At 69.8% G+C, this 54487-nt stretch carries 57 protein-coding genes, 1 rRNA gene, 2 pseudogenes and 1 riboswitch (1 of these 61 cut by a window edge); of the genes and pseudogenes, 38 read left to right on the top strand and 22 right to left on the bottom strand.

The window, feature by feature from the left end:
• The 11 genes and pseudogenes from rrf to ACZ5CR_RS40615 all read left to right on the top strand — a co-directional run.
• Nucleotides 1-94: ribosomal RNA gene (rrf, locus tag ACZ5CR_RS40565) — 5S ribosomal RNA — on the top strand; the annotation flags it as partial.
• A gap of 161 nt (nt 95-255) precedes the next feature.
• Nucleotides 256-864 (top strand): CDP-alcohol phosphatidyltransferase family protein, encoded by a 609-nt coding sequence (locus ACZ5CR_RS40570; RefSeq protein ID WP_383281099.1) that lies wholly within the window; start codon nt 256-258, stop codon nt 862-864.
• A 114-nt stretch (nt 865-978) separates the two neighbouring features.
• Nucleotides 979-3474: a sugar phosphate nucleotidyltransferase gene (locus tag ACZ5CR_RS40575; protein WP_468867385.1), complete on the top strand. Its 2496-nt coding sequence runs from the start codon at nt 979-981 to the stop codon at nt 3472-3474.
• Between the two features lie 89 nt (nt 3475-3563).
• Entirely contained in the window at nt 3564-4463 is a 900-nt protein-coding gene (locus ACZ5CR_RS40580) for a DUF881 domain-containing protein (protein ID WP_468867387.1), read from the top strand.
• Nucleotides 4460-4792, top strand: coding sequence for a small basic family protein (locus tag ACZ5CR_RS40585; protein ID WP_344529508.1), 333 nt, complete (start codon nt 4460-4462; stop codon nt 4790-4792). Before ACZ5CR_RS40580 ends, ACZ5CR_RS40585 begins: the two co-directional genes overlap by 4 nt.
• Nucleotides 4793-4797: 5 nt before the next feature.
• Nucleotides 4798-5670, top strand: a complete 873-nt coding sequence (locus ACZ5CR_RS40590; RefSeq protein ID WP_468867506.1) for a DUF881 domain-containing protein — start codon at nt 4798-4800, stop codon at nt 5668-5670.
• An 82-nt stretch (nt 5671-5752) separates the two neighbouring features.
• The gene (locus tag ACZ5CR_RS40595) at nt 5753-6721 is read left to right on the top strand and encodes an FHA domain-containing protein (protein WP_389905922.1); all 969 of its coding nucleotides are present in this window, start codon (nt 5753-5755) and stop codon (nt 6719-6721) included.
• A gap of 16 nt (nt 6722-6737) precedes the next feature.
• A complete protein-coding gene (gene ftsR, locus ACZ5CR_RS40600) occupies nt 6738-7481 on the top strand; it encodes a transcriptional regulator FtsR (RefSeq protein WP_468867390.1) in 744 nt (247 codons plus the stop codon).
• Between the two features lie 53 nt (nt 7482-7534).
• Complete coding sequence (locus tag ACZ5CR_RS40605; RefSeq protein ID WP_006123076.1) at nt 7535-8008, top strand: bifunctional nuclease family protein; 474 nt, start codon at nt 7535-7537, stop codon at nt 8006-8008.
• 172 nt (nt 8009-8180) lie between these two features.
• Complete coding sequence (locus ACZ5CR_RS40610) at nt 8181-8816, top strand: MerR family transcriptional regulator (RefSeq protein ID WP_468867392.1); 636 nt, start codon at nt 8181-8183, stop codon at nt 8814-8816.
• Nucleotides 8817-8900: 84 nt separating this feature from the next.
• Nucleotides 8901-10503: pseudogene (locus ACZ5CR_RS40615) on the top strand (DNA polymerase IV).
• Here ACZ5CR_RS40615 and ACZ5CR_RS40620 read toward each other — a convergent pair.
• Nucleotides 10419-10799, bottom strand: a complete 381-nt coding sequence (locus ACZ5CR_RS40620) for a PRC-barrel domain-containing protein (RefSeq protein ID WP_468867394.1) — start codon at nt 10797-10799, stop codon at nt 10419-10421. The pseudogene ACZ5CR_RS40615 and the gene ACZ5CR_RS40620 sit on opposite strands and share 85 nt — an antisense overlap.
• A 144-nt stretch (nt 10800-10943) precedes the next feature.
• Nucleotides 10944-11041, top strand: a riboswitch (glycine riboswitch).
• Nucleotides 11042-11238: 197 nt separating this feature from the next.
• Here ACZ5CR_RS40620 and gcvP point away from each other — a divergent pair.
• A complete protein-coding gene (gcvP, locus tag ACZ5CR_RS40625) occupies nt 11239-14124 on the top strand; it encodes an aminomethyl-transferring glycine dehydrogenase (protein WP_468867396.1) in 2886 nt (961 codons plus the stop codon).
• A 99-nt stretch (nt 14125-14223) separates the two neighbouring features.
• Here the strand turns inward: gcvP and ACZ5CR_RS40630 are convergent, their stop codons facing one another.
• Entirely contained in the window at nt 14224-14430 is a 207-nt protein-coding gene (locus ACZ5CR_RS40630) for a DUF5999 family protein (RefSeq protein ID WP_323178639.1), read from the bottom strand.
• 305 nt (nt 14431-14735) lie between these two features.
• Nucleotides 14736-15320 carry a hypothetical protein gene (locus ACZ5CR_RS40635; RefSeq protein WP_468867398.1) on the bottom strand — a complete coding sequence of 195 codons (585 nt, stop codon included), beginning with the start codon at nt 15318-15320 and terminating at the stop codon, nt 14736-14738.
• 486 nt (nt 15321-15806) lie between these two features.
• On the opposite strand from ACZ5CR_RS40635, the gene ACZ5CR_RS40640 reads away from it, so the two are divergent.
• On the top strand, nt 15807-17324 hold the full coding sequence (locus tag ACZ5CR_RS40640) for a glutamate-cysteine ligase family protein (protein WP_468867400.1): 1518 nt from the start codon (nt 15807-15809) through the stop codon (nt 17322-17324).
• 30 nt (nt 17325-17354) lie between these two features.
• Here the strand turns inward: ACZ5CR_RS40640 and ACZ5CR_RS40645 are convergent, their stop codons facing one another.
• Nucleotides 17355-19127, bottom strand: a complete 1773-nt coding sequence (locus tag ACZ5CR_RS40645) for a substrate-binding and VWA domain-containing protein (protein ID WP_468867402.1) — start codon at nt 19125-19127, stop codon at nt 17355-17357.
• Nucleotides 19128-19294: 167 nt separating this feature from the next.
• Between ACZ5CR_RS40645 and ACZ5CR_RS40650 the strand changes: the two genes are divergently transcribed.
• Nucleotides 19295-20095, top strand: coding sequence for a CPBP family intramembrane glutamic endopeptidase (locus tag ACZ5CR_RS40650; protein WP_468867404.1), 801 nt, complete (start codon nt 19295-19297; stop codon nt 20093-20095).
• A 76-nt stretch (nt 20096-20171) separates the two neighbouring features.
• Here ACZ5CR_RS40650 and ACZ5CR_RS40655 read toward each other — a convergent pair whose 3' ends face one another.
• A complete protein-coding gene (locus ACZ5CR_RS40655) occupies nt 20172-20993 on the bottom strand; it encodes a PhzF family phenazine biosynthesis protein (RefSeq protein ID WP_468867406.1) in 822 nt (273 codons plus the stop codon).
• Nucleotides 20994-21226: 233 nt separating this feature from the next.
• Between ACZ5CR_RS40655 and ACZ5CR_RS40660 the strand changes: the two genes are divergently transcribed.
• Nucleotides 21227-21838: a PadR family transcriptional regulator gene (locus ACZ5CR_RS40660; RefSeq protein WP_468867408.1), complete on the top strand. Its 612-nt coding sequence runs from the start codon at nt 21227-21229 to the stop codon at nt 21836-21838.
• 106 nt (nt 21839-21944) lie between these two features.
• Here the strand turns inward: ACZ5CR_RS40660 and ACZ5CR_RS40665 are convergent, their stop codons facing one another.
• Nucleotides 21945-22373 (bottom strand): type II toxin-antitoxin system Rv0910 family toxin, encoded by a 429-nt coding sequence (locus tag ACZ5CR_RS40665; protein WP_468867410.1) that lies wholly within the window; start codon nt 22371-22373, stop codon nt 21945-21947.
• A 304-nt stretch (nt 22374-22677) separates the two neighbouring features.
• Between ACZ5CR_RS40665 and ACZ5CR_RS40670 the strand changes: the two genes are divergently transcribed.
• Nucleotides 22678-23493: a putative protein N(5)-glutamine methyltransferase gene (locus tag ACZ5CR_RS40670; RefSeq protein WP_468867416.1), complete on the top strand. Its 816-nt coding sequence runs from the start codon at nt 22678-22680 to the stop codon at nt 23491-23493.
• 45 nt (nt 23494-23538) lie between these two features.
• Here ACZ5CR_RS40670 and ACZ5CR_RS40675 read toward each other — a convergent pair whose 3' ends face one another.
• Nucleotides 23539-23727 (bottom strand): hypothetical protein, encoded by a 189-nt coding sequence (locus ACZ5CR_RS40675; protein ID WP_468867418.1) that lies wholly within the window; start codon nt 23725-23727, stop codon nt 23539-23541.
• A gap of 226 nt (nt 23728-23953) precedes the next feature.
• On the opposite strand from ACZ5CR_RS40675, the gene ACZ5CR_RS40680 reads away from it, so the two are divergent.
• The 3 genes from ACZ5CR_RS40680 to ACZ5CR_RS40690 all read left to right on the top strand — a co-directional run bounded on the left by ACZ5CR_RS40680 (nt 23954) and on the right by ACZ5CR_RS40690 (nt 26741).
• Nucleotides 23954-24535, top strand: coding sequence for a peptidase (locus ACZ5CR_RS40680; RefSeq protein ID WP_468867420.1), 582 nt, complete (start codon nt 23954-23956; stop codon nt 24533-24535).
• Nucleotides 24536-24641: 106 nt separating this feature from the next.
• Complete coding sequence (locus tag ACZ5CR_RS40685; RefSeq protein ID WP_468867423.1) at nt 24642-25604, top strand: EamA family transporter; 963 nt, start codon at nt 24642-24644, stop codon at nt 25602-25604.
• Nucleotides 25605-25781: 177 nt separating this feature from the next.
• A complete protein-coding gene (locus ACZ5CR_RS40690; protein ID WP_468867511.1) occupies nt 25782-26741 on the top strand; it encodes a DMT family transporter in 960 nt (319 codons plus the stop codon).
• Nucleotides 26742-26855: 114 nt separating this feature from the next.
• Here the strand turns inward: ACZ5CR_RS40690 and ACZ5CR_RS40695 are convergent, their stop codons facing one another.
• Both ACZ5CR_RS40695 and ACZ5CR_RS40700 read right to left on the bottom strand, forming a co-directional pair.
• Nucleotides 26856-27491: an FMN-binding negative transcriptional regulator gene (locus ACZ5CR_RS40695; protein WP_468867425.1), complete on the bottom strand. Its 636-nt coding sequence runs from the start codon at nt 27489-27491 to the stop codon at nt 26856-26858.
• Entirely contained in the window at nt 27491-28198 is a 708-nt protein-coding gene (locus tag ACZ5CR_RS40700) for a pyridoxamine 5'-phosphate oxidase family protein (RefSeq protein WP_468867428.1), read from the bottom strand. Before ACZ5CR_RS40700 ends, ACZ5CR_RS40695 begins: the two co-directional genes overlap by 1 nt.
• A 35-nt stretch (nt 28199-28233) precedes the next feature.
• Between ACZ5CR_RS40700 and ACZ5CR_RS40705 the strand changes: the two genes are divergently transcribed.
• Complete coding sequence (locus ACZ5CR_RS40705) at nt 28234-29565, top strand: aminotransferase class I/II-fold pyridoxal phosphate-dependent enzyme (protein WP_468867430.1); 1332 nt, start codon at nt 28234-28236, stop codon at nt 29563-29565.
• Here ACZ5CR_RS40705 and ACZ5CR_RS40710 read toward each other — a convergent pair.
• Complete coding sequence (locus ACZ5CR_RS40710; protein WP_468867432.1) at nt 29556-30563, bottom strand: DMT family transporter; 1008 nt, start codon at nt 30561-30563, stop codon at nt 29556-29558. The genes ACZ5CR_RS40705 and ACZ5CR_RS40710 overlap by 10 nt on opposite strands.
• Before the next feature lie 74 nt (nt 30564-30637).
• On the opposite strand from ACZ5CR_RS40710, the gene ACZ5CR_RS40715 reads away from it, so the two are divergent.
• A complete protein-coding gene (locus tag ACZ5CR_RS40715; protein WP_468867434.1) occupies nt 30638-31540 on the top strand; it encodes a LysR family transcriptional regulator in 903 nt (300 codons plus the stop codon).
• Between the two features lie 32 nt (nt 31541-31572).
• Here ACZ5CR_RS40715 and ACZ5CR_RS40720 read toward each other — a convergent pair whose 3' ends face one another.
• Complete coding sequence (locus ACZ5CR_RS40720) at nt 31573-32052, bottom strand: pyridoxamine 5'-phosphate oxidase family protein (RefSeq protein ID WP_468867437.1); 480 nt, start codon at nt 32050-32052, stop codon at nt 31573-31575.
• A 255-nt stretch (nt 32053-32307) separates the two neighbouring features.
• Between ACZ5CR_RS40720 and ACZ5CR_RS40725 the strand changes: the two genes are divergently transcribed.
• Nucleotides 32308-32955: a cysteine hydrolase family protein gene (locus ACZ5CR_RS40725; RefSeq protein WP_468867439.1), complete on the top strand. Its 648-nt coding sequence runs from the start codon at nt 32308-32310 to the stop codon at nt 32953-32955.
• Here the strand turns inward: ACZ5CR_RS40725 and ACZ5CR_RS40730 are convergent.
• The gene (locus ACZ5CR_RS40730; RefSeq protein WP_468867441.1) at nt 32942-33460 is read right to left on the bottom strand and encodes a Rieske (2Fe-2S) protein; all 519 of its coding nucleotides are present in this window, start codon (nt 33458-33460) and stop codon (nt 32942-32944) included. The two genes, ACZ5CR_RS40725 and ACZ5CR_RS40730, sit on opposite strands and share 14 nt — an antisense overlap.
• Before the next feature lie 90 nt (nt 33461-33550).
• Here ACZ5CR_RS40730 and ACZ5CR_RS40735 point away from each other — a divergent pair, with 90 nt between their 5' ends.
• The 6 genes from ACZ5CR_RS40735 to ung all read left to right on the top strand — a co-directional run bounded on the left by ACZ5CR_RS40735 (nt 33551) and on the right by ung (nt 39059).
• A complete protein-coding gene (locus tag ACZ5CR_RS40735; RefSeq protein ID WP_468867443.1) occupies nt 33551-34342 on the top strand; it encodes a HipA family kinase in 792 nt (263 codons plus the stop codon).
• An 11-nt stretch (nt 34343-34353) separates the two neighbouring features.
• Nucleotides 34354-34746: a DUF3037 domain-containing protein gene (locus ACZ5CR_RS40740; protein WP_468867445.1), complete on the top strand. Its 393-nt coding sequence runs from the start codon at nt 34354-34356 to the stop codon at nt 34744-34746.
• A 135-nt stretch (nt 34747-34881) separates the two neighbouring features.
• Nucleotides 34882-35643 carry a 3-oxoacyl-ACP reductase FabG gene (gene fabG, locus ACZ5CR_RS40745; RefSeq protein ID WP_468867447.1) on the top strand — a complete coding sequence of 254 codons (762 nt, stop codon included), beginning with the start codon at nt 34882-34884 and terminating at the stop codon, nt 35641-35643.
• Nucleotides 35644-35708: 65 nt separating this feature from the next.
• On the top strand, nt 35709-36464 hold the full coding sequence (locus ACZ5CR_RS40750) for an SDR family oxidoreductase (RefSeq protein ID WP_468867450.1): 756 nt from the start codon (nt 35709-35711) through the stop codon (nt 36462-36464).
• Nucleotides 36465-36628: 164 nt separating this feature from the next.
• Nucleotides 36629-38239, top strand: coding sequence for an ABC transporter substrate-binding protein (locus tag ACZ5CR_RS40755; RefSeq protein ID WP_468867514.1), 1611 nt, complete (start codon nt 36629-36631; stop codon nt 38237-38239).
• Nucleotides 38240-38375: 136 nt separating this feature from the next.
• A complete protein-coding gene (gene ung, locus ACZ5CR_RS40760; RefSeq protein ID WP_468867451.1) occupies nt 38376-39059 on the top strand; it encodes a uracil-DNA glycosylase in 684 nt (227 codons plus the stop codon).
• A 36-nt stretch (nt 39060-39095) separates the two neighbouring features.
• Here the strand turns inward: ung and ACZ5CR_RS40765 are convergent, their stop codons facing one another.
• Nucleotides 39096-39515: a DUF3224 domain-containing protein gene (locus tag ACZ5CR_RS40765; RefSeq protein WP_468867453.1), complete on the bottom strand. Its 420-nt coding sequence runs from the start codon at nt 39513-39515 to the stop codon at nt 39096-39098.
• A gap of 122 nt (nt 39516-39637) precedes the next feature.
• Between ACZ5CR_RS40765 and ACZ5CR_RS40770 the strand changes: the two genes are divergently transcribed.
• Nucleotides 39638-40600, top strand: a complete 963-nt coding sequence (locus ACZ5CR_RS40770; RefSeq protein ID WP_468867456.1) for a helix-turn-helix transcriptional regulator — start codon at nt 39638-39640, stop codon at nt 40598-40600.
• Between the two features lie 106 nt (nt 40601-40706).
• Entirely contained in the window at nt 40707-41195 is a 489-nt protein-coding gene (locus ACZ5CR_RS40775) for a hypothetical protein (RefSeq protein ID WP_468867459.1), read from the top strand.
• A gap of 34 nt (nt 41196-41229) precedes the next feature.
• On the opposite strand, the gene ACZ5CR_RS40780 is transcribed toward ACZ5CR_RS40775, so the two are convergent.
• The 3 genes from ACZ5CR_RS40780 to ACZ5CR_RS40790 all read right to left on the bottom strand — a co-directional run bounded on the left by ACZ5CR_RS40780 (nt 41230) and on the right by ACZ5CR_RS40790 (nt 43120).
• Entirely contained in the window at nt 41230-41691 is a 462-nt protein-coding gene (locus ACZ5CR_RS40780) for a hypothetical protein (RefSeq protein ID WP_468867461.1), read from the bottom strand.
• A gap of 201 nt (nt 41692-41892) precedes the next feature.
• Nucleotides 41893-42456 carry a DinB family protein gene (locus ACZ5CR_RS40785; protein WP_468867463.1) on the bottom strand — a complete coding sequence of 188 codons (564 nt, stop codon included), beginning with the start codon at nt 42454-42456 and terminating at the stop codon, nt 41893-41895.
• Nucleotides 42457-42511: 55 nt separating this feature from the next.
• Nucleotides 42512-43120, bottom strand: coding sequence for a TetR/AcrR family transcriptional regulator (locus ACZ5CR_RS40790; RefSeq protein ID WP_468867465.1), 609 nt, complete (start codon nt 43118-43120; stop codon nt 42512-42514).
• A 124-nt stretch (nt 43121-43244) separates the two neighbouring features.
• Between ACZ5CR_RS40790 and ACZ5CR_RS40795 the strand changes: the two genes are divergently transcribed.
• The gene (locus tag ACZ5CR_RS40795; RefSeq protein WP_468867468.1) at nt 43245-44555 is read left to right on the top strand and encodes an FAD-dependent monooxygenase; all 1311 of its coding nucleotides are present in this window, start codon (nt 43245-43247) and stop codon (nt 44553-44555) included.
• Nucleotides 44556-44573: 18 nt separating this feature from the next.
• Nucleotides 44574-45479: a Gfo/Idh/MocA family protein gene (locus ACZ5CR_RS40800; protein ID WP_468867516.1), complete on the top strand. Its 906-nt coding sequence runs from the start codon at nt 44574-44576 to the stop codon at nt 45477-45479.
• Here the strand turns inward: ACZ5CR_RS40800 and lnt are convergent.
• The gene (gene lnt, locus ACZ5CR_RS40805; protein WP_468867471.1) at nt 45403-47106 is read right to left on the bottom strand and encodes an apolipoprotein N-acyltransferase; all 1704 of its coding nucleotides are present in this window, start codon (nt 47104-47106) and stop codon (nt 45403-45405) included. The two genes, ACZ5CR_RS40800 and lnt, sit on opposite strands and share 77 nt — an antisense overlap.
• Nucleotides 47107-47238: 132 nt before the next feature.
• Complete coding sequence (locus tag ACZ5CR_RS40810; protein ID WP_468867473.1) at nt 47239-47757, bottom strand: nuclear transport factor 2 family protein; 519 nt, start codon at nt 47755-47757, stop codon at nt 47239-47241.
• Between the two features lie 866 nt (nt 47758-48623).
• Here ACZ5CR_RS40810 and ACZ5CR_RS40815 point away from each other — a divergent pair.
• Nucleotides 48624-49454, top strand: coding sequence for a mechanosensitive ion channel family protein (locus ACZ5CR_RS40815; protein ID WP_468867475.1), 831 nt, complete (start codon nt 48624-48626; stop codon nt 49452-49454).
• Nucleotides 49455-49467: 13 nt separating this feature from the next.
• On the opposite strand, the gene ACZ5CR_RS40820 is transcribed toward ACZ5CR_RS40815, so the two are convergent.
• Both ACZ5CR_RS40820 and ACZ5CR_RS40825 read right to left on the bottom strand, forming a co-directional pair.
• Nucleotides 49468-49782 carry a DUF6401 family natural product biosynthesis protein gene (locus ACZ5CR_RS40820; RefSeq protein WP_468867477.1) on the bottom strand — a complete coding sequence of 105 codons (315 nt, stop codon included), beginning with the start codon at nt 49780-49782 and terminating at the stop codon, nt 49468-49470.
• Between the two features lie 137 nt (nt 49783-49919).
• A pseudogene (locus tag ACZ5CR_RS40825) lies at nt 49920-50048 on the bottom strand (undecaprenyl-diphosphatase); the annotation flags it as partial.
• Between the two features lie 153 nt (nt 50049-50201).
• Between ACZ5CR_RS40825 and ACZ5CR_RS40830 the strand changes: the two are divergent.
• The 3 genes from ACZ5CR_RS40830 to ACZ5CR_RS40840 all read left to right on the top strand — a co-directional run bounded on the left by ACZ5CR_RS40830 (nt 50202) and on the right by ACZ5CR_RS40840 (nt 51300).
• On the top strand, nt 50202-50387 hold the full coding sequence (locus ACZ5CR_RS40830; protein ID WP_468867479.1) for a transposase: 186 nt from the start codon (nt 50202-50204) through the stop codon (nt 50385-50387).
• A gap of 95 nt (nt 50388-50482) precedes the next feature.
• A complete protein-coding gene (locus tag ACZ5CR_RS40835; protein WP_468867481.1) occupies nt 50483-50947 on the top strand; it encodes a prevent-host-death protein in 465 nt (154 codons plus the stop codon).
• 2 nt (nt 50948-50949) lie between these two features.
• On the top strand, nt 50950-51300 hold the full coding sequence (locus ACZ5CR_RS40840; RefSeq protein ID WP_468867483.1) for a hypothetical protein: 351 nt from the start codon (nt 50950-50952) through the stop codon (nt 51298-51300).
• Between the two features lie 194 nt (nt 51301-51494).
• On the opposite strand, the gene ACZ5CR_RS40845 is transcribed toward ACZ5CR_RS40840, so the two are convergent.
• Together ACZ5CR_RS40845 and ACZ5CR_RS40850 are read right to left on the bottom strand one after the other, a co-directional pair.
• Nucleotides 51495-51746, bottom strand: a complete 252-nt coding sequence (locus ACZ5CR_RS40845; protein WP_468867485.1) for a hypothetical protein — start codon at nt 51744-51746, stop codon at nt 51495-51497.
• A 159-nt stretch (nt 51747-51905) separates the two neighbouring features.
• Entirely contained in the window at nt 51906-52538 is a 633-nt protein-coding gene (locus tag ACZ5CR_RS40850; RefSeq protein ID WP_468867486.1) for a hypothetical protein, read from the bottom strand.
• 250 nt (nt 52539-52788) lie between these two features.
• Between ACZ5CR_RS40850 and ACZ5CR_RS40855 the strand changes: the two genes are divergently transcribed.
• Nucleotides 52789-54105 (top strand): hypothetical protein, encoded by a 1317-nt coding sequence (locus tag ACZ5CR_RS40855; protein WP_468867488.1) that lies wholly within the window; start codon nt 52789-52791, stop codon nt 54103-54105.
• A 53-nt stretch (nt 54106-54158) separates the two neighbouring features.
• Nucleotides 54159-54487, top strand: partial view of an effector-associated constant component EACC1 gene (locus ACZ5CR_RS40860; RefSeq protein WP_468867490.1) — the 5' portion only. The gene runs 109 nt beyond the window's last position; 329 of the gene's 438 nt are visible here — the first part of the coding sequence; the start codon lies at nt 54159-54161; its stop codon lies beyond the right edge, outside the window.

A 54487-nucleotide genomic window follows, 5' to 3' on the forward strand; every position in this document is an offset into this window, starting at 1 on the left:
AACGCCCGGTTACATTCCGAACCCGGAAGCTAAGCCTCACAGCGCCGATGGTACTGCAGGGGGGACCCTGTGGGAGAGTAGGACGCCGCCGAACTCAATTTATAGCCGTGGTCCCTGGACTTATTGTCCAGGGACCACGGCTTTTTGTGTTTCTGGACCCCTTCCGGCCCTTGGCCACCCCTCTGCACCGCAGACTGACAACTGAGGGTAAGGTCAGGAGGCATCATTGGCTCGTTTCCCACAGGAGGCCCCCGGGTGGAGGTCCAGGAGACTCGCGTCCAGACGGACCGGGTCCTCACCATCCCGAACATCCTCAGCATGGCGCGTCTCCTCGGCGTACCCCTCTTCCTGTGGTTGATCCTGCGGCCGGAGTTCGGTGGGCCCAAGAGCGACGGATGGGCGCTGCTCGTACTGATGCTGAGCGGCATCAGCGACTATCTCGACGGCAAACTGGCCCGCCGTTGGAACCAGATCAGCAACCTCGGACGGCTGCTCGATCCGGCCGCTGACCGGCTCTATATTCTGTCGACCCTGGTCGGGCTCACGTGGCGGGAGATTCTCCCGCTCTGGCTGACCTCGCTGCTGCTCCTGCGCGAGCTGGTTCTGCTGGTGATGGTCTGGATCCTCAGGCGTCACGGCTATCCGCCGCCGCAGGTCAACTTCCTCGGCAAGGCCGCCACCTTCAACCTGATGTACGCCTTTCCGCTGTTGCTCCTCAGTGACGGAAGTGGCTGGATCAGCACACTCGCTGCTATTTTCGGATGGGCGTTCGCCGGATGGGGTACAACTCTGTACTGGTGGGCAGGGATCCTCTACGTGGTTCAGGTCCGCCGGCTTGTCCGTGCTGACGCCACGGCCGATTGAGCTTGCCGATTAGGCAGCTGTGGAGGCTTGCAGTCCCGTGAGCGACATATAACGGGTCTATCTTGGCGGGCTAAGTCGGCTCGATCGTCGTCTATTGAGGAGGACGCTTCCGACATGAAGGCCGTCGTAATGGCCGGAGGCGAAGGCACGCGCCTTCGCCCTATGACCTCGAGCATGCCCAAGCCGCTCCTGCCTGTGGCCAATAGGCCCATCATGGAGCATGTGCTGAGGCTGCTCAAGAGGCATGGGCTCACCGAGACCGTAGTAACAGTCCAGTTCTTGGCCTCCCTGGTCAAGAACTACTTCGGCGATGGTGAAGAGCTCGGGATGGAGCTCACCTATGCCAATGAGGAGAAGCCACTCGGCACTGCCGGGAGTGTGAAGAACGCTGAGGAGGCATTGAAGGACGATGCGTTCCTCGTTATTTCCGGTGATGCGCTGACTGATTTCGATCTCACCGAGCTGATCAATTTCCACAAGGAGAAGGGTGCGCTCGTCACCGTCTGTCTGACGCGCGTTCCCAATCCGCTGGAATTCGGCATCACCATCGTGGACGAAGAAGGAAAGGTCGAACGCTTCCTGGAGAAGCCGACCTGGGGGCAGGTCTTCTCCGACACGGTGAACACGGGCATCTACGTCATGGAGCCCGAGGTCTTCGACTATGTCGACGCCGATGTGTCGGTCGACTGGTCCGGCGATGTCTTTCCCCAGCTCATGAAGGAAGGCAAGCCCGTCTACGGGTACATCGCCGAGGGCTACTGGGAGGACGTCGGTACGCACGAGAGCTACGTCAAGGCCCAGGCCGACGTGCTTGAGCGCAAGGTCGACGTCGAGCTCGACGGCTTTGAGATCTCGCCGGGTGTGTGGGTCGCCGAAGGCGCCGAGGTGCACCCCGACGCCACGCTGCGCGGGCCGCTCTACATCGGTGACTACGCGAAGGTCGAGGCCGACGCCGAGATTCGTGAGCACACGGTCGTGGGCTCCAACGTGGTGGTCAAGACCGGGGCGTTCCTGCACAAGGCCGTCGTGCACGACAACGTCTACATCGGCCAGCACAGCAACCTGCGGGGCTGTGTCATCGGGCGGAACACCGACATCATGCGGGCCTCCCGCATCGAGGACGGTGCCGTCATCGGTGACGAGTGCCTCGTCGGTGAGGAATCGATTATTCAGGGCAATGTCCGGGTCTACCCGTTCAAGACGATCGAGGCCGGCGCATTCGTCAACACGTCCGTCATCTGGGAGTCCCGGGGCCAGGCCCATCTCTTCGGTGCGCGTGGGGTCTCCGGAATCCTGAATGTGGAGATCACGCCGGAGCTCGCGGTGCGGCTCGCGGGGGCGTACGCCACGACCCTCAAGAAGGGCTCGACCGTCACCACGGCCCGTGACCATTCGCGAGGCGCGCGGGCGCTGAAGCGAGCGGTCATCTCGGCCTTGCAGGCCAGCGCCATCGACGTACGCGACCTGGAGAACGTACCGCTGCCGGTGGCGCGGCAGCAGACGGCCAGGGGCAGTGCCGGCGGGATCATGATCCGGACGACGGCGGGGGCACCTGACTCCGTCGACATCATGTTCTTCGACGCGCGCGGGGCCGACCTGTCGCAGGGGAGTCAGCGGAAGCTGGACCGGGTGTACGCGCGCCAGGAGTACCGGCGGGCCTTTCCCGGGGAGATCGGGGATCTGCACTTCCCCTCCAGCGTCTTCGACTCCTACACGGGTTCGCTGCTGCGCAACGTCGACACCACAGGTGTGGCCGAGTCGGACCTGAAGGTGGTCGTCGACGCGTCCAACGGAAGTGCGGGCCTCGTGCTGCCGAGCCTGCTCGGCCGCCTCGGCGTCGACGCGCTGACCATCAACCCCGGCCTGGACGAGTCGCGTCCGACCGAGACCCGTGAAGCGCGCAGGTCGGGTCTTGTACGGCTCGGCGAGATCGTGGCGTCTTCGCGTGCCGACTTCGGTGTGCGGTTCGACCCCGTGGGCGAGCGGCTTTCGCTCGTCGACGAGAAGGGGCGGATCATCGAGGACGACCGCGCGCTTCTCGTCATGCTCGATCTGGTCGCCGCGGAACGCCGCAGCGGGCGGGTCGCGCTGCCGGTGACGACGACGCGCATCGGCGAGCAGGTGGCCGCGTACCACGGCACGCAGGTCGACTGGACGACCACGTCGCCCGACGATCTGACGCGTGTGGGGCGCGACGAGTCGACCATCTTCGGCGGAGACGGCCGCGGTGGATTCATCGTTCCCGAGTTCAGCAGCGTCTTCGACGGTACGGCCGCCTTCGTGCGGCTCATCGGTCTCGTCGCGCGGACGCAGCTCACGCTGAGCCAGATCGACGCACGTATCCCGCGCGCCCACGTACTGCGGCGTGACCTCGCGACACCCTGGGCGGTCAAGGGGCTCGTGATGCGCACGGTCGTGGAGGCGGCGGGGGAGCGGTCGGTGGACACGACCGACGGTGTCCGTGTCGTGGAGACCGACGGGCGGTGGGTGTTGGTGCTGCCCGACCCCGCGGAGGCCGTCACTCATCTGTGGGCCGAGGGTCCCGACGACGCGTCCGCTCAGGCGTTGCTCGACGAGTGGTCCGCCGTGGTGGACAGCGCCGGTCGCTGACCGGTCGCAAGGGCCGGACGGCGCCTCTCAGAGGTGCCGTCCGGCACGCCGGTGGGGCCATTCGGAGGTAGGGCCCACGACGTGCGACGATGTGCGGCATGCCGCAGCAGCCCCCCACCCGGAGCACCCCCTCGCGCCCCCGGCGCCCGGACGCTTCCATGTCGCTGCTGAACACCGTGATGGACCACAGCCTCGACGAGGGCTACGCCGAGGCTGCGGCGCGTAAGAAGGCGAAAGGTGCTGGTGGAGTGCCGCGTCCGCTGCGCGCGAAGCTCGGCCTTGCCCTCGGACTCGTGCTCGCGGCTCTGGTGGTGACCGTGGGTGCCGCGCAGGCGCGGATAGCTGCTCCGGTGGTCGCCAAGGAGCGCGCGGAGCTCATCGACCGGATCGAGTCGGCGACCTCGGACGCCGACGAGCTCGAAGAGGGCGTCGAGACGCTCCGCGACGACGTGGGCGAACGGCAGCGCGAGGCACTGAAGAAACACGGTGGCAGCCAGGGCGAGTTGGTGTCCCTGCTCTCCGGTGCCACCAAGGTCCATGGGCGGGGTGTGAAGCTCGTGGTGGACGATGCCAAGGAAGCCGACTCGGGTGGGGGCGGGCCGCGCGAGAGTGCGGGATTCTCCGACACCGGACGGGTGCGTGACCGCGACATGCAGCGGGTCGTCAACGGCCTGTGGCAGTCGGGCGCGGAGGCGATCGCCATCAATGACCAGCGGCTGACGGCGTTGTCGGCGATCAGGGCCGCGGGAGACGCGATACTGGTCGACAACAAGCCGCTGGTGCCGCCGTATACGGTGCTTGCCGTGGGTGACGGTCAGCGCTTGAGCACGCGATTCCAGAACAGTCGCGACGGTCAGTATCTGCATGCTCTGCAGGAGAACTTCGATGTCCGGACCAGCATTTCCGTCCATGAGGACGTCCGGCTGCCGGCAGCGCCGAGTGTGACCGTACGTACAGCAGAGCCGAAGGCAGGAAAGGGCACATCGTGATCGCCGTACTGGGCCTCGTCGTGGGAGTCGTGGCTGGATTGTTGGTCCGGCCCGAGGTTCCGGCGATGGTCGAGCCGTACCTTCCGATCGCCGTGGTGGCGGCGCTGGACGCGGTGTTCGGAGGCCTGCGCGCGATGCTCGACGGGATCTTCGACGACAAGGTCTTCGTGGTCTCGTTCCTCTCGAACGTGGTCGTGGCCGCCCTGATCGTTTTCCTGGGCGACAAGTTGGGCGTGGGCGCCCAGCTCTCCACCGGTGTCGTGGTGGTCCTCGGTATCCGGATCTTCTCCAACGCCGCCGCCATCCGCCGACACATCTTCAGGGCGTGACGCGTATGGGTACGGACGAGACGCCCGGCGGAGACAACCGGGGCAGGGAGCTTCCCGCCGAGGTGCACAGTCCGCAGGCGGAGCCCGTGGAGGGCGCGGCGCCCGTGCGGAGCGAGCCGCAGGACCAGCAGCAGGACGACGAGCGGGCGCCTTCGCTCCGCGGCCGTCAGCGGCTGAAGGAGGGGCTGTGGCCCCCTCGCGTCACGCGTCCCCAACTCATCGTCGCCCTGCTTCTGTTCGTGCTGGGGCTCGGCCTCGCCATCCAGGTGCGCTCCAACAACGACAGCAGTGCGCTCCGTGGCGCACGTCAAGAAGATCTCGTACGCATTCTCGATGAACTGGATGACCGTACACAGCGTCTGGAAGGTGAGAAGCAGCGTCTGGAGGATCAGCGCACCGGTCTTGAGAACAGCTCGGACCAGGCCGAGGAGGCCCGCAAGCAGACTGTCGAGAAAGAACGTCAACTCGGCATTCTCGCGGGCACCGTGGCAGCGCAGGGTCCTGGCATCACGCTGACCATCGATGACAAGAAGGGTTCGGTTGAGGCGGACATGCTGCTCGACGCCATTCAGGAGCTGCGCGCCGCGGGTGCCGAGGCCATCCAGATCAATGACGTACGCGTAGTGGCCAACACCTATCTGTCGGATACGGACAGTGGCGGTGTCAGGGTGGACGGCCGCAAGGTCGGCAAGCCCTACCGGTTCAAGGTGATCGGCAAGCCTCAGGACCTGGAGCCGGCGCTGAACATCCCAGGTGGCGTGGTGCAGACTCTGGAGAAGGAGCAGGCCACCGTCACCGTGACGCGAGCGGAGAAGATCGTGGTGGACGCCTTGCGAGCGGCGAAGCGGCCTGACTACGCTCGGTCGTCGTCCCAGTGAGGCGGGGGTGCATGGGGGCCGCCGGTCGAGGGCATGAGGTTGCGGGGGGTCGGCGCACTGTAAGCGTGGTGCGTGGTGGAAACTGTTTGGTGGATGCGGACGTTGTGAGGATGTCTGTGCTGCCGATGTACGCCGGTGTGTGCAATCAGGGTTCGTCCTGCCCCACGGGCGGGTCTGTTTCGGTCAAGGGGAATCGCCCGTGAAGTTGTTTGCGAAGTTGTTCGGCAAGAGTGCACGTGAGGACAGCGGCAACCCCGCCACTGCCCGGCACCGTGCCACGCGCCATGGAGATGCCGAGGAGCAGGGCGGAGAGCGCCCGATGTTCCGCGACCAGGTCGGTGGGCCAGGCGGTGACAATTCGGGCGCGCAGGGCGCGTCGTCTGTTGACCCCGCCGGTGCGGGCCGCATAGGTTTCGGAGAACCGTCAACCTCAAGTACGGGTGGAGGGTTTACCCCCGATCCGTACGCATCGAATGCCCCCGCGGGGCAGCCGCGGCAGGAGGATCCGTCCATGGCCCTGGTGTGTACGAGGTGCGGGAACCGCAACGCGGAGGCGAGCCGGTTCTGCTCCAACTGCGGCGCGCCGCTGCGAGCCGGGGCCGCGCCGGAGCGTCCCTCCGAGACGACCTCCACCATCTCCATCTCGGGCCTGGAGGCCTACGACGCGGAGGTGACGGGGCAGACCGCCTCGCCCGCCCTCTCGCCGGAGGCCCAGGCCGCCGTTGACGCACTGCCGCTCGGCTCCGCGCTCCTCGTGGTGCGCAGGGGACCGAACTCGGGCAGCCGCTTCCTCCTGGACGGCGAGCTGACCACGGCGGGGCGTCACCCGCAGAGCGACATCTTCCTTGACGACGTGACCGTCTCGCGCCGCCACGTGGAGTTCCGTCGCCTCGGGGACGGTTCCTTCACCGTCGCCGACGTGGGCAGCCTCAACGGCACATACGTCAATCGGGAGCGCATCGACTCGGTCGCGCTGTCGAACGGCGACGAGGTGCAGATCGGCAAGTACCGACTGGTCTTCTACGCGAGCCAGCGGGGCATCGGTATCTGACCCGTAGGGAAGGTCCATGCTTCAAACACCGAGGGGCGGTGCCGGGAACGGCACCGCCGCCGAGGACCGTCGGCTGATGAGCATCGGCGCCGTGCTGAACGCGCTGCGTGACGAGTTTCCCGAGGTCACGATCTCCAAGATCCGTTTCCTGGAGTCGGAAGGGCTCATCGAGCCGGAGCGCACGCCGTCCGGTTACCGGAAATTCAGTCCCGAGGACGTCGAGCGGCTCGGTCACGTCCTGAGGATGCAGCGGGACCACTATCTGCCGCTCAAGGTCATCCGGGAGCACCTGGAGGCCCTGGAGCGCGGAGAACGGGCTCCACTGCCCTCTCTGGGGCAGCCACGCGAACCGGGTGACGCCTGGGGCGTGAGTGACGCCGAGGGGCCCACAGTGGCCCGTGTGGGCCGTGCCGAGCTGCTTGCCGCCGCGGAGATCGAGGCGGAGCAGCTCGCCGAGTGGGAGACGTACGGGCTCATCACACCTTTGCCGGACGGCGGTTATGACGCGGAGGCCGTCACGGTCGCCGCGCTCGTCGTCGAACTCGGGCGGTTCGGTATCGAACCGCGACATCTGCGCGCCATGAAATCGGCGGCCGAGCGCGAGGCCGGTCTCGTCGACCAGGTCGTGGCGCCGCTGCGCCGGCACCGTAACCCGCAGACCAGAGCCCATGCGGAAGCCCGTACGAAGGAGCTCGCGGGGCTGACCGGAAAGCTGCATTCTGCACTGGTCCAGACGGCGCTCGGGGTGCGGTTGCCCTGACTCAAGGGGTGCCCGACTACCCAAACCGGCCGGGCACGTCCTAGGGTTGCTGTGTGAACGAGCTCGACGTCGTAGGTGTCCGGGTGGAAATGCCCTCCAACCAACCGATCGTGCTCCTGCGTGAAGTGGGAGGCGATCGCTACCTCCCCATCTGGATCGGACCAGGGGAGGCGACCGCGATCGCCTTCGCACAGCAGGGGATGGCGCCCGCACGGCCGCTGACCCACGACCTGTTCAAGGACGTGCTGGAGGCGGTGGGACAGGAGCTCACCGAAGTGCGCATCACAGACCTCCGAGAAGGGGTCTTCTATGCGGAGCTGGTCTTCGCCAGCGGAGTCGAGGTGAGCGCCCGGCCGTCCGACGCCATAGCGCTGGCGCTGCGCACCGGAACGCCGATCTACGGCAGTGACGGTGTCCTCGACGACGCGGGCATCGCCATTCCGGACGAGCAGGAGGACGAAGTGGAGAAGTTCCGCGAGTTCCTCGACCAGATCTCGCCCGAGGATTTCGGTACCAACAGCCAGTAGTCCGTCGCTTCCGAATGGTCCCGGCGGACCATTCGGCTAGCCTTTCCCGGCCGTGCGGTACGGCAAACCACTCTTAGGGTGATTATCACTCGGCGTGCCGAGTGTGGCGATCGTTGACGAGCCCCTGGTGACTGCCTACCGTCGAGAAGGCAGGTCAAGGACGGAGGTCGGCGTGAGAAGCAGCGGCGACGATACGGCGATGGGCAGTCCGTATCCGCTTCACGGCAGCGCGGCCAGTCACTCTCCCAAAAGGCCGATGGCCGTACAGGGGAGCGTTCAGGGGAGCGGGGACGCCACGTCCGGACAGTCCGAACAGGAACAGATCGGTTACCGGGGCCCGACCGCGTGTGCGGCTGCCGGTATCACGTACCGACAGCTTGATTACTGGGCCCGTACGGGCCTCGTCGAGCCCAGTGTGCGGTCCGCGGGCGGGTCGGCGACCCAGCGGCTCTACAGCTTCCGGGACGTCGTCGTCCTGAAGATCGTGAAGCGGTTCCTCGACACAGGCGTGTCCCTGCAGAACATCCGGACCACGGTCCAGCATCTGCGCGACCGCGGTTTCGAGGACCTGGAGCGGATGACGCTCATGAGCGACGGCGCGACGGTGTACGAGTGCACGTCGCCCGACGAGGTCCACGATCTGCTCCAGGGCGGCCAGGGAGTCTTCGGGATCGCCGTGGGTGTCGTGGGGCGGGATGTGGACGCGGCACTTTCGCAGCTGCACGGCGAGCGGATCGACACCGGAGAGACGCTGCTGCGCCAGAACCCCGCCGACGAGCTCGCGAGGCGGCGCAACAAGGCCGTGTGAGACGGCCGTGACCGCCGGGGCTGGTTCGAGGGGCGGGGTGGCGTTCTCGGGGCGTTGTCAGTGGCGTAGGGCAGCATCAGGGGTGTGAGAACCGCGCCCACGATCCTGCATCTCGACATGGATGCCTTCTACGCGTCTGCCGAGCAGGCCGCGAAGCCGAGTCTGCGCGGGAAAGCCGTGGTGGTGGGCGGCCTCGGACCACGGGGTGTGGTGGCCACCGCCTCGTACGAAGCGCGCAAGTTCGGCGTGCACTCGGCGATGCCCATGGGGCAGGCGCGGCGCCTGGCGCCCAATGCCGCCTATCTGGTGCCGCGCTTCGGGCTCTACCGCGGGATCAGCGACCAGGTGATGTCGCTCCTTCGGGAGCTGTCACCGCTGGTGGAGCCGCTCAGTCTGGATGAGGCGTTCGTCGATCTGGAGGCGGGCGGCGTGGCCGACGACCAGGAGTCGGCCCTTGCCGTGGGCGAGCGGCTGCGCACGGACATCAAGGCGGTGACCGGGCTCGCGGGTTCGGTCGGGCTCGCCGCGTCCAAGATGCTGGCGAAGATCGCCTCGGAGGAGGCCAAGCCGGACGGTCTGCGGCTGATAGTGCCGGGCACCGAGCGGGAGCTGCTCGGGCCGATGTCGGTGCGGACCCTGCCCGGTGTCGGTCCTGCCACCGGGGACCACCTGCGGCGCGGTGGCATCACGACGGTGGGGGAGATCGCCGAGGCGGGTGAGGACGAGCTCGTACGGCTCCTCGGGAAGTCGCACGGGAGCGCGCTGTACGCGATGGCCCTTGCCCGGGACGAGCGGCCCGTGGTGGCGGAGCGGGAATCCAAGTCGGTCAGCGTCGAGGACACGTACGACGTGGACATCCATGACCGGGTACGGGTCAGGGGTGAGGTGGCGCGGCTGGCCGACCGGTGTGTGGAGCGGCTGCGGGCGGCAGGGCACTCGGGGCGGACCATCGTGTTGAAGGTGCGGCGGTTCGACTTCTCGACGCTGACGCGCTCCGAGACGCTGCGCGGGCCGACGGACGACCCCGGGGTGGTGCGGGAGGCCGCGGCGCGGCTCCTCGAGGCCGTGGACACCACCGGAGGCGTGCGGCTCCTCGGGGTGGGGGTCACGGGGCTTGCCGACTACACGCAGGAGGACCTCTTCGCACAGGCGCAGGCGGCCGAGGTGGCTGAGGCTGCCGAGGCGGCCGAGGCACTGGAGGCGGAGAGGGAGGCAGCGGGGGAGCCGGCCGGGGTGAGCGCGGCACAGGCCGTGGGCGACGCGGTGGAGGTGCCGGTCGTACCGCCGGTCGGACCCGTCGTGCCAGTGGTGCCGACCGAGCGGCGGTGGGCTGCCGGGCACGATGTGCGGCATGCCGAGTTCGGGCACGGATGGGTGCAGGGGAGCGGTCTGGGGCGGGTGACGGTCCGCTTCGAGACGCCGGAGTCGTCGGCGCCGGGACGGGTGCGGACGTTCAGGACGGATGATCCGGAGCTCGAGCCCGCGGAGCCCTTGCCGTTGGTGGCCGCTCCTGAGGAGCCGGGGCCGGAGCCGGAGTCGCAGTGACGCCGGTACGTGTGAGCCGCAGCGATACGCGTGAGTCGCCGGGGTGACCGATGAGGGTCAGGGCGCTTCCTGGCCCGCGATGGTGCCGAAGTCCTGGTCCGGTGGTGGCGGCGCCTGCGGGGGTGCGATGTCCAGGCCGTAGTGGTGGTAGAGCTGCAGTTCCTGTTCGGGGGAGAGATGGCGGCCCACGCCGAAATCGGGGGCGTCCTTGATCAGGGAGCGCTCGAAGGGGATGCGCAGGGTGCCGTCGCTCGTGAGCTCGCTGGGTTCCAGGGGCACGAACGCGTCCCTGCTGAACAGCCCCGTGCGTATGGCCGCCCACTCCGGGGCGCCGGTGGCGTCGTCGAGATAGACCTCGTCGATCGTGCCGATCTTGGCCCCGTTCCGGTCGAACGCCTTCCGGCCGATCAGGTTGCGCGGATCGATGTCGGTCTGCACGGGCCCTCCAACTGGTCGAGGCTTGTCGCAGTGGGGCACAACTCATCCTTGTTCGTTCGTATTCACTACGAAAGAGCACTTCGGGGCAGGCGGCCACTCGAGGGATCGGCCGCAGTCCTCGCTGGTAGGCTGGCGCGTGGCTGCTGATCCCGTGCGGGAGAGCTCTCCGGTGGAGACACCGGGGGCGCCGAAGGAGCAACTCCTCCCCGGAATCTCTCAGGCCCCTGTACCGCACGGACGAGGTCACTCTGGAAAGTAGGGCGGGCGTCGGGCGGGCACGTTCGAAACCCTTCCTCACCGACGGTGAAAGCCGGGACAGCTCCCTCACGGGGGCGCGGACCGGTGAAGCTCTCAGGTTGAGATGACAGAGGGGGAGGCCGTCCGGGTACCCGCGCCGTGGTGCCCCTCGCAGGTCGCGTCAGACCAGGAGGCCTCCGCAATGACCGCCACCCCTCGCATCCCGCTTTCCCAGCTCGAACAGGGCATTCCCTTCGAGCAGCGGCACATCGGCCCCGATGCGGAAGCACGGGCCAAGATGCTCGCGCAGGTCGGATACGGCTCGCTCGACGAGCTGACCACCGCCGCCGTACCGGATGTGATCAAGAACGCCGAGGCGCTGAACCTGCCCGGAGCGCGCACCGAGGCCGAGGTCCTGGCCGAGCTGCGCTCCCTCGCGGACCGTAACCAGGTTCTTGATTCCATGATCGGGCTTGGCTACTACGGGACCTTCACGCCGCCCGTGATCCTGCGGAACGTCATGGAGAACCCGGCCTGGTACACCGCGTACACGCCCTACCAGCCGGAGATCTCCCAGGGGCGCCTCGAGGCCCTGCTGAACTTCCAGACCGTCGTCGCCGAGCTGACCGGGCTGCCCACATCCGGTGCCTCGCTGCTCGACGAGGGGACCGCCGCCGCCGAGGCCATGGCCCTGTCGAGGCGCGTGGGCAAGGTCAAGGACGGCGTCTTCCTCGTCGACGCCGACACGCTGCCGCAGACCATCGCCGTCATCCGGACCCGTGCGGAGCCGACCGGCGTCGAGGTCGTCGTCGCCGATCTGAGCGAGGGCATCCCGGCCGAGGTCGCCGAGCGCGGTGTCGTCGGCGTACTGATCCAGTACCCGGGCGCCTCCGGTGCCGTACGGGACATAAAGCCCCTCGTCGAGCAGGCGCACGAGCTCGGTGCCATCGTCTCCGTCGCCGCCGACCTGCTTGCCCTGACGCTGCTCACCTCGCCCGGCGAGCTCGGCGCCGACATCGCCGTCGGCACGACGCAGCGCTTCGGTGTGCCGATGGGCTTCGGCGGCCCGCACGCCGGTTACATGGCGGTGCGCGAGAAGTTCGCGCGCAGCCTGCCGGGGCGGCTCGTGGGTGTCTCCGTCGACGCCGACGGCAACAAGGCCTACCGGCTCGCGCTGCAGACCCGTGAGCAGCACATCCGCCGCGAGAAGGCCACCAGCAACATCTGTACCGCTCAGGTGCTGCTCGCCGTGATGGCCGGAATGTACGCGGTCTACCACGGGCCCGAGGGCCTCAAGGCCATCGCGCGCCGTACGCACCGCTACGCGACCGTGCTCGCCGCGGGGCTCACCGCGGGCGGCGTCGAGGTCGTGCACGGCGCGTACTTCGACACCCTGACCGTGCGGGTGCCCGGCAGGGCCGAGGAGCTCGTCTCCGCGGCCCGCGAGGGCGGCGTCAACATCCACCAGATCGACGCCGACCACGTCTCCCTGGCCTGTGACGAGACCACCACGCGCAAGCAGCTCACCGCGATCTGGACCGCGTTCAAGGTCGAGGCCGACGTCGAGGCGCTCGACGCGGAGACCGAGGACACGCTTCCGGCCAGTCTGCTGCGCGAGGACGAGTACCTCACGCACCCCGTCTTCCACCAGTACCGCTCCGAGACCGCCATGCTGCGCTACCTGCGCAAGCTGGCCGATCGCGACTACGCGCTCGACCGCGGCATGATCCCGCTGGGCTCCTGCACCATGAAGCTCAACGCGACCACGGAGATGGAGCCGGTCACCTGGCCCGAGTTCGGGCAGCTGCACCCCTTCGCACCCGCCCAGCAGGCGCAGGGTTATCTGACGCTCATCCGTGAGCTGGAGGAGCGGCTCGCCGAGGTCACCGGGTACGACAAGGTCTCGCTGCAGCCCAACGCCGGTTCGCAGGGCGAGCTCGCCGGGCTGCTCGCCGTACGGGGCTACCACCGTGCCAACGGCGACGACCAGCGCACCGTCTGCCTCATCCCGTCCTCCGCGCACGGCACCAACGCCGCGAGCGCCGTGATGGCCGGCATGAAGGTCGTCGTCGTGAAGACCAGCGACGACGGCGAGATCGACATCGAGGATCTGCGCGCCAAGATCGAGAAGCACCGTGACGAGCTGTCCGTGCTCATGATCACCTACCCGTCGACGCACGGTGTGTTCGAGGAGCACGTCGCCGACATCTGCGCCTCCGTGCACGAGGCGGGCGGTCAGGTGTACGTCGACGGGGCGAACCTGAACGCCCTGGTGGGCCTCGCCCAGCCCGGCAAGTTCGGCGGCGACGTCTCACACCTGAATCTGCACAAGACCTTCTGCATCCCGCACGGCGGCGGTGGCCCCGGCGTCGGCCCGGTCGGAGTGCGCGAGCACCTCGCGCCGTACCTGCCCAACCACCCGCTCCAGCCCGCCGCCGGTCCCGAGACGGGCGTCGGACCGATCTCCGCCGCGCCGTGGGGCTCCGCCGGAATCCTGCCGATCTCCTGGGCGTACGTACGCCTCATGGGCGGCGAGGGCCTCAAGCGCGCCACGCAGGTCGCCGTGCTCTCCGCGAACTACATCGCCAAGCGCCTCGAGCCGCACTACCCGGTGCTCTACACCGGTCCCGGCGGCCTGGTCGCGCACGAGTGCATCATCGATCTGCGCCCGCTGAGCAAGGCGACCGGTGTCAGCGTCGACGACATCGCCAAGCGGCTCATCGACTACGGCTTCCACGCGCCGACCATGTCGTTCCCGGTCGCGGGGACGCTGATGATCGAGCCGACCGAGAGCGAGGACCTGGTCGAGATCGACCGGTTCTGCGAGGCGATGATCGCCATTCGCGCGGAGATCGAGAAGGTCGGCGGCGAGTGGACCGCCGAGGACAACCCGCTGCGGAACGCGCCGCACACCGCTGCTGCGCTCGGCGGTGAGTGGGAGCACGTGTACAGCCGCGAGGAGGCCGTCTTCCCGGCCGGTGTCGTGGCCGCGGACAAGTACTGGCCGCCGGTGCGCCGCATCGACCAGGCGTACGGCGACCGGAATCTGGTCTGCTCCTGCCCGCCGCTGGATGCGTACGAGGACTGATATCGCGTCCAGAACATGCGTGGGGGCCGGTCCGGAGGTTGTTGCTCCGGGTCGGCCCCTTTGTTGTCCGTGCCGTGGTGCTGCCGTGCTGATGCCGCGTCAGGCGGCGGTCATGATCTCGTCCGTGCCCAGTGGGCGGTGCGGGGCGATGATCTGTCCGTCCGGCAGCAACTCACCGGTGTCCTCGAAGAGGAGGACGCCGTTGCACAGCAGGCTCCAGCCCTGCTCCGGGTGGCTCGCCGTGAGGAGCGCGGCTTCCCGGTCTGCGGAGTCAGCTGTCGGGCAGGGTGGTTGATGCTGGCACATGGAAGGGTTCTTTCGCTGCGGTGTGATGGCTGTGACGTCTGCCTTGCGGCTCGATTCGGTGTTCATGGCCGCCCCCCGTTTAGTCGGTCCGATCCCAGTGTTGCCCTACGGACGTCAATCCGCAGGGATTTAGCGGCAGCGCTTCCTACTGCTTAATGACGTATCACCCGCCCGGACGGTTCAGCCCAACTGCACTGTCTTCTCGGGTGGTTCGGGGTGGTCATACCGGGCTAGTCCGTATGGGCCCAGGACGCGCCGAGCCCCGCGGCCGGGAACGGCGGCGGGGCACGGGACGTACGGCGAGATCAGGCGGGCGAGGTGAGCAGCGGTGCCGGGGTCATGCGGTGGGTGAGGACCTTGAGCAGCTCGGCGGCGCGGTGTGGGCGGTGCGCCGCGATGCCGGGAGGCGCGGGTGCGAGCGGAACGAGGATGTCGGAGGGCGCGAGGCCGCCGCTCGCGCCGTCCGCCGTGCAGTCGCCGTGCAGCCAGAGTGTGAGCATGTAGAGCTCGGGTATGGACAACAGTCGTGGTTGATAGGGCTTCTGCATCGCCTCGGCGTGGCGCAGGGCACGTTCGGTGGCCGCGATGTACGGGCCCTCGAAGAAGTGGGAGAAGGTCCATCCGTCAGGCGTCAGCATGGTGTCCGCCGCGGCGACGGCGCGCTCGCCGCAGCGGATCAGGAAACGCCACCCCGCGAGCCGGGTGGGCGAAGGGCTCGACGGGGTGATCCGGTCCAGGACGTGTACGGGCAAAGGGAGTTCGGGGCTCGCCGGTCCCTGGGCGGCGCGCAGGGACGGGGTGCGGGCTTCGTGTACGGCGGTGGGTGAACCGAGTGCCGCGAGGACGCTGCGCAGGGCGGGCGCGGGAGCCGGGGGGACTTGCAGCGGCATGATGGGTCGCCTCTCTCATTCGACAGGCACGGTGGAACGAGGACAGGTGCGGACGTCGCTGTCTGCTCCGGGGGCAGAGGGGGGCGGGGGCAGGGGACCGCGAGCGCCAACTCTCTGCCTCGTTCGCGAAGTTTATACGACACGTGTTCAGGCCGTGTTTCGGCTAACCGCACCCGATATTGCCCGCAAGGCGTTATCCGGTCGCTATTTTGCGGGCTTTAACCCGATTCCGGATGAGCCCGGGCGTTTGACCTCGGCTCCCTTCGGGGGAGCGGACGGCCGAATCTCATCGGCGTTTTTCACCATGCCTCGGCGAGCGGATTCTCCCCGTGAACATCATTATTGGTGAATGGGGCGTGCGGACACGGCGAAGAGCCTACTGGTCCGGAGGCCTGTGCGGGGCGTTATCGATCACATTGCAGGGCATCATCCACCGAGACGCAGCGGCCGGATCATTGGCTGCCCATCAGAGGAGGGGACGCTTCGATGGGGGAGAAGGTCGTAGCAGGAACGTTTGACCTGGCCGAGCGGCGCCGGTACCGGAGCAAGCTCAGGGAGTGTCTGACGGGACTGCGGAGGCTGTTGGAAGAGGAGCGGTTCGATCGGCCCAAGAATCTGATGGGTGTGGAGATCGAGCTGAATCTCGCGGGGCCCGACGGGATGCCGAGAATGCTGAATGCTGAAGTTCTTGAACGCATCGCGAGCCGTGACTTCCAGACGGAACTCGGAATGTTCAATCTTGAAGTCAATATCGCTCCGCACCGATTGGGCGGACGGGTTCTCGACCGTCTCGCTGAGGAGCTGCGCACCGGCCTCTCCTATGCCCACCGAAAAGCGAACGAGGTGAACGCGGGCATCGTGATGATCGGCATTCTGCCGACACTCGCGCACCACGACCTGGTCTCGGGAAACCTCTCCGACGTGGACCGCTACGCACTGCTCAACGACCAGATCGTGGCGGCCCGCGGCGAGGAGTTCGTCCTGGACATCCAGGGCGTCGAGCGGCTGACCTGCACCTCTGCGTCGATCGCACCCGAAGCGGCGTGCACATCGGTGCAGTTGCACCTCCAGGTCACGCCGGGCAGGTTCGCCGACGTGTGGAACGCCGCGCAGGCCGTCGCCGCGGCGCAGATCGCCGTCGGCGCCAACGCGCCGTTCCTGTTCGGGCGTGAGCTGTGGCGCGAGTCCCGCCCGCCGCTGTTCCTGCAGTCCACCGACACCCGCCCGCCCGAGCTCCAGGCGCAGGGCGTACGTCCGCGGACCTGGTTCGGGGAGCGCTGGATCAGCGACGTGTACGAGCTCTTCGAGGAGAACCTGCGCTACTTCCCCGCGCTGCTTCCGCTCGTCGACGACGAGAACCCGCTGGAGGTGCTCGCGGACGGCCGGGTGCCGCGACTGGGCGAACTCGTCCTGCACAACGGCACCGTGTACCGCTGGAACCGCCCCGTGTACGGCATCGCGGACGGCGTCCCGCACCTGCGCGTGGAGAACCGCGTCCTGCCCGCGGGCCCCACCGTCACCGACGTCGTCGCGAACGCCGCCTTCTACTACGGCGTCGTACGCGCCCTCGCCGAGGAGTCGCGGCCCGTGTGGACCCGGCTGCCCTTCGAGGAGGCGGCCCGCAACTTCGACACCGCGTGCCGCGACGGCATCGAGGCCCGGCTGCGGTGGCCGCGGCGCGGCCGGTACGGAGGGCTCGTGGAGGTGCCCGCGGTGGCCCTCGTACGCGACGAGCTGTTGCCGCTCGCCGCGGCGGGGCTCGACGCGTGGGGTGTCGAGCCCGCCGACCGGGACTTCTATCTCGGGGTCATCGAGGAGCGGTGCAGGCGGCGGGTGAACGGGGCGTCGTGGCAGGCGGCGACGTACCACCAGGCTCTGGAGACCGGGCTCGGACGCGAGGCCGCGCTCGCCGCGACCACCCGGCGCTATGCCGAGCTGATGCACGCGGGGGAGCCGGTGCACACCTGGCCGGTGGGGCTGCCCGAACCCGCCGTCCTGAGCTGAGGCGAGCGGCTGAGGCGGCCGGGGGCGGGCTCAGCCGTGGCTGCCCGCCTCCATGATGGCCTTGAGGATGACCGCGTGGATCTGCGCCGGGTCGTCGACCTGGTGACCCGAGCCGCCGGTCGCCTCCGCGATCTGCACGACCTCCTCCTTGTCCGCGTCCGGGCCGACCGCGATCGCGATGAGCGGCACCGGGCGCTCGGGGTCGGAGAGGTTCCCCAGCCGCGAGACGAGGTCGCTGCGCGAGATGGATCCGGGGTCCTGGTTCGCGCCGTCCGTGAGCACCACCAGCGCGTTGAACTTTCCGCTCGCGTAGCTGGACGTGGCCTCCTTGTACGCCGCGAGCGTGGTGTCGTACAGGCCGGTCGCCCCGCCCGGGATGGGCGCCAGGTCGCTGAAGGCCTTGGAGACCTCGTCCCGCTGGGTGCCGTCGCCCTCGCGGTCGCCGAGCCGCTGGGTCGGCACGAGCTTGCGGTAGTCGCGCTCGCCGTCCAGGAGCGTGGCGAACTCCCAGAGGCCGATCTCGTCCTCGTCGGTGAACCCGGCGAGCGCCTGGAGCAGCGAGGACTTGGTGACCTCCATCCGGGACCGGTCGCGGCCCGGCACGTACTCGCCCATGGAGGCAGAGACGTCGACGACCGTGCTGATCCTGGCGCTCTGGACGGTGATGGTCCACATGCCGAGGGTCTCCTGGAGCTCCTTCTCGGTGGGAGGCTCGCTCGCCTCGTCGGCGTACGGCTGGGGGGTGCGGCCGCCGGCCGCCGTGACGAGTCGCGTGGAGGGGGCATCGGTGCCGGTCCTGAAGCCGTGCTTCTCCAGGATCGCGCGCCCCTCGTCGTCGCTGAACAGCGCCATGAAGCGCAGGGCGGCCCGGCTCTGGTCCGTGGACAGTTCGTCCTCCTGGACCAGCGTGTACGGGTAGTCGAGGCGCGGTGAGCCGTCCTTCGGATAGAACATGTCGAGGCTGTTCTCCTCGCCGGCCGACGCGTTGTGCTTGAACGCGGCCTGCTCGGAGAGGATCAGCGCCTGGTTGCGGCGCGGGTTGCCCTGTTCGGTGCCGGAGGTATCACGGGCCAGGGTGTCCAGGAGCTGGCGGTCGCTGTCGGACGTGCGCGCGGAGAGGGCCTTGGCCATCGCGGCGGCCTGGGTGTCGCCGTCCTTGCCGCCCGATTTCTTCGCCGACGCGCTCAGTTTGGCGAGCGCGAGGAGGCCGGTCGCGCTGCGCGCGGGATCGGCGGCGCCGAGCCGCAGCTTGTCGCCCTTGACCGCCGCGCCGGTCAACTTCGGCCAGCTGTACGTCTTCTCGGGCCAGCCCAGGGTCTCGGCGGAGGAGGGAATCATGGCCATGCCAACCGGTGAGGAGGCTATGTTCCCCGCGGGCGTCACCTTGTCCCGCTTGCCGCCCAGGCCGACGCGTTGCAGCCACAGTTCGGAGTCCGGCACCCATACGTCGTAGTCCGGATCGCCCTTGCCCGTCCGCAGCTCGTCGGCGACCTTGTATGCATCGCGGGCGGTGACCCGTACGTCGATGCACGACCCGTCGGACGTGACCTCCTTCTCGCGCGCGTCGTCGGCGGCCGCGCGCAGTGCGGGGGCGATGTCGGGGGCGGCGGCGACGTCGAGGCGCACCGCGTCGTCGCGGCACGAGCCGCCGAGGTCAAGGAGGTCGCTGCGGACGGCGAACGCCGTGCCCGCCGCGACCGTCAGGACGATCGCCGTCGCGATGGCGACGGTGCGGCCACGGGTGCGCGGTCGTGGGTCGGGTGCGTCCGTCCCGTACTCATCGGGCAAGCTGTGACGTCCCATGGCGGTGGTGCCCCTCCTTGAGCGATGAAGCAAGGGAAGAGGGGGGCGGCATGACCGCAATCGGCGTCCGTCCCCCTCGGCCTGTCGCGCACGATCTTCGTAACTTCTTTCGAGACCCTAGTGGGACGGGGATGGGGATGAGGCGGGATTACTCAACTGGAGGCGCAGTGCAAGCGGAGTCCGGGCCGTTGGCCGGTTCTTTTCGGGGTGAGGGGCCATCGCGACGGATCCTGAGGGACGAGACGCTGCTCGTCCTTGCGGTCTCACTGGGCGCGAGCGGTGTGTCCGCGCTGATCAGCTTTGTCGGGTCGGTCACCAGACCCGGCGGTCTGAAGGACCAGGCGGCGACCATGAACGCGTCGGCCGCTCCGGGACGACCATGGCTTGATCTCGCGTGGCAACTGTTCGGAATCAGCACCGCGTTGGTACCGGTGGCGCTGGTCGCGCACTTCCTGATCAGGGAGGGCGCGGGGCTGCGCACGATCGGCTTCGACCGGAGCCGCCCATGGCTGGATCTGGGGCGCGGGGCGGCGATCGCGGCGGTGATCGGCAGCACCGGGATCGCCTTCTACCTGGCCGCGCGCGGGCTCGGGTTCAACCTGACGGTGGTGCCGGAGGATCTGCCGGACGTGTGGTGGAAGTACCCGGTGCTCGTGCTCTCCGCGGTACAGAACGCGGTGCTGGAGGAAGTGATCGTCGTCGGCTATCTGCTGCGCAGGTTCGGGCAGTTGGGGTGGACGCCGATGGCCGCGCTCGTCGGCAGCTCGGTGCTGCGCGGCTCGTACCACCTCTACCAGGGCATCGGCGGGTTCATCGGGAACATGGCGATGGGGGTGGTCTTCGTGCTCCTGTACCGGCGGTGGGGGCGGGTCGGGCCGCTGGTGGTGGCCCATTCGCTCCTCGATATCGGCGCGTTCGTCGGGTACGCGCTGCTCGCGGGGAAGGTGGGGTGGCTGCCCACGCCTTAGGCGGCGGGCAGGCGGGTGTTGACGTGACGGTGGGGACGTACGGCTGTGGACCTGGCCGTACGTCCCCACGGTGATGTCAGGCGTACAGGTCGCCCTCGATGACGGTGACCGCGCGGCCCGTCAGGAGGGTGCGGTCGCCGCGCAGTTCCGTGCGGACCAGGCCGCTGCGGGCCGAGGCCTGCAGGCCGGTGAGCTCCGCGCGGCCCAGGCGCTGGGACCAGAAGGGGGCCAGGGCCGTGTGGGCGCTGCCGGTCACCGGGTCCTCGTCGATGCCGACGCGCGGGAAGAAGCACCGGGAGACGAAGTCGTAGCCGCGGGCGGGGTCTTCGGCGCGTGCGGTGGCGATGATGCCGCGCTTGGAGTGCTGGGCCAGGGCCTTGTGGTCCGGGGTGAGCGCGCGCACCGTCTTCTCGTCCGCGAGCTCGACGAGCAGGTCGCCGAGGTGCGCCCCGGTGTCGTACGCCGCGAGCGGCGCGGCGCCGAGTGCCTCGGCCGCGCCGTCGGGGACATCGGCCCGGGTGAGCGGCGCGGTCGGGAAGTCCATGGCGACGGTGCCGTCGGCGTGCGCGGTCGTGGTCAGGACGCCGCTGCGGGTGGCGAACCGTACGGGGCCTTCGGCGGAGCCGGTGACCTGCAGGACGTGGGCGGTGGCGAGCGTGGCGTGGCCGCAGAGGTCGACCTCGGTGGCGGGCGTGAACCAGCGCAGTGCCCAGTCGGCATCGCTGTCCGCGGGGAGGCGGTGGGCGAAGGCGGTCTCGGCGTGGTTGACCTCTGTGGCCACGTTCTGGAGCCAGGCGTCCTCGGGGAAGGCGTCCAGGAGGAGGACGCCTGCGGGGTTGCCCGTGAAGGGGCGGTCGGTGAAGGCGTCGACGATGCGGATGCGGTGAGTGGTCGGCATGCCGATGACGCTAGTGGGCCAATGTGGGGCCGGAAAAAGGCCAATCGAGGGTGAGTGGCCCGATTGGAGGTTCCAGGATCGATGGGTGGCCCCCTCTGACCTGCCGCTCTGCCCATCTCTCAGGAGAGGCTTGCTAAGCGAACTGTTCCGATATATCGTTGACGCATCGCGACAGATCAACGATGGCGCGGTAGATCACTGACAAGATCAAGATCGCTAAAGGAGTGATTGCTATGCGTTCCCACGGATATGAACACGAGCACGGACACGGAAGGCGTGGTCCCGGACACGAGGGTCGGGGCGGCTTCGAGGGGCGGCGCGCGGCGTTCGGCCCCTTCGGTCCCGGTGGACCCGGCGGCCCCTGGGGCGGCGGGCGCGGCGGCCGGGGCGGCGGTCCGCGAGGCAGGGCCCGGCGCGGCGACGTACGCGCGTCGATCCTGGCCCTCCTGAAGGACCGGCCGATGCACGGCTACGAGATGATTCAGGAGATCGCCGAGCGCAGTGGCGGGGCGTGGAAGCCCAGCCCCGGTTCGGTCTACCCGACCCTCCAGCTCCTGGAGGACGAGGGCCTGATCAGCAGCGCGAGCGAGGGCGGCAAGAAGCTCTTCTCGCTCACCGAGGCCGGCACCACCGCGGCCGACGAGGGTCCCGACGCGCCTTGGGAAGAGGCCGGGCGCGGGGTCGACTGGGACACGCTGAACGAGATCCGCCAGGCCGGTTTCGGGCTGATGGAGGCGTTCGGCCAGGTCTGGAAGACCGGCAGCAAGGACCAGCGCGAGAAGGCTGTCACGGTCATCAACGACGCCCGTAAGAAGCTGTACCTGATCCTCGCCGATGAGGACTGAGGCAGCGAGGGTCGATGACCCCCAGTGCCACTGAGGCGCCCCGCACTTCATGTGTGGGGCGCCTCTTCGCGTCGGGGGCCTGTTGGAGCTGGAGCGTGGGGGAGGGTCAGGCCACCAGGCCCGCGAGCTTCCGCAGCGACTCGTTCAGCGCGGCCGTCGCCGAATCCTTCAGCTTGCCCGCCATCAGGGAGACCGCCGCGCCCGTGAACTCGCCCTCTATGCGTACGGTCGTCGCGTCCCCGTCGGGGGTGAGCGAGTAGCGGGTGCCGACCGTGACGCCCATCGGGCCCTTGCCCCTGATCGCCAGGGTGCGCTCGCTCTGAAGCTCCTCGATCGTCCAGTTGACCTCGGCGGGGAAGCCCATCAGCTTCATGTTCTCCAGGAACGTGCCGCCCACCTCCAGCGTGGTGGGGCCGCCCTTGGGGAAGCTCGTGTGCGTGGCGTTCCACTCGCCGTACGAGGAGAAGTCGGTGAGTTGGGCCCAGACCTTCTCGGGGGGAGCCTCGATCCGTGCTTCCGCGCTGACTTCGGCCATGCGACGACCCCTTTTCGTTGGGCGCTGCGGCGGGGCGCAGCTGCGGTGTCGCGGAACGTAGCCGCAGGGTCCGGAACATTCAATACTGATGAACCGTCAGATATCGTGGACGCTCCGACGGCGCCGCCCGAAACCGGGTCGGGTACTGTTGCCCTCCCCCGCGACGGACGCGGGCAGACGGACCCAGGAGGTGAGACCCATTACCGCTGAAGCAGGTCGGGTGCTCCCCCTTCACGACCGCGCGGTTCACCCGGCATAGGTGACCGAGGGAGCCCCTCAGGCGTCCCGAAAGGTTCCTCTTCTCATGTCGGTCTCACCTTCGTCACCCGCGTCGTCGCCGATGACGTCCCTCACCCCTGCCGCCATCGTCACCAGGCTGCGCGCCGCCGGCTGTGTCTTCGCCGAGGACGAGGCGCGGCTGCTCGTCGCCACCGCGCGTGACCACACCGAACTCGCCGCCATGGTGGAGCGGCGCGCCGCCGGTCGGCCGCTCGAACACGTCCTGGGCTGGGCGGAGTTCCGCGGACTGCGGATAGCTGTGGACACCGGGGTCTTCGTGCCACGGCGGCGCACCGAGTTCCTCGTACAGGAGGCCGCCGCCCTGTCCGGACCCGGAGCGGTCGTCGTCGACCTGTGCTGCGGCTCAGGGGCGCTCGGGGCCGCGCTCGGCGCCGCCGTCGGCCGGATCGAGCTGCACGCCGCCGACATCGACCCCGCCGCCGTGCGGTGCGCGCGGCGCAATGTCGCCGACGTGGGGGGAAGGGTGTACGAGGGCGACCTCTACGAGCCGCTGCCCGTCGCGCTGCGGGGCCGTGTCGACGTACTGCTGGCGAACGTCCCCTACGTACCCACCGAGGAGGTCGGTCTCCTGCCGCCGGAAGCCCGTATCCACGAGGCGCGGGTGGCGCTCGACGGCGGGGCCGACGGCCTCGACGTCCTGCGGCGGGTGACCGGGGACGCGGCGCGCTGGCTTGCTCCCGGCGGCCGCCTGTTGTTCGAGACGAGCGAGCGGCAGGCACCGTACGCGCTCGCGGCGGTCGCCGACGGCGGTCTTGTGCCGCGGTCGGTGAGCGACGAGGAGATGTACGCGACCGTGGTCATCGGGACGCGGCCCGCCTGAGTCGCGGGCCGGGAGAATCGCCGGGAAGACGATCGCGTTCGGGGGTCAGCCGACCCTGCGTATCACCGCCGTGTCGAACAGGTCGCACGCCCTGGGGAAGGGGCCCTCGTCGTGGCAGTGCCAGGCTTCCCAGAACAGGTCGGCGGGCAGTGCGTCATCGGGTGCGTACACCCGATACACGTACTGTCTGCCGTCGTTCGCCGACAGCGAGACCATCCAGTACCTGCACTTCATGACCTGCACCCCATCACCTGCGCCCCATGCCTGAAAGACGAGTGACGGGTGTGCCGTGGTTGCGTTCCGGGCGTGAATCAAGGCGCCGCGCGCCCCTGGGGGAAGAAAAGTCGGATCTCATCCGTAAGGAGGAGAAGCCACACATGCGTACCCAACCTGTGTCGGACGCGAAGATGCTTCCCGCCGCCGATGACACCACCCACAGGGGACTGATGGGGTGGGAGATGTGCAAAGCCGTACCCCGCCGGGCGCCGAGCCCGGCCCCACCCGAACAGAGACCGAGTCCCGACTGAGCCCAGTGCTGGCATCGGTGGTGGCCGGCGCGCGCCGGCGTGCGGTACGGGACGGGGACCGGCAGATCGACACCGCGCATCTGCTGCACTCCCTCCTGGAGGCCGACCCCGAGGTGCGGGCGGCCTTCGACGACGGCGCGCAAGTGGTGCGGCTGCTCGGCTATCTCGTCCAGCGCAGCATCGGGTACGGCCTGCAGTGGCGGGGGACGGTCGAGGACTCCGGAGCGGTGCCGCTGGTGAAGGTGGGCGACTTCGGCCTTGCCAAGGAGAAGCGCTGGTCGCCGTCCGCGACCGCGGCCATGGAGAGGGCCATCGAGCGGGCCGACCGGCGCGGCGAACCGCGCGCCCTCGGTATCGACCTCCTGGTGGCGCTCATCTCCGATCCGGACTATCGCGCGGTCGAGGTCCTGGGGCGGGCCGGGGCCGACCCGGAGGTGATCGTCCGGCGCATCGAGGAGGGTCCGTCCACCGACGCCGCGTTCCCGGATCCGTACGCCGAGACGTCCGCCGATTGAGACAGGGGCTATCGAAGGTGACGCTCATGACGCGCCCTGTCATGCTGTGCCGGTGCAAGCGTCTGAGGGGAATCGGGCAGGCTCACGGCTGAGCCGTGGGAGAGGCATGGGCCTCGGGCTTGCCCTGGGGTCGGCGGTCGCCTTCGGCGGTTCGGGCGTCGCGGCCAAGCCGCTGATCGAGGCCGGCCTCGACCCGCTGCACGTGGTGTGGCTGCGGGTGACGGGCGCCGCCCTGGTGATGCTGCCGGTCGCCTGGCGCCACCGCGCCCTGCTGCTCCGCAGGCCCGCCCTTCTGCTCGGCTTCGGCCTGCTCGCCGTTGCCGGTGTCCAGGCCTGCTACTTCGCGGCGATCTCCCGCATCCCCGTCGGTGTCGCGCTCCTGGTCGAGTACCTCGCGCCCGCGCTCGTCCTCGGCTGGGTGCGTTTCGTGCAGCGGCGGCCCGTGACGCGGTCCGCCGCGGTGGGCGTGGTCCTCGCGGTCGGCGGGCTCGCCTGTGTCGTCGAGGTGTGGGCCGGGCTGAGTTTCGACGCCGTGGGGCTGCTGCTCGCGCTGGGTGCCGCGTGCTGCCAGGTCGGCTACTTCGTCCTGTCCGACCAGGGCAGCGACGCGGGGGACGACGCTCCTGACCCGCTCGGCGTCATCGCGTACGGACTGCTGATCGGTGCCGCGGTGCTGACCGTCGTGGCGCGGCCCTGGGGCATGGACTGGTCGGTGCTCGCCGGGAGCGCGGACATGGACGGTTCGGCCGTTCCCGCCTGGGTGCTCATCGGCTGGATCGTGCTCGTCGCGACCGTCGTGGCGTACGTCACCGGGGTGCTCTCGGTGCGACGGCTCTCGCCGCAGGTGGCGGGGGTCGTCGCCTGTCTGGAAGCGGTCATAGCGACCGTGCTCGCCTGGGTCATGCTGGGCGAACACCTGTCGGCGCCGCAGATCATCGGGGGCGCGGTGGTGCTCGCGGGGGCGTTCATCGCGCAGTCGTCCACGCCAACGAAGCCCCACGACGGGCCTGCCGCGGGCGGGCTGCCGGAGCCGGAGCAGCGGTTGTCGTCAACCGGCACTGCCGTCTAGGGTGTTGATCATGCATTCACGCGCGCTCGTTCTTCCGCCCCCCGCCGCTTAGGCGCGGGCACCTTCTGGATCACACCCGGCCGGTGGCCGGGTGGAACGACGCTGCCCGCAGACGGAGCCAGGGACCTTCCTTCTTCTTTCTTTCTGCGGAGAACTCACGTGTCGAATGTGTCGACTGTGTCGACGGCTGCCTCCGGTCTGTCCGTCGGACGCGGCCTCTTCTATCTGATCGTCGCCGGTACGGCCTGGGGCACCGCCGGTGCCGCCGCCGCGCTGGTCTTCAACGCCAGTGACATGGGGCCGGTCGGCCTGTCCTTCTGGCGCTGCGCGGGCGGCTTCGTGCTGCTGTTCGCCGTCCGTCTGATGCGGGCGCGCCGCCGGTCCGCGTACGCCGCCGTGAGCGCGCCGCTGCGGCGGAGGCTGCCGCGGATCGTGGTGACCGGCGTGGCCCTCGCCGTGTTCCAGACCGCCTACTTCGCGGCCGTCGAGTCGACCGGGCTCGCCGTCGGCACGGTGGTCGCGATGGGCGCGGGGCCCGTGCTCATCGCGCTCGGGGCGCGGTTGACCATGGGCGAGCGGCTCGGGCGTGGCGGGGTCGTCGCCGTGGCGGGGGCGCTTGCCGGGCTCGTGGTGCTCGTCCTGGGCGGCGGCGGTGCGAGCGTGCGTCCGGAGGGTGTCGGGTGGGGGCTGCTCTCGGCGGCCGCGTACGCCACGATGACGCTGCTCACGCGGTGGTGGGGGCGGGACGGCGGTGCCGACTCGGCCGACACGACGGTCTGGTCGTTCGCCGTGGTCTCCGTCTGTCTGCTGCCGCTCGCCGCGGTGGAGGGCCTCGTCCCGCATACCGCCGACCCGGCGCGGATGAGCCTCTATGTGCTGTACATCGTCGTGATACCGACGGCGGTCGCCTACGCCCTGTACTTCGCGGGCGCCGCCGTCATCCGGTCCGCGACCGTCTCCGTGATCACGCTCCTCGAGCCGCTCAGCGCCGCGGTCATCGCGGTCGTGCTGCTCGACGAGGAGCTGACCGTGTCGACGGTGCTCGGCACGCTGATGATGCTGGCCGCGGTGACGGGGCTCGCCGTCGCCGAGACGCGGGGTGCGGTCGCCGCGCGGCGGGACGCGGCGCTGGTGTGAGGGGTCTCGCGGGGCGCGGTCCGGCCGGTGTGGGCCGCCCCCCGCGAGCGCTGTCTTGAGTCCGGGGGCCGGTGGGGGTTGCCCGCGCCGTTCCCCGCGCCCCTGACGGGGCGTTCAGCGGCGGCGCAGTTGGTGTTCGTGTGCTGCCTCGTCACGTGGGCCGGCACGTTTCACGAGGCCCGCCGCGATCTGGTCCTGGACCTCCTGCGGCTTGTGGTTCGCGTACTTGAACTTTGCCCGTACGTCCGTCACTTCGAGGCACAGGGCGCGGATGCCGGAGAGCATGCGGCCGAACGGGGCCTCGCCCACCGTGGCCGGGACCGAGCCGCCCTCCGGCTGGAAGTGGGCGACCTGGCGGTTGAGGAGCTCGGCCTTCTCCGCCGGGTCGTCCACGATGCGGGCGGTGCAGCGCAGCTGTACGGCGGCGTAGAAGCTGGTCGGCACGCCGTGCTCGGGCAACGTGTCCGGAGGTGCCTGCCAGGGGCCCGGCACGTATACGTAGTCGTCCACCACGCTCAGCAGTACTTCGAGGTCGGCTTCCAGTGCGGGCCACAGCGGGTTGGGGCGCGCCAGGTGGGTGATCACCCGGCCGTGCGGGCCATGGTCCGCTTCGTAGGCGAAGTGCGCGGGCTGCACGTGCGGGGGCTCTCCGGGCAGGCCGTTCACGGCGAGCTGCCCGAAGTCGTGGGCGGCGAGCCACTGCCGCCACTCGGCGTCGGAGCGCGGCGCGTCCCAGGGGTGGATCAGCATCACAGCTCGATCAGGTAGTCGGGGGTCTCGACGCCGGGGGCCAGGTCGGTCGACGGGACGAGCGGGTCGTGGCCCTTGCGCAGGGGGACGACGCCGGCCCAGTGGGGCAGGTCGAGGTCCTCGGGGTCGTCGTTCGGGCCGCCGGTGCGCACCTTGGCGGACACCGCGGCGAGGTCGAGGCTGAGCACGGCGGTCGCCGCGAGTTCCTTCGCGTTCGCGGGGCGCGAGTCGGCGGAGCGGCCCGGCACGACGTGGTCGACGAGTGCGTCGAGGGCGGCGCGCTTCTCCTCGGGGTCGGTGACCTGGTGGGCGGTGCCGTGGATCACCACGGAGCGGTAGTTGATCGAGTGGTGGAAGGCCGACCGGGCGAGGACCAGGCCGTCGACGTGGGTGACGGTCAGGCAGACCGCAAGGCCCGGGTCGTCCTCCTGCTGCGGGGCGTCGCCCGCCATCCGCAGCGGCCGGGAACCCGTCGAGCCGTGCACGTACAGGCGCTCGCCCACCCGGCCGTACAGCGTCGGCAGGACGATCGGAGCTCCGTCCCGCACGAAACCGAGGTGGCAGACATAGGCCTCGTCGAGTATCGCGTGCACCAACTCCTGGTCGTACGCGGCACGGTCCCGCCCGCGGGTGGGCACGGTCAGGTCGGTCGGCGCGTACGAGGCGGTGTCGGCGGCCTCGATGCCGGACTCGGATGCGACGCTCATTGCCTTCTCCATTGCACTAGTGCATAATGTGGTTTGTGCTAGGAGAGTATCGGATCGAAGGCCGACGTGCAGCTGAGATCGCTGCCAGCGTGGAGCGCGCGGTGGGTGGCGGAGACCTGGAACCGGGTCAACTCCTGCCGCCGATGCGCGAGTTGGCGGAGCGGCTCGGGGTGAATCCCAATACCGTGGCCGCCGCATACCGCACGCTGCGCGAACGCGGCGTCATCGAGACGGCGGGGCGGCGCGGCAGCCGTGTACGCCCCAAGCCCGCGACGACCGCGCGCGAGCTGATCCGTGTGGACGTACCGCCCGGTGTGCGCGACGTGTCGAACGGCAATCCGGACACGGCGCTGCTTCCGCCGCTCGCCGGGGTGTTCGCGGCCGCCGCCGCGGAGGGCGACCTGCGCCCCGTGCTGTACGGGGAGGAGGCGGTGCACCCCGAAATGACCCGCCACGCGCGCGTGGCCCTCGACGAGGACGGCGTACCGGACGGCCCTGTCGCCGTCACCTCCGGGTCTCTCGACGCCATCGAGCGCGTGCTCGCCGCGCATCTCAAGCCCGGGGACGCGGTGGCGGTCGAGGATCCCGGCTGGGGCAGCCTGCTCGATCTGATGCCGGTGCTCGGGCTGCGCACGGTCCCGGTGGGCGTCGACGACGACGGGCCGCTGCCCGCCGACGTGGAGGCGGCGCTGCGCGGCGGAGTCAGGGCGCTCATCGTCACCGACCGCGCCCAGAACCCGACGGGCGCCGCGATCAGTGCTCCACGCGCGCGTGCGCTGCGAAAAGTGCTCGCCGCGCACCAGGGCGTGCTCCTCGTCGAGGACGACCACGGCCACGCCATCGTCGACCTGCCGCTGCACCCGCTGGCGGGCGTGACCCACAGCTGGGCCTTCATCCGCTCCACGGCCAAGGCGTACGGCCCGGACCTGCGACTTGCCCTCCTCACCGGGGACGCCGTCACCGTCGATCGCGTACAAGGGCGGCAGCGGCTCGGCCCCGGGTGGGTGAGCCATCTGTCGCAGCGTGCCGTGGTGCGGCTGTGGACGGAGGGGGCGGTCGACACGGCCCGGGTGGCGGCGTCGTACGGGAAGCGGCGTGACGCGCTGATCGCCGCGCTCGCCGAGCGGGGTGTCGCGGCGCACGGGCGCAGCGGCATGAACGTATGGGTGCCCGTGCCGGACGAGACCGGCGCGGTCGCCAGGCTGCTGCACGCGGGGTGGGCCGTCGCGCCGGGCGCGCGATTCCGGATGGGTGCGCGGCCAGGGGTGCGGATCACGGTGTCGACGCTCGGGGAGGGTGACATCGCGGCGGTGGCGGACGCCGTCGCCTCCGCCACCGGGCCCGCTCCCGCGCGGCGCTATGAGTGATCGGCCCGCTCCCGCGCGGCGTCGGCGATCGGCCGGTTCCGCGTGCGGTCGCGCGGCTTGGACTGGGTGAGCGCGGCGCCCGCCAGGACGATCACCGCACCGACCGGCGTCGACCAGCTCAGGGACTCGCCGAGCACGGCGACGCCCGCGGTGGTGGCGATGACCGGGACGAAGTACGTGACCATCTGGGCCGTCGTCGGCCCGACCTCGGAGACGAGGCCGTACTGCATGAGGAAGGCGATCCCGGTGCCGACGGCACCCAGTGCCACGATCGCGAGCAGCGGCACGACGGGGAAGTGCGTGGGGAACGACGTGAACAGCGGTGTCACCACGGCCAGTTCGACGGTCGCGATCAGGAGCTGGGCGCCGGTCAGCGAGAGATTGGAGTGACCGGAGCCGGCCAGGGTGCGGCGCACGTAGATCCAGCCGATCGGGTAGCACAGCGCGGCGAGCAGTGCCATCGACGTGCCGCGGAAGTCGAGGCCGCTGAAGCCCTGCCAGGCACCGAGGACCGTGAGCACCCCGAGGAACCCGATGCCGAGCCCCGCGACCCTGCGCCGCGTCGGACGGTCCTCGGAGAGTGCGACCAGGGAGAGGGCCATGCCCCACAGGGGCGAGGTCGCGTTGCAGATACCGGCGAGCGTGGACGGAATCGTCAGCTCCGCGTACGCGAACAGCGAGAACGGCAGGGCGTTGAGCAGGAGCGCCGCGACCGCGAGATGCGCCCACGTCCGTGCCCCGCGCGGCAGCCGTTCGCGCTTGACCACGAGGACGACCGCGACGACCGCGGTGCCGAAGAGCAGGCGCCCCAAGGTGACCTGGAACGGTGCGTAGCCCTCCGTGCCGACCTTGATGAGGAGGAAGCTGAAGCCCCAGATCAGCGAGAGGACACCGAAGCGCAGGCGCCAGCCGAGGACGCGGCGAGGCTTCGGACCGACGGGGGCGGGTGGGGGAGAAGCGGCGACGAGGGAGCCCTGAGGGGTGGAGGTGACGCTCATGTACGTCACCTTGAGGCAGCTGACATCGTAGAACAAGCGAAATAAACTGCCAGGTATCGCGTAGCATTTCTTATGTGTTGAACCTGGAACGCCTGCGCACGCTCGACGCACTGGCCCGGCACGGCTCGGTCAGCGGCGCCGCGGCGGGGCTGCACGTCACGACGTCGGCCGTCTCGCAGCAGATGACCAAGCTGGAGCGCGAGGTGGGCCAGCAGCTCCTCGCCAAGAACGGCCGGGGCGTGCGCCTGACCGATGCCGGACGGCTGCTCGCCGAGCATGCCGGGCGCATCCTCTCCCAGGTGGAGCTCGCGCAGTCCGACCTGGAGGAGCAGCGCGGCAAGGCCGTCGGCGAGCTGCGGATCTCCGCTTTCCCCACGGCGATGCGCGGCCTGCTGCCCGCCACGCTCACCGCGCTGCGCGCCGACCACCCCGGCCTGCGCGTCCGCTCCCAGGAGATGGAGCCGCAGCCCGGGGTGGCCGCCGTGGTGCGCGGCGACATCGACCTCGCGATCGTCCTCGACTGGTACAACAAGCCGCTGCCGATGCCTGAAGGCCTGGTCAAGGCCCCCCTCCTGGACGACCCCGCCGGTGTCGCCATGCCCGCGGCCCATCCCCTCGCCGACCGCGCCGAGGTGGACCTCGAGGAGTTCGCGGACGACGAGTGGATCACCTGGGCGGAGGGGGAGTTCTGCCATGAGTGGCTGATGTTCACGCTGCGCGCCAAGGGCATCGAGCCGCGGATCGCGCACCGCGCGGAGGAGCATCACACGCAGCTCGCCCTGGTGGCCGCGGGTCTCGGCGTCTGTGTGGCACCCCAGTTGGGGCGCGAGCCGATGCCTGCCGGGGTCAGGACGGTTCCGGTGCGGCACCGTGTGCACCGTCATGTGTACGTGGTGTGGCGCGCGGACGCCGACCGCCGGCCCTCGATCAGGGCGGCGGTCGAGGCGCTCCAAGGGGTGGGGGCCGAGCTGGGCTAGAGCTCAGGGGCGGGGCTGCGCATCCGCCTCGCTCAGGGGCGGGCCCGCAGATCCGCCAGCTTCCGGAAGTCCCAGGACGCGATCGCGTCGGGCGTGAGCCGGATCCACGCGTGCTTCCCGTCGTACGGCATCGTGTCCATCCCGAAGTACTTCTGGGTGAACAGCCTCTCCGGGACTTCGAGTTCGGGGCAGGGCTCGCCCACGCGCGGCGACTCGGCCACGAAGACCGCCGTCCCGGAGAGCTCCACGCCCCGCAGCTCCCCGTACTCGACGCCCGAGTCGATCACGACAGCGATCCGCTGGTCACCCCGAAGGTCAGCCCAGCGCTTGCTGCGAGTGATCGAGAACAGCCACAAGGACGTGCCGTCCCAGGCGAACCAGAGTGCGCTGACGTGCGGGGCGCCGTCGCCGGACACGGTCGCGACCCGGCAGGTGCGTTCCGAGCCGAGGAAGGCGTCGAGCTCGTCCGGCGACATCATGATTTTGCGGCCCCGGCGCTGTGTGACGGCCATCGTTCCTCCCGCGACAAGTGGAAATGGTGGGCGTACAGCCAGAACTGACAACCCGTCAGGACTGACCGTCTGGAAAGCATGCGGTCTCTTCCGCCGTGGCGCAATGGCCGCTAACCTCCGCGCATCCCGGTCGTCGCCGGTCGTCGCCGGTCGCCTCCGCTGTCCGCCTGGACGACCCGGACGGTCCGGACGACCTGGATGGCCTGGGCGACCCGGACGACCTGGATGAGCCGAATGAATCGGACAGGGGGAGCGATGCCGTCGTACGAACAGCTCAGGGAACTCCTCGATCCCGCCACCACCGTACTGATGACCGTCGAGTGCCAGCAGGGTGTGGTGGGGACGGAGAGCGCGCTGCCCGAACTCGCCGGCGAGGCGCGCTCGTCGGGCTGTCTCGTCAATGTCGCGCGGCTGGTCTCCGCCGCCCACCAGGCCGGGGCCCAGGTCCTGCACGCAGTGGCGGAACGGCGGCCCGACGGGCGCGGCGCCAACCGCAACGCCCGTCTCTTCCGCGCCGCGGGACGGCTGCCCGTGCAGCAGCTCTCCGGGACGAAGGCCGTGCGGATCGCGCCGCCCATCGAGGTGGCCGAAGAGGACTTCGTCGTACGGCGGCTGCACGGGCTCTCGCCCCTCGCGGGCACGGACGTCGACCCGCTGCTTCGCAACCTGGGGTGCCGCACCCTCCTGGTGACCGGGGTGTCGGCGAACGTGGCGATACCGAACGCCGTCTTCGACGCCGTGAACCTGGGCTACACCGCCGTCGTGCCGTCGGACGCCATCGCGGGAGTCCCCTCCGACTACGCACCCGCGATGATCCGCAACACGCTCGCCCTGGTGGCCACCATCGTCACCACCCAGGACGTCCTCGGCAGCTGGAAGCGGCAGCCTCCTAGGCCAGCTTGATCGAGTCTCCGTCCACACTGATCTGGGCGGCGGGCAGTGGCTTCGGCGCCGGGGAGGCCTTCACGCTCCCGTCGGTGATGGCGAACTTGCTGCCGTGACAGGGGCAGTTGATGGTGCCGCCCTCGACGCTCGTCACCGGACACTGTTTATGGGTGCAGCGGTTCGAGAAGGCCTTGAACTCGCCCTTCGTCGGCTGGGTCACCACCACCCCCTCCTCCTTGAAGATCTTGCCGCCGCCCACCGGGATCTCCGATGTCTTGGCGAGCACGGCCCCGGCGGCGCCACCGGATGCTGCGGAGTCGTCGGGCGTCTTCTTCGCATCCGGAGCGGAGCCGTAGGTGTCGTCGTCGCTGTCGCCGCTCTCACCGCAGGCCGCGAGGGCGGCGGCCAGGCTGACGACGCCTGCGGCCGCGACGACCGAACGGCGGGAGAGCGCGGGCAGAGGTTCCCTGGGAACGGGCAGAGGTTCCCTGGAGGCGGGCAGAGGTTCCTTGGAGATGGTCATGTCCGGTGGTACGAGACCGCGCGCCGATATGTTCAAACGCTCAAGCACTTCTTGCGCAAGCCGCGTTCGGACCGGCATTAACCTGGGGCAATGCTCACCGAAGTCACCGCGGTCCGCTACGTCACGCCCCTGCGGGAGGGCGGATCGCTCCCCGGCCTCGTCGAGGCCGCCGACGGCCGGGGAACGTACGCGCCGTACGTCATGAAGTTCACCGGGGCCGGACAGGGCCGCAAGACGCTCGTCGCCGAGGTGATCTGCGGGCAGTTGGCGCGTGGCCTGGGGCTGCGGGTGCCGGGCCTCACGCAGGTCCTGCTCGATCCGGTGCTCGGCCTCGGCGAGCCCGACCAGCAGGTGCAGGGGCTGCTCAAGTCGAGCGGCGGGCTGAATCTCGGGATGGAGTACCTCTCGGGGGCGCTCGGCTTCGACTCGCTCGCGTTCGACGTCGATCCGGCCGAGGCGGGCCGTGTCGTGTGGTTCGACGCGCTCATCAACAACGTGGACCGCTCCTGGCGCAACCCGAACATGCTGGTGTCCGGCGGCGACCTGTGGCTCATCGATCACGGCGCGAGCATGATCTGGCACCACAACTGGCGCACCGCCGAGACCGCGGCCGCCAAGCCGTACGACGCGTCCGACCACGCCCTCGCCCCGTTCGGCCCTGACGTCGCCACGGCCGCCGCCGAGCTCGCCCCGCTCGTCACCGAGGAGCTCCTCGTCGCCGCCGCGGCCGACGTACCCGACGTGTGGCTGGTGGACGAGCCGGGCTTCGAGAGCCCCGACGCCGTGCGCCGCGCCTATGTGACGGCATTGCTGCCGAGGGCCAAGACCATCCACGAACGCATCCAGCTGCCCGAGCCGCAGCGGAAGGGCGCCGGACAGTGACCGAGCAACCGATGGAGCAACCGATCGAGCGGGACGTCTTCGAGTACGCCCTGGTGCGCGTCGTGCCGCGTGTGGAGCGCGGTGAGCAGTTCAACGCGGGGGTGGTGGTCTACTGCCGGGCCAAGTCCTTCGTGGCCGCCCGTACGCATCTCGACGAGAACAAGCTGCGGGCCCTGGACCCGGCGGCCGACCTGTCCGGCATCAGGGCCGCGCTCGGCGCCGTCGAGCGGATCTGTGCGGGTGGCGAAGGAGCAGGTCAGGCCGAGCGGGACGATGCCGGGCGGCGCTTTCGGTGGCTGATCGCGCCGCGTTCGACCGTGGTGCAGCCCGGGCCGGTGCACACGGGTCTCACGGCGGATCCTGTCGAAGAGGTGGACCGGCTCCTCGACCTCCTGGTGAGGTAAAGAATCACAGCCCCCTGTGCGCCGTTGACACCGGGTGCCAGGGCTTCTAGCGTCTCGTTCAGCTGAAGGTACTAAGCGGTCGCTCACCATCGGGGCGTACCGTAGAGCCGCACCCCAAGGGCGAGGAGAACCAGCATGTCCACCACTGAGCAGCGCGTCGCGGTCGTGACCGGAGCAGCGCGAGGCATCGGCGCGGCGACCGCCGTGCGTCTGGCCGCCGAAGGCCGCGCCGTCGCGGTGATCGACCTCGACGAGGCCGCCTGCAAGGACACCGTCGCGCAGATCACCACTGCCGGTGGCAAGGCGATCGCCGTCGGCTGCGACGTGTCCGACGAGGCTCAGGTCGAGGCGGCCATCGCCCGGATCGCCGACGAGCTCGGCGCGCCCACGATCCTCGTGAACAACGCCGGTGTGCTCCGCGACAACCTCCTCTTCAAGATGAGCGCGACCGACTGGGACACGGTCATGAACGTGCACCTGCGCGGTGCGTTCCTGATGTCCCGCGCGATCCAGAAGCACATGGTGGACGCCAAGTTCGGCCGGATCGTGAACCTCTCCTCGTCCTCCGCGCTCGGCAACCGCGGCCAGGTCAACTACGCGGCGGCCAAGGCCGGCCTGCAGGGCTTCACCAAGACCCTGGCCAAGGAGCTCGGCAAGTTCGGCGTCACCGCCAACTCCGTGGCCCCGGGCTTCATCGTCACGGAGATGACCAAGTCCACCGCCGACCGCGTCGGCATGGGCTTCGAGGACTTCCAGGCCGCCGCCGCGACGCAGATCCCGGTGCAGCGCGTCGGCCGCCCCGAGGACATCGCCAACGCCATCGCCTTCTTCACGGGCGACGCCGCGGGCTTCGTGTCGGGTCAGGTCATGTACGTGGCCGGCGGGCCGCTCAACTAGTTTCGCTCGACTAGTTCCGGTCCGGTAGTTCTGGCCCGGTAGTTCTGTTCCGGAGGGTTGCGGAGATGACAGTGCAGGACAGTGGAAAGGCCGCGCTCATCACGGGCGCGAGCCGCGGTATCGGGTACGGCGTCGCGGAGGCGCTCGTCGCCCGCGGTGACCGTGTGTGCATCACCGGACGCAACGAGGACGCGCTCAAGGAGGCCGTCGAGAAGCTCGGCGCCGACCGCGTCATCGGCGTGGCGGGCAAGGCGCACGACGAGGCCCATCAGGCGGTCGCTGTCGCGCGCGCCATGGAGGCCTTCGGTCGGGTCGACTTCCTCATCAACAACGCCGGTACGAATCCGGTGTTCGGGCCGATGGCGGAGCTCGACCTCAATGTGGCGCGCAAGGTCTTCGAGACCAACGTGATCTCGGCGCTCGGCTTCGCCCAGCAGACCTGGAAGGCCTGGCAGAGCCAGAACGGCGGTGCGATCGTGAACATCGCCTCCGTCGCGGGCGTCGCTCCTTCGCCGTTCATCGGCGCGTACGGGATGAGCAAGGCGGCCATGGTCAACCTCACGTTGCAGCTCGCGCACGAGTTCGCGCCGAAGGTGCGGGTCAACTCGATCGCGCCCGCCGTGGTCAAGACCCAGTTCGCCAAGGCGCTCTACGAGGGCCGTGAGGAGGAGGCCGCCGCCGCGTACCCCCTGGGGCGGCTCGGTGTGCCCGAGGACATCGGGGGCGCCGCCGCGTTCCTCACGTCCGGCCAGTCCGACTGGATCACGGGGCAGACACTCGTGGTCGATGGCGGCATCTTCCTCAATGCGGGCGTCAGCTGACGAAGACCGCACAATCGTCAGGTACGACCATCTAAAGGGACGTAAACGCGCATCAAGTGCCCCGTCGGCGCCACAAGTTGGCCTGGCGGGGCATTGCGGTAGGGTCTGCCGACCCATGGCATGGACGAGCGAGGAGCGTGCGCGTGTTCAGTGATGTTCGCCTGGTGACGGCGGCGGGTGTCCGTGGCCTGGCCGGGCTGCCCCGCCGGGGCCTGCGACCGGCCGCGGCGCTGGTGTCCGCATCCCTGCTCGCGGGGTGCGGAGCCATCTCGTCGGACGATTCCGACGAGGACAAGCAGATCACCGTCGGCACGATGAGCGCTCCCAGCACCCTCGATCCCGCGGCCGCCTGGGACAGCTCCTGGGAGCTTTACCGCAACGTTTTCCAGACGCTCCTGAGTTTCCCCAGCGGGGCGGCCGAGCCCGAGCCCGACGCGGCCGAATCCTGCAAGTTCACCGACGCGACGAACCAAGTCTATACCTGTCGGCTGCGGAATGATCTCACGTTCTCCGACGGCCACGAGCTCGACGCCGAGGCGGTCAAGTACACCTTCGACCGGATGCGGCGCATCGACGTGAAGGGCGGGCCGACGGGACTGCTCGGGTCGCTCGACTCGGTCGAGGCGAAGGGCGACCGGACGGTCACGTTCCGGCTCAAGAAGCCGGACGCCACCTTCCCGTTCGTGCTCTCCACGCCCGCCATGTCGATCATCGACCCCCGCGAGTACCCGGCGGACAAGCTCCGCGAGGGCACCTCGATCGCGGGCTCTGGGCCCTACGCCCTGCGGTCGTACAAGGCCGGTGACAAGGCGGAGCTGGTCAAGAACACCAACTACAAGGGTGCGGCCGACCGCAAGAACGACGCGGTCACCATCCGCTACTTCAAGAAGTCCTCGACGATGGTCGAGGCCCTGCGGAACAAGCAGATCGACGTCACCTTCCGTGGGCTCGCGTCCCAGGACATCGTCGACATGCAGGCGAACAAGCGCGAGCAGGAGGGCATCCAGCTCGTCGAGGGCTCGGGCACCGAGATCCGCTACCTGGTGTTCAACCCCGATGACCCGTGGGCCAGGAAGAAGGCGGTCCGGCAGGCCTTCGCCCAGGTCATCGACCGTCCGGCCATCGCACACAAGATCTACCAGGACACGGTCGAGCCGCTGTACTCGATGGTCCCCCAGGGGCTCATCGGGCACGGCACCGGTTTCTTCGACGACTACGGAGACCCCAGCGAGTCCAAGGCCGCGAACATCCTCAAGGACGCGGGCATCAACAAGCCGGTGCCGCTCACGCTCTGGTACACGACGGACCGCTACGGCTCGGCGACCGAGGGGGAGTTCAAGGAGATCAAGCGGCAGCTCGAGGCGTCCGGCCTCTTCAAGATCACGCTCAAGAGCCGCCCCTGGACCGAGTTCGACGCGGGCACCAAGAAGGGCGAGTACCCGGTCTTCGGCCGTGGCTGGTTCCCCGACTTCCCCGACGCGGAGAACTACATCGCGCCGTTCGTCGGCGAGAAGAACGTGCTCAACACGCCGTATCCGTCGCGGGAGATCACCGACGAGGTGCTGCCGCGCTCACGCCGTGAGGCCGACCGGGGGGCGCTGGCCGACGACTTCGAGCAGGCCCAGAAGGTCCTCGTCGACGACGCGCGGCTGCTTCCGCTGTGGCAGGGGAAGCAGTACATCATGGCGAGCGAGGAGATCGCGGGCGGCGAACGTGCCCTCGACCCCTCGGCGATCATGATGATGTGGGAGCTGGAGCGCAAGACCAGCTGGTAGCGCAGGACCAGCTGGTAGCGGGAAGCCAGCTGGTGGCGCGAGGCCGTGGGCAGCGGGGATCGGGGATCGGGCCGATTGTCAGTGGCCGCCGGTAGGTTCTGTGGTGAGAAGTGACCGCACACCGGAGGTTGTTGACGTGACCGACATCGCCATGCTGCCCGCGTCCTGGCGCGGAGTCCTCGGCGAGGAGCTGCAGAAGCCCTACTTCAAGGAGCTCACCGAGTTCGTCGAGGCAGAGCGGGAGAAGGGCCCTGTCTATCCTCCGCGTGACGAGGTGTTCGCCGCACTCGACGCGACTCCGTACGACCAGGTGAAGGTGCTCGTCCTCGGCCAGGACCCGTATCACGGCGAGGGCCAGGGGCACGGCCTCTGCTTCTCCGTGCGGCCCGGCGTGAAGACCCCGCCCTCGCTGCGGAACATCTACAAGGAGATGAAGGAGGAGCTCGGTCACCCCGTGCCGGACAACGGCTATCTGATGCCGTGGGCCCAGCAGGGTGTCCTGCTCCTGAACGCGGTGCTCACGGTCCGCGCGGCGGAGGCCAACTCCCACAAGGGCAAGGGCTGGGAGAAGTTCACGGACGCGGTGATCCGCGCCGTGGCCGACCGCCCCGACCCCGCCGTCTTCGTCCTCTGGGGCAATTACGCCCAGAAGAAGCTCCCGCTCATCGACGAGGAGCGGCACGTGGTCGTGAAGGGCGCGCACCCCTCGCCGCTCTCCGCCAAGAAGTTCTTCGGCTCGCACCCCTTCACGCAGATCGACGAAGCGGTGGCGGCGCAGGGGCACGAGCCGATCGACTGGCGCATCCCGGACCTGGGCTGACTGACCTGGTCATACCTCAGCCGACCTCGGCCGACCTCAGCCGATCGTGTGCGTGAAGGTGTACGGCACGGCGGGCTCGCCGTGCCTCGCCGTGAACGCGCCGGTCCCGCCGAGACCTGCCAGCTCGCCTGTTCCCGAGCCGGGTTGCACGGTGAGGGCGCAGGTGATCGTCCCGTCGGCGCCGAACGAGCCGCGCTGCTCCAGGACGAACGAGCCCGTGCGCCCGTCGACGGTCCCTTCGATGAACTCGTAGCCCACGAAGGCGCCGGTGGTCTCGTCGGTGTACACCAGCGTGTACTCGCAGGAGGTGCCGGTGGCCTCGATGGTGCCGGTGAAGTCGTTCGTGACGGCGGCGTGCGCGATACGTGCGCCGCCGTCCGCTCCGGCGACGGGCTTCTCGTCCCAGTGGGAGAAGGTGAAGGTGCCGGCGCCCGTGTCTGTGGTGTGCGTGGTCATGTGATGCCTTCCTCGGGTGGTTCTGCGGTGGCTGCTCTCAGATGGTTCTGCGGTGGCTGCCGAGAAGATCCTGTCGCCCGTACCTGACACCTTGTGTCAGGTACCGGTGCAGACTTGGCCGCATGCGCGCCGACCGGCTTCTCGCCCTCCTCCTGCTGCTCCAGAACCGTGGGCGCATGACCGCTCCCGAACTCGCCGAGGAACTGGAGGTCTCGGTGCGGACCGTCTACCGGGACGCGGAGGCCCTCGCCGCATCCGGTGTGCCCGTGTTCGCCGAGCGCGGTCCGGCGGGCGGCTTCCGGCTCATGGACGGCTACCGCACCCGGCTGACCGGTCTGACGGACGACGAGGCCGACTCCCTCGCCCTCGCGGGCATGCCGACGGCTGCGGCCGATCTCGGTCTGGGGGCCGAACTGGTCACCGCACAGCTCAAGTTGGGAGCGGCACTCCCGGCCGGGCTCGGTGAGCGGTCGCGGCGCATCCAGGAGCGCTTCCATCTCGACGCGGAGGGCTGGTTCCGCGCGGCGGATCCCGCGCCCCTGCTGTCCGTCGTCGCCGACGCCGTGTGGCGTCGGCGCGTGCTGCGGGCGCACTACCGGCGCTGGGGCGGCCATGTGCGGCGCGAACTGCACCCCTTGGGCCTCGTGCTCAAGGCGGGCAACTGGTATCTGGTGGCGTCCGCCGACGACACCGTACGCACCTACCGGGTCTCACGCTTCCTGGAGGTGACGGCGACGGACGAAGCCTCCGCACGGCCCGCCCGGTTCGATCTGGCCGCCTACTGGGAGGCGGCATCGCGTGGCCTGCAGGCGCGTGTGCTGCGGGGCACGGCGCGGGTACGGGTCTCACCGGCGGGGCTGCGGCTGCTGCCCGCGCTGTTCGGGTCGGCGGGGACGCGGGCCGTGGAAGCGGCGGGAGCGCCGGACGCCGACGGCCGCCGGGTCGTCGACCTGGAGGTCGAGACGCTGCCCGTCGCCGTGAGCGATCTGCTCAGGCTCGGGCTCGAGGCCGAGGTGCTCGGCCCGCCCGAACTCCGCGCCGAGCTGGCAAGGACCGTCACCGGCCTGGCCCAGCGGTACGCGTGAGCGCCTCGCGGCCGATCGCGCCTGACCGCGATTGTCAGTGGGGGCCGATAGCGTCGAGAGCGGTGGGCACGATGGGCACGATGGGCGTACGAGTGTGGAGGACCCGGTGGCGGAGCAGCAGGAGCAGGCGGCGGAAGACGCCATGATGACCCGGATCGGGCAGGCGGTCATGTTGCACCACGGGGGCGACCGTGAGGAGGCGCAGGGCCGTTTCCTCGGTCTGTGGTCGGAGATCGGCGAGGAGGGCGACCCTCTGCACCGCTGCACGCTCGCGCACTACATGGCGGACACGCAGGAGGACGCGTCGGACGAACTGGCGTGGGACCTGCGGGCGTTGTCGGCGGCGGACGAGCTCACGGACGAGCGGCTGCACGAACACCACGCCTCGATCGCGGTCCGCGGTTTCTATCCCTCCCTGCACCTCAACCTCGCCGCGGACTACGCGAAGCTGGGCCGCCCCGAGGCGGCACGCAACCACATCCGGCGGGCGCGTGGGGCGGTCGGGTCGCTGGGCGACGACGGGTACGGGGACGGGGTCCGGGCGGCCATCGGGAGGCTGGAGCTGCAGCTGGGGGAGGGGAGCGAGGTGGAGTGAGCCGGGGCGGATCCGGGGGCCCGCCGGCTCCGCGTCAACGGCCGTAGGTGCCCTCGCAGATGGTGGCCTCGGGGCTGCCCGGCTTCCAGCTGCCGTACTCCTCACCCATGGCGCAGACGTCAAGGACCGTGGGCGCCGCGGAGGGAATCGCGGGCAGGACGGCGGCCTTGGGGCGGTCGCCGTGGCGGTGCGGGGGAGCGGCGGGCCGCTCGGGCCGCTCGGTGCGGGGGGAGCGGGGCGGTGCGGCGGGCACCGGTGCCGCGCTGCCCGTGGTGCTCGGTGCCGGGCCGCGGGGCGGCCCGATGAGCTCGAGCGCCTCCCGCGCCGGAGCCTCCACGACCCGTGGGTGCGCGCTGCCGTCCGGGCGCGGCGCCGGCGGGCGGGCGTGCGCGACGGACGGTCCCGGGGCGGGCTGCCGCTCGACGCTCATACACCCCGAAACGGCGGTGACCGCCACGGATACCAGGAGCGTCGCGGTGGTCGTGGTTCTGTGCATTCGCGCAACTTTGGTGCGTCACATCGCCCTTCGGGAAGGGAATGGGCCCAGGATGCCCCGCATGGGTGAAGCGGCGCGTCCGCCAGGGGCGACCGGTGATCACGCCGAGTGTCCGCGGCACCCCGGTCCGGTCGACGTGCACCATCTGCCGTACACGCGCCTCCTGCCGTCCGCGCCCCCTGCCGTACACGCGTCTTCGGGTCAGTCGCCCGTCGCACCGTCCACCAGCTCGCGGACGAGGTCCGCGTGGCCGTTGTGGCGGGCGTACTCCTCGATCATGTGGGTGTAGATCCAGCGCATGTTGAAGTGTGCGCCCCGGTGCAGGCTCTTGCTGACGGACAGGTCGTCGAGGCCGAACTCCGCCGTGGCCTCGCGGGCCGCGGCGATCTCCGCCTGCCAGGTCGCTTCGGCCTCCGCCCAGGTGTCCTCCTTGGCGGGGTTGAAGTCGCGCTCCGGCTCCTCCTCTGTGCAGTAGATCTCCGGGAGGTTCTCGCCGGACGCGATGACGCGGAACCAGTACCGCTCGTTCTCGGACAGGTGCCGCACGAGGCCCATCAGGGAGAGGCTCGAAGACGCGACGGGGGTGCGCCGCAGCTGCTCGTCGTCGAGGCCCGCGCACTTCGACAGGAGCGTCGCGCGGTGGTAGTCGAGCCAGCCCTCGACCGACGCACGTTCGTCCGCGGTCAGGGACGGCTGGGCGCGGCGGGCGGGGTCGATGGGCGGCGTCGCGCCCTGCTTCGGCTCGGGTGTCGGCAGCGTTGTCATGCGGGGCATCCTCGCGCGGCGAGCGGCACCACGCCACCGGGTTTCCCGGAGTGCCTCAGGCCGGGTCCCCCGGGCCCCCCAGCATCCCCCGGAGCAACTCCCGGAAGCCGGACCGCAGCTCCTCCTCGCTCGGTACGGCGGCGTGGTACGAACCGGCGACGCACGAGAACAGCAGCCCGTCGCACCACGCCACCAGGGCCAGGGTGTGCCGGTCGGGATCCGTCGACCCCGCCGCCCGCAGCATGGTCGTCAAGGGCTCCCTGAACTGCGCCCCCGCCGCGTCGTAGTAGGCGCGGAGCTCCGGCCTGCGGGTCGCCTCCAGGGCCAGCTCGTAACGGGAGACGAGCAGTTGGCGGGAGCCTTCGGTGAGGTAGCGGTGCAGGGCGAGGGCGAGCGAGGCGACGAGGGTCTCGCGGCCGCCCGCGGGGTCCGGCAGCTCGCCCGGATCGAGCACCACCGCCTCGCGTTCCGCCTGTCTGCGCACCACTGCCTCCAGGAGCGCGAGCCGGGTGCGGGCGTGGTTCGACGTCGAACCCTGCGGGAGCCCCGCGGCGTCGTCCACGGCCCGGTGCGTGAGACCCCGCATGCCGCGCTCGGCGAGCAACGCGAGCGCCGTGTCGGCGATCAGTTCGGTGCGGGGCGGCCCCGCGCTGCGTACGGACATGGTGTCCAGCCTACCGCCGATCACTACAGGTGTAGTACGGTCGGCGCGTCGCACACTACAGGTGTAGTGACGGCCTGCCGATGGGCCTGTCGGCGAGCCTGTCCAGGGGCCTCCAGGAGGAGTCATGGCACCGCAGCCACACCCACAGCCACAGCCACGCCCGCAGCCACGCCCGCAGTCACACCTGCACTCACAGCCACACCTGCAGCCCCAGCAGCCCCAGCAGGGCCAGCAGGGCCACACGCCCCACGCAGTCGTGATCGGCGGCGGCATCGGCGGCCTCACCTCCGCCATCGCGCTGCACCAGTCGGGCTGGCGGGTCACTGTCCTGGAGCGGGCCGCCACCCTGGAACCCGTCGGCTCCGGCATCGGACTCGCCCCCAACTCCCAGCGCGCCCTTGACGTCCTCGGCCTCGGCGACCGGGTCCGCGAACTCGCCGCCTGGGAGGGCGGAGGCGGGATGCGCGCGCAGGGAGGGCGCTGGCTCGTGCGGACCAGCGCCTCGGCGACGTCGCAGGAGTTCGGCGGCGCGCTCGTCCTCGTGCACCGCGCGACCCTGGTCGACCTGCTCGTCTCCGCGCTGCCCGCCGACGCCCTGCGCACCGGAGTGCACGCCGAGCTCGCCGATCGGGGAGCGGAGAGCCGCAGAGCCGTCGTCCGTACCGACGACGGGGACATCGAGGCGGACCTCGTGGTCGGCGCCGACGGCATCAACTCGGCCGTGCGCTCGGCCCTGTTCCCGGCCCACCCGCAGCCGACGTACACCGGATTCACGGCCTGGCGCCTCATCGTCCCCGCACCCGGCCGCCCCTTCGAACCCCACGAGACCTGGGGGCGGGGCGGAGTCTGGGGCACCCATCCGCTCAAGGACGGCAGGATCTACGCGTACGCCACCGCCACCGTCCCCGAAGGCGGCCAGAGCCCCGACGGCGAGAAGGCGGAGCTGGCGCGCCGTTTCGCCGACTGGCACGACCCGATCCCCGAGATCATCGCCTCCGCTCGCCCCGAGGACATCCTGCGCAACGACGTGCGCCACATGAGCACGCCGCTCACCCACTACCACCGAGGCCGCGTCGCCCTCATCGGTGACGCCGCGCACGCCATGGCACCCACCCTCGCCCAGGGCGGCAACCAGGCCATCGAGGACGGCGTCGTGCTTGCCCACCACGTGGCCCCGGGCGGCGACCTGGCCGCGGGTCTCGCCGGTTACAGCGCGGTGCGGGTGCCGCGCACCACGGCGATCGTCCGGCAGGCGGCGCGCGCCGCCCGCATGAACCATCTGACGAGCGCCCCGCTCATCGCCGTACGCAACGAACTGATCGCGGCGGCGGCGCGCCTCGGCCCGAACCTGATCCTGCGGAGCTTCGCCTCGATCGCCGACTGGCGACCGCCGCAGCAGCCGTATGCTGCGGGAACAGAAATCGCACAGCGGTAGAGGAGACAGGGGACAGTGGTGAAGGTCGGCTGTATCGGACTCGGTGACATCGCACAGAAGGCGTACCTGCCCGTGCTCACCACCCTGCCGGGGGTCGAGCTGCACCTGCAGACGCGCACGCCCGCGACCCTCGCCCGTGTCGCGGGCGTCCACCACATCCCCGATGAGCGCTGCCACACCGACCTGGACGCGCTGCTCGCCCAGGGCATCGACGCCGCCTTCGTGCACGCGTCGACGGCCGCCCACCCGGAGATCGTGACACGGCTGCTCGAGGCGGGTGTGGCCACCTACGTCGACAAGCCCCTCGCCTACGAACTCGGCGACTCGGAGCGGCTCGTGCGCCTCGCGGAGGAGCGCGCGACGAGCCTCGCCGTCGGCTTCAACCGCCGCTTCGCACCCGGCTACGCGCAGTGCGCCGACCACCCGCGCGAGCTGATCCTCATGCAGAAGAACCGCGTCGGTCTGCCCGAGGACGCCCGCACGCTCGTCCTCGACGACTTCATCCACGTCGTGGACACCCTGCGCTTCCTGGCGCCCGGGCCGATCGACCACGTCGGCGTGCGCGCCCGCGTCCAGGACGGTCTCCTTGAGCACATCGTGCTACAGCTCGCCGGGGACGGGTTCACCGCGATCGGCATGATGAACCGGATGAGCGGCTCCACCGAGGAGGTCCTCGAAGTCTCGGGCCAGGACACCAAGCGGCAGGTGCTCAACCTCGCCGAGGTCGTCGACCACAAGGGCCAGCCCAGCGTGCGGCGGCGCGGCGACTGGGTGCCGGTGGCCCGGCAGCGCGGCATCGAGCAGGTCGTGCTCGCCTTCCTCGACGCCGTGCGCGCGGGCAAGGTGCTCAGTGCCAGGGATGCGCTGGCGACCCATGAGCTGTGCGAGCGGGTGGTCCGTGCGGCTCAGGAGCAGGCCGCCTGAACCGTCCCTTCGCAGGTCCGCGCAGGGAACGCACGCCCAGTGCCGCGCACAGCACCGCGAGCACGGCGAGGGCCGCGTGCACGGGCCAGTCGCCGAGCCTGACGTACGGCGTGACGCCCTTGGCCAGCGGAATGTCGTACGTCGCCGTCGAGCTCGCCGATGTGCCGAGCGGCGCCCCGATCCGCTCGCCGTCCGCGCCGTACACCGCCGAGACGCCGGTGAGCGTGGCGTGCACCATGGGGCGGCCCGTCTCGGCGGCCCGCAGCGCCGCGAGCGAGGCGTGCTGCTCGGGCGCCCAGCTGGACTGGAACGACGAGGTCGACGACTGCGCGAGCAGCAACTGGGCGCCCTCGCGCGTCAGATGACGGCTCATGTCGGGGAAGGCCGACTCGAAGCACACCAGCGGCCCGACCTTCAGGCCGTCCCCGACGTTCATCAGGACCGGACGCTCACCGCGCCTGCGGTCCTCGCCCGCCGCCTTGCCCACGGACGTCGCCCAGCCGAGGAGCGAGCGGGCGGGGACGTACTCGCCGAAGGGGACGAGCCGCATCTTGTCGTAGCGATCGCCGGTCGGGCCGTCCGGGCCCACGAGGACGGAGCTCTTGAATATGCCCGCCTCGTCGGAGCGGCGCGCGTCCACGTTCACCAGGATGTCGGCGCCGACCTCCCTGGACAGCGCGGCTATGCGGCGCGCGACATCGGGGCGCGCCGCGAGGTCGTACCCGACGCTGCTCTCGCCCCAGACGACGAGGTCCAGATCCCGCCCGGCCAGGCCGCGCGTCAGCGCCTCCTCGCGCGCGAACCGCTTGTCCGCCCCGCCCACCCCATCGATGACGCCGGGCTGGACGACGGCCACGCGCATGCGGCCCGCGGGCTCGGGGCGCGGCGCCCAGGCCCAGGCGGAGGTGGTCACGGCGGCCACGGCCACGAGCCCGGCGGTGGCGGGGATGGTCAGGGCGACGGCCGTACGTGATGTCTGTGATTTCCCTGCCGTCCCCGGCCTCCCGGCTCGGCGTACGGCCAGAGCCACCACGAGCACCGTGATGCCCGTGTTCAGAATGACGATGAGGGCGCTGACCAGCCACACCCCGCCGACCGACGCGAGGCGCAGGGCGGGCCCGACCTGCCACTGACTGGAGCCGAGCAGGCCCCAGGGCCCGCCCAACCCCTCCCAGGATCTGACCAGTTCGACCATCAGCCAGCCGGACGGCAGCACGACCAGCGCGGCCGCGGTCCGCCAGGGTGACGCCACTCCGCCCAGGAAGCGCCGCACCAGCCAGCCCCACGGCGCCCACAACAGGCCGAGCAGCGCGGCGATCAGGACGGTGAACACATGCAGGCTCGGCAGCAGCCAGTGGTGCACCGCCACCATGAACCCGAGGCCGCCGAGCCATCCGTCGAGCGCCGCCCTGCGCCCGGTCCCCGCCGAGCGCGCGAGCAGCATCCAGGGCACGAGCGCCACGAAGGCGAACCACCACAGCGACGGGGCGGGGAAGGCGAGGGCGGGCAGGGCGCCGGCGAGGACGGCCAGGGCACCGCGCCATCGGGCCGAAGCGAGCAGCGCCGTCGTCGAGGCGGCCGAAGGGTGTGGCCACCGCTGGTTCCGGTCGTCGCTGAGTTGATCCATGCAGCGCCTCCCTCGGCCCCGACGCCCGGTCGTTCCCCCAGTGTGCGCGCCCCGGACGATCTACGACAGTGTGCCTCCGAGCCGTTTTCCGGCCGGTTCACAGCGGGTGCTCAGTGGGTCCACGGTGGGTTCTCAGTTGGGCGTGTGGTTGGGGGAGCGCTGCTGAAGTTGGCGCCACTTCTCCTGCACGGTCACCTGACGCAGCCGCCAGCCCTGAGGCGTGCGCAGCGCCGTGAAGGCGTAGCGGCCACCGCATATGAAGTCCGGAGCCGAGGGTTCCGTGCCGCCTTCGCCGCCCCCTCTTCCCTCCGCGCCACCGCCGGCCGCGAAGCGCATCGGATTCACGTAGTCGGCCTGTACGTGCGCGATGTCGTCGATGTCCTGGTCGAGCGTCCCGAACCGCAGCCTCCTGTTGACGATCAGATGCTGGCGCATCGGGAAGAGCTCCATCGTCCCGGCCAGCCATCCGGCCACCTCGGCGGCGCTCGCGTCGATGCCGCCCGCCGAGCTGTAGTCGGCGCGTCCGTCCGGGGTGAAGAGGTGCCGGTAGGCGTCCCAGTCGCCGTCGTCGACGGTCACTGCGTACTCGGTGATGAGGGAGTCGATGGCCAACCGGTCCATCACGGCGGCGAGTTCCACGCGCTGCGTCATCGGGTCAGTGTTGGGCACGTGGGGTACCGAGCCAAGAGGCGTGCACGAACGACCCGTGTCGCGCGTGGTGCGCGGCGGGATCGCCCTCGGTTCGCACCCGGGTCGCGCACGGCTGAACTGTCTTACGATACCGGTCTGTTGACGGCCAGCGGGGGGGGGGGCAGGCGCCCCCGAGATCCCCGAGACGGGAGGCCCGGTGAAGAACGAGCAGCGCATCGAGGCGTACAAACGCCAGGGCAATCGCCAGGAACTGACGGGGCGCCAGAAGCGGCGCATCGCGAAGAAGGAGCGTCAGGGCAAGGGCTGACGCGGTAGTCGCTGAGGTAGTCGACGGCGGCCTGGTGGGCGGCTCGGTGCGCGGAACGCCGAGCCGCCGACTAGGCCGCCTTCACGACCTCTTCGCGGACGGCGGCCGCCCACTCCGTCACCAACTGTTCGTATTCACTGCGCTGTTCGGCCGTGAGACGGCCGCCGGTGCGTATCCACAAGCCGCGGATCCGCTCGTTCAATTCCGCGGCAGACCGTGCGGAACCACGGGGCTGAGGGCTTAAGGGCATGGGTCAAGCCTAGGGGATGCCTACGACAATCGGAACTGTCCGCTACCGCATAGATCCCCCAAGTGAGCAGTCGCACAGCAGCCGACTGCCTCCCGCGCCCGTCACCCGCACGGCGCATCACTCACCCGTCACCCGTACGGCGCAGCGCCGCGGAGTCCCACGTCACCCGTACGGCGCAGCACCGCGGAGTCCCAGGTCGTGACTCCTGGTATCCAGGAAGAAGGGACGCACCGGAAGCCGTGCGTCGTGGGGGATTCGTCGCCCTGGCGCCGTCGTGGCGCCCGGGGCCCATCGAGTGGAGGACCACTCATGTCCCAGTACATAAGTCTCTCCGTGGACTTCACCCAGGGCCTCAACGACGCCTGGTCGAAGATCGCGACGTTCGTGCCGAAACTCATCGGCTTCCTGGTCGTCCTGGCCATCGGCTGGTTCGTGTCGAAGATGATCACCAAGGTCCTCGACCGGGTCCTGCGCAAGGTCGGCTCCGAGAAACTCGCCGAGCGGGCGGGCGCGTCCCGCATGCTGGCGAACTCCAAGTACGACACGACGGGGATCGTCTGCAAGGTCGTGTACTTCGCCCTGCTCCTGATCACGCTGCAGATCGGCTTCGGTGTCTTCGGCAGCAACCCGGTCTCCAACATGCTCGACGGGATCGTCTCCTGGATCCCGCGCGGCGTCGTCGCCATCGTCCTGATGGTCGTCGCCATGGCGGTGGCCAACATCGTGCGTGACATCGTCACAAGCGCCCTGTCCTCGATGTCGTACGGGAAGACCATCGGCACGATCGTCTGGGCCTGCATCGTCGCGCTCGGCGTGATCGCGGCCCTCGGTCAGGCGGGCATCGCCACCACGGTCACCCAGCCCGTCCTGTACGCGGCCCTCGCGGCCGGTGCGGGCATCCTGATCGTCGGCGTGGGCGGTGGCCTCATCGGCCCGATGCGGCAGCGCTGGGAGCGCTGGCTGGACACGGCTGAGCAGGAGACGGCCAAGGCCCGCAGCAGTGTCGGCGCCTACCAGGCGGGCCGCGATGACGCGATGACCAACCAGCCCGTGCGGGAGCGCACGCGCGGCGCGATGGGTGGCTCGGGCAGTCACCTGGGCGACGACGACACGGGCAACGACATGCGCAACGGCATGTGACCCGGGCCGGGTCTCAGGACCCGGCGGACTCCGGCACCAGGTCGTGCCGCTTCACCAGCCAGGAGATGGCGGTGAGGCGGCACACCGCGTAGTCATGGCCCACCGGCTCCCGCCACCCGTTCTCGGAAAGACCGTCGAGGAAGCCCAGGGCGTAGTCGGTAAGGAGCTCCGGGTCCGGCGCCGGCGGCACGAGCCCGGCCCCGCACATCTCCAGCCGCTCCCGCACTTCCGCGACGTGCTGGTCCACGGCAGCCGTGAAGCCGGGCTCGAAGGCGAACTCGGCGAAGCGCGGCGCGTACGAGGCGCTGATGCGGGCGAGGGGCGACATCTCTTCAGCCTAGGCGGGCGAAACCCCCTGAACAGGGCCTTTCGGCATGCCTTTGGTCACAGCGGGCACGGGGCTGGGGAATTGGCTGATGCCTGGCTGAGGCACGGCCGGGGCCGGGGCCGGGCAGCGGCCGGGACTCAGCCCGCCGACTCTCCCGCGTGCGGGCTGAGCGCGCCCGCGCCCACCAGCACGAACAGCACGATGCCGAGCAGGATCCGGTAGTACACGAACGGCATGAAGCTCTTGGTGGTGATGAACTTCATGAACCGGTTCATAGGTCGAGGTTCTGAGTGCCTTGACCTGCTGTTTCCGCCACTCTTCAAGATTGAATGGGAGAGAGGGGGCACGGTCCAGCGTTCTCCTCGCTCGCCACGAAGCGCAGCCACCAGGTTTGCAGCGAATCGGCAATCTCCTGCTCCATGCGTCACCTGAGCGAACGCGGCCTGACCGGGGTCCGGCTCATCATCGGCGACCACCACCTGGGCCTGGTCAAGTCCATCCGCAAGGTCACTGGCGGCCTGTCCACCCAGGAGGCGGATGCGCCGGCCGGCGTGCCCGGTCACCGCGAATACGTACAGCCGCGCCCCGGACAGAAGGAAGGCTGAGATCTGACATCGGACCGCGTCCGGCGGCCGAGTCTGGCGCTCGAACTCCGCGGCCGTCACTGGACTTCCGAATACGTTCCGAATACTATGGGTGCATGTCCATCGCAGCAGACCTTCCCGTGGCGACTCGGCGCTCCTCGGACCTGAGCAAGCACTCCGCCGAGGTTTTCGCCGAGGCCGAGGATCACCCCGTGACGGTGACCCGGCGCGACGGAGAGGCTCTGGTCCTGATGTCGCAGCGCGAGGCCGAGGGCCGAGCCCGCTTGCTGAACTTTGCCGCGCAGCTCATCACCGTCACCCTCGACGACCGCGGCTCGCTCGCCGAGCGGATGTCCAAGGCCTTCCCTTGGATGCTCGCGCTGTCGCCGGCCGACCGGGAGTCCTGCGCGCAGGACCTCGTCGATGCGGCGCGCGCGTCGTTCTCCACCGACCAGCCGCACCTTGCGATCGCAGAGCTGACCTCCTGGAAGGAGACGGCCACCGCCGTCGCGGCCGGGCTCAGCAGCGGCAGCGCCGGTCTGGAGTGGCTCGACGACGATGAGACCGTGGAGCGTCCCTAACCGTGGCGGCCGCCAGGAAGGGTGAGCTGGTTCCTCGCCCCCCGAAGAAGATCGAGTATGAGATTCGCTTCGCCACAGCCGACGCGCAGAAGGGATGGCGAGACCTCGTCGCGACGATCCGCAACTCCATGACGGAGACCTGGGACTTCCTCACACGGACGCCACTGTCCACGACGCCGACGAACTATCGGCTCAAAGGTGAGCTCGGCGTCATCGAGCGTGGTGGCGCGATCCATGAGAGGTGGCAGCACAAACCGACTGCGAAGGGCACCGCGCGCATCTGGTTCTACGTCCACGAGCGCACGGTCTTCCTGGAGCAGGTGCACACGAGCCACCCGAACGAGACGAAGTAGGCCAGCTCCGTAGCGTCGCGCATCGTCGGTGAGCGCGCATCTGAGTGGGATGGTCGCTATGTGACTGTCGCGGCTGGGAACTTCGGCAAGTTCGCAAATTGGAATCACGGGGAGCTGGAGTCACTCTGGCCATACGGGCTTGAGCCTGACGGCACTCCATCAGCACGATGGTGGTAGCAAGAGCCACGTGTCGGTCAACTACGGTCCGGAGAGTTCGTTCGCCACTTCTGGGGGGCGCCGCCGTGCTGGTACACCGCGAACGTAACTCCCGGAAGGGCGAGTTGTCCGTGGGTCAGGTCCTTAGGGGCGAGGACCCAGGTGCCTGTGGGTGCGGCGGGGTCGAGGACATGGTGCGGACAGCGGTGGCGCCTGCGGGTCTGTGCCACGCACTGCAGGACCTCCAGCGGCTGGGCGCCGAGGTAGAGGACGCGGAAGATCTCGACCACCGGCAGTGCAGAACGCTCATCTCGGCAGACCGGGGGCGCAACCTCGCCGTCTGGCGGCGGGGTGAAGAGGCCGACGTCGATCCTGCGGCGTGTACGTACGGTCAGGAGACGGCGCAGTGGGGTGCCCTTGGGCTGGTGCCCGTTGCGGGCCTTGCCCCGTCACTGCTGAGCGAAAGAGCCGACGGGGAAGAAGCCGTAGCGGCCAAGCCCGCGGCCGGTGAATTGGTAAGAGTGAGACGCTGCGACGACTTCCTGGGGTGGATCGCCGTTCTTCATGATGATCGCCTGGCGGGGGAAGCTCAGCAGGTCCCGGTAGAAGGAGTCCGCGACGTGGGCGGTGATCTCGATGTCGCCGCCGACTGGCTCTCGATACGTGACCACCGGCGAGTCCAGAATCAGGAACCCTGGGTGCGGCAGGTCGCGGGTGATGCAGAAGCGGGTGAGAGTTACTGTGAACGCCGAATGCAGCACGGAGCGCACCGCCTTGCCGCGGCCCGCGCTTGCTCTGCCTCCCGCTCGCTCTTCCCCGCTGTGTTGGTCGTACGTGGCGTGGTCGACGCCGGGAACGTGCCAGGCGCTGAAGGTGTGCTGGAGGACGTCTTCGAAGGCGGAAACGACGCGTGCGGGGATGTGCTCGAAGAGTCGTCCAGCCGGACGGGCGTCCTCCGTGTCCCAGGACCGAGCTCGCTTGCGGCGCCTGCTCACCTGTGCTTCCGGCACCACGCCTGCGGCGCCGCCGATATGGCCGAAATGCCGCGTGGGGAATTCGAGACGTTCGAGCCAACATCCCATAGCCACGCCTTCTCGCCCGCTCACCAGCCATCCACCGAACTCCCCGGTCCCACCAGGTGTTTGCGCATGCGACACGCGGAGTTGAAGCGCATCGATTTCGGCCGGGCGCGGGCAGTGCGCACTTGTACGCGCCCCGCCGCCTAGCGCTAATGTCCGCCCCCGTCATGCCGCGTGATCGCGAAACGGGGGCGGAATGCCGAGGCGCGCTGAGGAAGTATTGACGGACCTGGCCAAACTCTGGCATGTACAGGTGCACTCGACTCAGGCACTGGCGGGGGCCGTTGAGGAGGCCATCGCCAAGGACGACGCACAGCGTCGCCTCGACGACCGCGAGCTGCTGCGCCGCAAGGAAGGGCTGAGGGCGATTCCCTCCGTCCATACGGGACTGTCGTTCAGCGTGACTCCCTGGGAGGTGCTGCACGCCCTGGGGCGCGCGCTCGTGCTGGGTCGGCAGGGCGCCGGCCGGGGTCTGGCCGAGCACTGGGGCAGCCTGAAGTACTGCCAGGCGTTGGAAGGCACATCGGGGCAGTACATGGCCCTGTCGGAGGAGGGCCTCAATCCCCGGCGGCATTACAAGACGGTGCAGTCCAGCGAGTTGGGCAAGGGGTTTGCACTCGTTCTCGCCGAGCGCATCATCCGCAAGCAGTATCCGGGTCACGCCGTCGCCGTGATCGACGCCGACATCGCGCTGCAGGCGGGTTGGGCGCTGGTCGGCAAGGACGTACAGCGGCGTGACTGGGTACGCCAGCGCCCCGACTTCCTCCTGGAGGCGTGGAAGCCCGGTGAGCCATCGAAAATCATCCCGCTGGCCTGTCGCGGCACGCACGCCAAGACGCCCTACGTCCATACGCAGTTGGCGAGCGCAGCGGCTCAGGTGGAGGCATTTCACGTGGGCCCCTGGGACCACACGCCGAGCCTGGTGATCTCCTCCGAGCTGCTCGGTCAGGGCGGCGTAACCGTTCATGCCCTGCACACCCCGGGCGGAGCCGCCCTGCACGTCGAGCCGGGTGATCCGGCCGCCGACGCGAACCAGGACCTCCGCGACGAGAACATCTACCCGGAGGTGCAACTTCCGCCGGACGACGGCGAGGACAAGCCCAAGCGGGGTGGCGGTTTCCAGGTTCTGGCCGAGCACTACGCCTGGTTCAAACGGGCCACGGCGCGGGCCGGGGCGGCCGGGCTGATGGCCTTCACCGGCGGCGGGAATCCCACTGCCCAGTACCTGACGAAACGGCAGGGGCGCCAGTACTTCGAGGGGTTCGTCCACGAGGGCACGGGGATAGTCCAGGACGCCGAGCAGGTCATACGCGGCACCCGCTTCCTGGGGACGGACCACGTGTTCCGGTTGAACGGGACTCGCGTCGAGGCCTTCTCCGGTGTTGCTGAAGACCTCTTTGAACTGCTGGCCGAGGGCAAGGTCGAACAGTACCGGCGCAAGGCGCACGCCCAACGGTCGAAGTGGCATTCAGGCCGCGGCGCCCGGGACTGGGACGGCCCGGTCTCCCTGCACGAGGACGGCTCCGTCATCGCGATGCGGCTCCTGAAAGAAGCCGCCGAGGACGACTGAGCCAAGTTCTGGTGGCGCACCGAACGTTAAGAGCACAAGGCAAGGAGCAACAGATGCAGCACGGGGGTCAGCGGTGGCAGTTGGCCGTACCCACGGGAGGGGACGTCCTGCGTCAGGAGCGGCTGACGCGTGAACTGTACGCCACGTTGAGCGGCACCGAGGGGCTCGTCATCGGACATGCCGACGACAGCGACGGGCCGCCTGTCGTGGACGGGCGCAAGGGTGCCGGGGCCGGGGACGTGGCGCTGTGGGCGGCCGTGGCCGCGGCCTCCCGTCCGGCGTCGCACGTCCTCATCACGCTGATCAAGGAGTGGTGTGCCAAGGAACGGCACCGCAAGGTCGAAGTCACCTACGACGGGCACTCGGTCACCCTCACGGGCCG

The sequence above is a fragment of the Streptomyces sp. NPDC031274 genome (assembly GCF_055570235.1).

Bases quoted from the DNA above. Each gene is read 5' to 3' on its own strand.
- ACZ5CR_RS40575 (WP_468867385.1), top strand. From the start codon at position 979: ATGAAGGCCGTCGTAATGGCCGGAGGCGAAGGCACGCGCCTTCGCCCT.
- ACZ5CR_RS40580 (WP_468867387.1), top strand. From the start codon at position 3,564: ATGTGCGGCATGCCGCAGCAGCCCCCCACCCGGAGCACCCCCTCGCGC.
- ACZ5CR_RS40590 (WP_468867506.1), top strand. From the start codon at position 4,798: ATGGGTACGGACGAGACGCCCGGCGGAGACAACCGGGGCAGGGAGCTT.
- ftsR (WP_468867390.1), top strand. From the start codon at position 6,738: ATGCTTCAAACACCGAGGGGCGGTGCCGGGAACGGCACCGCCGCCGAG.
- gcvP (WP_468867396.1), top strand. From the start codon at position 11,239: ATGACCGCCACCCCTCGCATCCCGCTTTCCCAGCTCGAACAGGGCATT.
- ACZ5CR_RS40630 (WP_323178639.1), bottom strand. From the start codon at position 14,430: ATGTGCCAGCATCAACCACCCTGCCCGACAGCTGACTCCGCAGACCGG.
- ACZ5CR_RS40635 (WP_468867398.1), bottom strand. From the start codon at position 15,320: ATGCCGCTGCAAGTCCCCCCGGCTCCCGCGCCCGCCCTGCGCAGCGTC.
- ACZ5CR_RS40640 (WP_468867400.1), top strand. From the start codon at position 15,807: ATGGGGGAGAAGGTCGTAGCAGGAACGTTTGACCTGGCCGAGCGGCGC.
- ACZ5CR_RS40645 (WP_468867402.1), bottom strand. From the start codon at position 19,127: ATGGGACGTCACAGCTTGCCCGATGAGTACGGGACGGACGCACCCGAC.
- ACZ5CR_RS40655 (WP_468867406.1), bottom strand. From the start codon at position 20,993: ATGCCGACCACTCACCGCATCCGCATCGTCGACGCCTTCACCGACCGC.
- ACZ5CR_RS40660 (WP_468867408.1), top strand. From the start codon at position 21,227: ATGCGTTCCCACGGATATGAACACGAGCACGGACACGGAAGGCGTGGT.
- ACZ5CR_RS40665 (WP_468867410.1), bottom strand. From the start codon at position 22,373: ATGGCCGAAGTCAGCGCGGAAGCACGGATCGAGGCTCCCCCCGAGAAG.
- ACZ5CR_RS40670 (WP_468867416.1), top strand. From the start codon at position 22,678: ATGTCGGTCTCACCTTCGTCACCCGCGTCGTCGCCGATGACGTCCCTC.
- ACZ5CR_RS40675 (WP_468867418.1), bottom strand. From the start codon at position 23,727: ATGAAGTGCAGGTACTGGATGGTCTCGCTGTCGGCGAACGACGGCAGA.
- ACZ5CR_RS40685 (WP_468867423.1), top strand. From the start codon at position 24,642: ATGGGCCTCGGGCTTGCCCTGGGGTCGGCGGTCGCCTTCGGCGGTTCG.
- ACZ5CR_RS40695 (WP_468867425.1), bottom strand. From the start codon at position 27,491: ATGCTGATCCACCCCTGGGACGCGCCGCGCTCCGACGCCGAGTGGCGG.
- ACZ5CR_RS40700 (WP_468867428.1), bottom strand. From the start codon at position 28,198: ATGAGCGTCGCATCCGAGTCCGGCATCGAGGCCGCCGACACCGCCTCG.
- ACZ5CR_RS40710 (WP_468867432.1), bottom strand. From the start codon at position 30,563: ATGAGCGTCACCTCCACCCCTCAGGGCTCCCTCGTCGCCGCTTCTCCC.
- ACZ5CR_RS40720 (WP_468867437.1), bottom strand. From the start codon at position 32,052: ATGGCCGTCACACAGCGCCGGGGCCGCAAAATCATGATGTCGCCGGAC.
- ACZ5CR_RS40725 (WP_468867439.1), top strand. From the start codon at position 32,308: ATGCCGTCGTACGAACAGCTCAGGGAACTCCTCGATCCCGCCACCACC.
- ACZ5CR_RS40730 (WP_468867441.1), bottom strand. From the start codon at position 33,460: ATGACCATCTCCAAGGAACCTCTGCCCGCCTCCAGGGAACCTCTGCCC.
- ACZ5CR_RS40735 (WP_468867443.1), top strand. From the start codon at position 33,551: ATGCTCACCGAAGTCACCGCGGTCCGCTACGTCACGCCCCTGCGGGAG.
- ACZ5CR_RS40740 (WP_468867445.1), top strand. From the start codon at position 34,354: ATGGAGCAACCGATCGAGCGGGACGTCTTCGAGTACGCCCTGGTGCGC.
- fabG (WP_468867447.1), top strand. From the start codon at position 34,882: ATGTCCACCACTGAGCAGCGCGTCGCGGTCGTGACCGGAGCAGCGCGA.
- ACZ5CR_RS40750 (WP_468867450.1), top strand. From the start codon at position 35,709: ATGACAGTGCAGGACAGTGGAAAGGCCGCGCTCATCACGGGCGCGAGC.
- ACZ5CR_RS40765 (WP_468867453.1), bottom strand. From the start codon at position 39,515: ATGACCACGCACACCACAGACACGGGCGCCGGCACCTTCACCTTCTCC.
- ACZ5CR_RS40770 (WP_468867456.1), top strand. From the start codon at position 39,638: ATGCGCGCCGACCGGCTTCTCGCCCTCCTCCTGCTGCTCCAGAACCGT.
- ACZ5CR_RS40780 (WP_468867461.1), bottom strand. From the start codon at position 41,691: ATGCACAGAACCACGACCACCGCGACGCTCCTGGTATCCGTGGCGGTC.
- ACZ5CR_RS40785 (WP_468867463.1), bottom strand. From the start codon at position 42,456: ATGACAACGCTGCCGACACCCGAGCCGAAGCAGGGCGCGACGCCGCCC.
- ACZ5CR_RS40790 (WP_468867465.1), bottom strand. From the start codon at position 43,120: ATGTCCGTACGCAGCGCGGGGCCGCCCCGCACCGAACTGATCGCCGAC.
- ACZ5CR_RS40795 (WP_468867468.1), top strand. From the start codon at position 43,245: ATGGCACCGCAGCCACACCCACAGCCACAGCCACGCCCGCAGCCACGC.
- lnt (WP_468867471.1), bottom strand. From the start codon at position 47,106: ATGGATCAACTCAGCGACGACCGGAACCAGCGGTGGCCACACCCTTCG.
- ACZ5CR_RS40810 (WP_468867473.1), bottom strand. From the start codon at position 47,757: ATGACGCAGCGCGTGGAACTCGCCGCCGTGATGGACCGGTTGGCCATC.
- ACZ5CR_RS40815 (WP_468867475.1), top strand. From the start codon at position 48,624: ATGTCCCAGTACATAAGTCTCTCCGTGGACTTCACCCAGGGCCTCAAC.
- ACZ5CR_RS40820 (WP_468867477.1), bottom strand. From the start codon at position 49,782: ATGTCGCCCCTCGCCCGCATCAGCGCCTCGTACGCGCCGCGCTTCGCC.
- ACZ5CR_RS40830 (WP_468867479.1), top strand. From the start codon at position 50,202: ATGCGTCACCTGAGCGAACGCGGCCTGACCGGGGTCCGGCTCATCATC.
- ACZ5CR_RS40835 (WP_468867481.1), top strand. From the start codon at position 50,483: ATGTCCATCGCAGCAGACCTTCCCGTGGCGACTCGGCGCTCCTCGGAC.
- ACZ5CR_RS40850 (WP_468867486.1), bottom strand. From the start codon at position 52,538: ATGGGATGTTGGCTCGAACGTCTCGAATTCCCCACGCGGCATTTCGGC.